General features: G+C 73.1%; 57 protein-coding genes, 1 other RNA gene, 1 pseudogene and 1 riboswitch (2 of these 60 running past the window's edge). Of the genes and pseudogenes, 35 read left to right on the top strand and 24 right to left on the bottom strand.

Translation table 11 applies throughout. The features are described 5' to 3' along the window. Positions 1–708 carry the 5' portion of a polysaccharide deacetylase family protein gene (locus KUM03_RS27715; protein WP_217252469.1) on the bottom strand. Its footprint begins 297 nt before the window's first position, so 708 of the gene's 1,005 nt are visible here — the first part of the coding sequence; the start codon lies at positions 706–708; its stop codon lies off the left edge, out of view. A 34-nt stretch (positions 709–742) separates the two neighbouring features. Next, positions 743–1,741 carry a glycoside hydrolase family 11 protein gene (locus KUM03_RS27710; protein ID WP_217252466.1) on the bottom strand — a complete coding sequence of 333 codons (999 nt, stop codon included), beginning with the start codon at positions 1,739–1,741 and terminating at the stop codon, positions 743–745. A 253-nt stretch (positions 1,742–1,994) separates the two neighbouring features. Between KUM03_RS27710 and KUM03_RS27705 the strand changes: the two genes are divergently transcribed. Further along, the gene (locus tag KUM03_RS27705) at positions 1,995–3,020 is read left to right on the top strand and encodes an LLM class flavin-dependent oxidoreductase (protein WP_308406427.1); all 1,026 of its coding nucleotides are present in this window, start codon (positions 1,995–1,997) and stop codon (positions 3,018–3,020) included. Positions 3,021–3,205: 185 nt separating this feature from the next. On the opposite strand, the gene KUM03_RS27700 is transcribed toward KUM03_RS27705, so the two are convergent. The 6 genes and pseudogenes from KUM03_RS27700 to KUM03_RS27675 all read right to left on the bottom strand — a co-directional run bounded on the left by KUM03_RS27700 (position 3,206) and on the right by KUM03_RS27675 (position 6,959). Beyond that, the gene (locus KUM03_RS27700; protein ID WP_217252463.1) at positions 3,206–3,691 is read right to left on the bottom strand and encodes a hypothetical protein; all 486 of its coding nucleotides are present in this window, start codon (positions 3,689–3,691) and stop codon (positions 3,206–3,208) included. Continuing rightward, entirely contained in the window at positions 3,688–4,017 is a 330-nt protein-coding gene (locus KUM03_RS27695) for a hypothetical protein (protein WP_217252461.1), read from the bottom strand. Before KUM03_RS27695 ends, KUM03_RS27700 begins: the two co-directional genes overlap by 4 nt. 180 nt (positions 4,018–4,197) lie before the next feature. Next, positions 4,198–4,611, bottom strand: an RNA gene (rnpB, locus tag KUM03_RS27690) — RNase P RNA component class A. Between the two features lie 70 nt (positions 4,612–4,681). Further along, positions 4,682–5,509: pseudogene (locus KUM03_RS39340) on the bottom strand (DMT family transporter); the annotation flags it as partial. A gap of 19 nt (positions 5,510–5,528) precedes the next feature. Continuing rightward, the gene (locus KUM03_RS27680; RefSeq protein WP_217252459.1) at positions 5,529–6,365 is read right to left on the bottom strand and encodes an AraC family transcriptional regulator; all 837 of its coding nucleotides are present in this window, start codon (positions 6,363–6,365) and stop codon (positions 5,529–5,531) included. Positions 6,366–6,392: 27 nt separating this feature from the next. Next, positions 6,393–6,959, bottom strand: coding sequence for a Uma2 family endonuclease (locus tag KUM03_RS27675; RefSeq protein ID WP_217253035.1), 567 nt, complete (start codon positions 6,957–6,959; stop codon positions 6,393–6,395). Between the two features lie 177 nt (positions 6,960–7,136). On the opposite strand from KUM03_RS27675, the gene KUM03_RS27670 reads away from it, so the two are divergent. From KUM03_RS27670 to eda, 4 genes are all read left to right on the top strand, one after another. After that, on the top strand, positions 7,137–7,898 hold the full coding sequence (locus KUM03_RS27670) for a MerR family transcriptional regulator (RefSeq protein WP_217252456.1): 762 nt from the start codon (positions 7,137–7,139) through the stop codon (positions 7,896–7,898). Next, a complete protein-coding gene (locus KUM03_RS27665) occupies positions 7,895–8,509 on the top strand; it encodes a hypothetical protein (RefSeq protein WP_217252454.1) in 615 nt (204 codons plus the stop codon). Before KUM03_RS27670 ends, KUM03_RS27665 begins: the two co-directional genes overlap by 4 nt. Positions 8,510–8,545: 36 nt before the next feature. After that, entirely contained in the window at positions 8,546–9,328 is a 783-nt protein-coding gene (gene yaaA / locus KUM03_RS27660; protein ID WP_217252451.1) for a peroxide stress protein YaaA, read from the top strand. A 75-nt stretch (positions 9,329–9,403) separates the two neighbouring features. Beyond that, positions 9,404–10,069 carry a bifunctional 4-hydroxy-2-oxoglutarate aldolase/2-dehydro-3-deoxy-phosphogluconate aldolase gene (gene eda / locus KUM03_RS27655; RefSeq protein WP_217252449.1) on the top strand — a complete coding sequence of 222 codons (666 nt, stop codon included), beginning with the start codon at positions 9,404–9,406 and terminating at the stop codon, positions 10,067–10,069. Here the strand turns inward: eda and KUM03_RS27650 are convergent. Genes KUM03_RS27650 through KUM03_RS27640 form a run of 3 tightly spaced genes read right to left on the bottom strand, consistent with a single transcriptional unit; the run spans position 10,044 to position 13,029 of the window. Next, a complete protein-coding gene (locus tag KUM03_RS27650) occupies positions 10,044–11,384 on the bottom strand; it encodes a bifunctional RNase H/acid phosphatase (protein WP_217253033.1) in 1,341 nt (446 codons plus the stop codon). The genes eda and KUM03_RS27650 overlap by 26 nt on opposite strands. 47 nt (positions 11,385–11,431) lie before the next feature. After that, complete coding sequence (locus KUM03_RS27645; RefSeq protein WP_217253031.1) at positions 11,432–12,175, bottom strand: zinc ribbon domain-containing protein; 744 nt, start codon at positions 12,173–12,175, stop codon at positions 11,432–11,434. Then, complete coding sequence (locus KUM03_RS27640; RefSeq protein WP_217252447.1) at positions 12,172–13,029, bottom strand: Nif3-like dinuclear metal center hexameric protein; 858 nt, start codon at positions 13,027–13,029, stop codon at positions 12,172–12,174. The genes KUM03_RS27645 and KUM03_RS27640 overlap by 4 nt, the downstream gene beginning before the upstream one ends. A gap of 198 nt (positions 13,030–13,227) precedes the next feature. On the opposite strand from KUM03_RS27640, the gene KUM03_RS27635 reads away from it, so the two are divergent. Next, positions 13,228–14,481 (top strand): hypothetical protein, encoded by a 1,254-nt coding sequence (locus KUM03_RS27635; RefSeq protein ID WP_217252445.1) that lies wholly within the window; start codon positions 13,228–13,230, stop codon positions 14,479–14,481. 97 nt (positions 14,482–14,578) lie between these two features. Further along, entirely contained in the window at positions 14,579–14,746 is a 168-nt protein-coding gene (locus tag KUM03_RS27630; protein WP_079187178.1) for a hypothetical protein, read from the top strand. A gap of 72 nt (positions 14,747–14,818) precedes the next feature. Here the strand turns inward: KUM03_RS27630 and KUM03_RS27625 are convergent, their stop codons facing one another. Next, a complete protein-coding gene (locus KUM03_RS27625; protein WP_217252442.1) occupies positions 14,819–15,697 on the bottom strand; it encodes a MaoC/PaaZ C-terminal domain-containing protein in 879 nt (292 codons plus the stop codon). A 161-nt stretch (positions 15,698–15,858) separates the two neighbouring features. Between KUM03_RS27625 and KUM03_RS27620 the strand changes: the two genes are divergently transcribed. From KUM03_RS27620 to KUM03_RS27605, 4 genes are all read left to right on the top strand, one after another. Continuing rightward, positions 15,859–16,803: an ABC transporter ATP-binding protein gene (locus KUM03_RS27620; protein WP_217252440.1), complete on the top strand. Its 945-nt coding sequence runs from the start codon at positions 15,859–15,861 to the stop codon at positions 16,801–16,803. Then, on the top strand, positions 16,800–17,519 hold the full coding sequence (locus KUM03_RS27615; RefSeq protein ID WP_217252437.1) for an ABC transporter permease: 720 nt from the start codon (positions 16,800–16,802) through the stop codon (positions 17,517–17,519). The genes KUM03_RS27620 and KUM03_RS27615 overlap by 4 nt, the downstream gene beginning before the upstream one ends. 28 nt (positions 17,520–17,547) lie before the next feature. Continuing rightward, positions 17,548–18,738 (top strand): histidine kinase, encoded by a 1,191-nt coding sequence (locus tag KUM03_RS27610; protein WP_217252435.1) that lies wholly within the window; start codon positions 17,548–17,550, stop codon positions 18,736–18,738. Positions 18,739–18,958: 220 nt separating this feature from the next. Further along, a complete protein-coding gene (locus KUM03_RS27605) occupies positions 18,959–19,594 on the top strand; it encodes a response regulator transcription factor (RefSeq protein WP_217252432.1) in 636 nt (211 codons plus the stop codon). A gap of 2 nt (positions 19,595–19,596) precedes the next feature. Here the strand turns inward: KUM03_RS27605 and KUM03_RS27600 are convergent, their stop codons facing one another. Further along, positions 19,597–21,042 carry an MFS transporter gene (locus KUM03_RS27600; RefSeq protein WP_217252430.1) on the bottom strand — a complete coding sequence of 482 codons (1,446 nt, stop codon included), beginning with the start codon at positions 21,040–21,042 and terminating at the stop codon, positions 19,597–19,599. Positions 21,043–21,262: 220 nt separating this feature from the next. On the opposite strand from KUM03_RS27600, the gene KUM03_RS27595 reads away from it, so the two are divergent. From KUM03_RS27595 to KUM03_RS27575, 5 genes are all read left to right on the top strand, one after another. Further along, positions 21,263–23,029: an MFS transporter gene (locus KUM03_RS27595; protein WP_217252428.1), complete on the top strand. Its 1,767-nt coding sequence runs from the start codon at positions 21,263–21,265 to the stop codon at positions 23,027–23,029. Between the two features lie 109 nt (positions 23,030–23,138). Continuing rightward, the gene (locus tag KUM03_RS27590) at positions 23,139–23,816 is read left to right on the top strand and encodes a class I SAM-dependent methyltransferase (protein ID WP_217252425.1); all 678 of its coding nucleotides are present in this window, start codon (positions 23,139–23,141) and stop codon (positions 23,814–23,816) included. A 10-nt stretch (positions 23,817–23,826) separates the two neighbouring features. Continuing rightward, a complete protein-coding gene (locus tag KUM03_RS27585; RefSeq protein ID WP_217252423.1) occupies positions 23,827–24,822 on the top strand; it encodes an N-acetylmuramoyl-L-alanine amidase in 996 nt (331 codons plus the stop codon). A 158-nt stretch (positions 24,823–24,980) separates the two neighbouring features. Beyond that, positions 24,981–25,847, top strand: coding sequence for a DUF5336 domain-containing protein (locus KUM03_RS27580; protein WP_217252421.1), 867 nt, complete (start codon positions 24,981–24,983; stop codon positions 25,845–25,847). Positions 25,848–25,972: 125 nt separating this feature from the next. Then, positions 25,973–26,266 carry a hypothetical protein gene (locus KUM03_RS27575; RefSeq protein WP_217252419.1) on the top strand — a complete coding sequence of 98 codons (294 nt, stop codon included), beginning with the start codon at positions 25,973–25,975 and terminating at the stop codon, positions 26,264–26,266. A gap of 22 nt (positions 26,267–26,288) precedes the next feature. On the opposite strand, the gene KUM03_RS27570 is transcribed toward KUM03_RS27575, so the two are convergent. Genes KUM03_RS27570 through KUM03_RS27560 form a run of 3 tightly spaced genes read right to left on the bottom strand, consistent with a single transcriptional unit; the run spans position 26,289 to position 29,502 of the window. Next, positions 26,289–27,377: a prenyltransferase/squalene oxidase repeat-containing protein gene (locus KUM03_RS27570; protein WP_217252416.1), complete on the bottom strand. Its 1,089-nt coding sequence runs from the start codon at positions 27,375–27,377 to the stop codon at positions 26,289–26,291. After that, positions 27,374–28,108, bottom strand: a complete 735-nt coding sequence (locus KUM03_RS27565) for a class I SAM-dependent methyltransferase (protein ID WP_217252414.1) — start codon at positions 28,106–28,108, stop codon at positions 27,374–27,376. The genes KUM03_RS27570 and KUM03_RS27565 overlap by 4 nt, the downstream gene beginning before the upstream one ends. Then, complete coding sequence (locus KUM03_RS27560; protein ID WP_217252412.1) at positions 28,102–29,502, bottom strand: glycosyltransferase family 4 protein; 1,401 nt, start codon at positions 29,500–29,502, stop codon at positions 28,102–28,104. Before KUM03_RS27560 ends, KUM03_RS27565 begins: the two co-directional genes overlap by 7 nt. A 160-nt stretch (positions 29,503–29,662) precedes the next feature. On the opposite strand from KUM03_RS27560, the gene KUM03_RS27555 reads away from it, so the two are divergent. The 9 genes from KUM03_RS27555 (at position 29,663) to KUM03_RS27515 (ending at position 38,150) form a co-directional block, all read left to right on the top strand. Continuing rightward, positions 29,663–30,340 carry a TetR family transcriptional regulator gene (locus tag KUM03_RS27555; protein WP_217252411.1) on the top strand — a complete coding sequence of 226 codons (678 nt, stop codon included), beginning with the start codon at positions 29,663–29,665 and terminating at the stop codon, positions 30,338–30,340. Between the two features lie 30 nt (positions 30,341–30,370). Beyond that, a riboswitch (cobalamin riboswitch) is annotated at positions 30,371–30,444 on the top strand. Between the two features lie 130 nt (positions 30,445–30,574). Then, positions 30,575–31,819: a prenyltransferase/squalene oxidase repeat-containing protein gene (locus tag KUM03_RS27550; RefSeq protein WP_217252410.1), complete on the top strand. Its 1,245-nt coding sequence runs from the start codon at positions 30,575–30,577 to the stop codon at positions 31,817–31,819. Next, complete coding sequence (locus KUM03_RS27545; protein ID WP_217252408.1) at positions 31,816–32,478, top strand: SCO2322 family protein; 663 nt, start codon at positions 31,816–31,818, stop codon at positions 32,476–32,478. The genes KUM03_RS27550 and KUM03_RS27545 overlap by 4 nt, the downstream gene beginning before the upstream one ends. After that, positions 32,465–33,607, top strand: coding sequence for an energy-coupling factor transporter transmembrane component T (locus KUM03_RS27540; RefSeq protein ID WP_254399893.1), 1,143 nt, complete (start codon positions 32,465–32,467; stop codon positions 33,605–33,607). The genes KUM03_RS27545 and KUM03_RS27540 overlap by 14 nt, the downstream gene beginning before the upstream one ends. After that, positions 33,604–35,295 (top strand): ABC transporter ATP-binding protein, encoded by a 1,692-nt coding sequence (locus KUM03_RS27535; protein WP_217252405.1) that lies wholly within the window; start codon positions 33,604–33,606, stop codon positions 35,293–35,295. The genes KUM03_RS27540 and KUM03_RS27535 overlap by 4 nt, the downstream gene beginning before the upstream one ends. Continuing rightward, entirely contained in the window at positions 35,292–36,143 is an 852-nt protein-coding gene (locus tag KUM03_RS27530) for an ECF transporter S component (RefSeq protein ID WP_217252403.1), read from the top strand. Before KUM03_RS27535 ends, KUM03_RS27530 begins: the two co-directional genes overlap by 4 nt. 194 nt (positions 36,144–36,337) lie before the next feature. Next, positions 36,338–36,751 carry a transglycosylase SLT domain-containing protein gene (locus tag KUM03_RS27525; RefSeq protein WP_217252401.1) on the top strand — a complete coding sequence of 138 codons (414 nt, stop codon included), beginning with the start codon at positions 36,338–36,340 and terminating at the stop codon, positions 36,749–36,751. Positions 36,752–36,868: 117 nt separating this feature from the next. Beyond that, positions 36,869–37,525 (top strand): M15 family metallopeptidase, encoded by a 657-nt coding sequence (locus KUM03_RS27520; protein ID WP_217252399.1) that lies wholly within the window; start codon positions 36,869–36,871, stop codon positions 37,523–37,525. 202 nt (positions 37,526–37,727) lie between these two features. Continuing rightward, positions 37,728–38,150, top strand: coding sequence for a hypothetical protein (locus KUM03_RS27515; RefSeq protein WP_217252397.1), 423 nt, complete (start codon positions 37,728–37,730; stop codon positions 38,148–38,150). Here the strand turns inward: KUM03_RS27515 and KUM03_RS27510 are convergent. Continuing rightward, positions 38,122–39,141, bottom strand: a complete 1,020-nt coding sequence (locus KUM03_RS27510) for a GlxA family transcriptional regulator (RefSeq protein ID WP_217252395.1) — start codon at positions 39,139–39,141, stop codon at positions 38,122–38,124. The genes KUM03_RS27515 and KUM03_RS27510 overlap by 29 nt on opposite strands. Before the next feature lie 146 nt (positions 39,142–39,287). Between KUM03_RS27510 and KUM03_RS27505 the strand changes: the two genes are divergently transcribed. Further along, positions 39,288–39,878, top strand: a complete 591-nt coding sequence (locus KUM03_RS27505; RefSeq protein WP_217252393.1) for a cysteine hydrolase family protein — start codon at positions 39,288–39,290, stop codon at positions 39,876–39,878. Continuing rightward, positions 39,878–40,567: a cysteine hydrolase family protein gene (locus KUM03_RS27500; protein WP_217252390.1), complete on the top strand. Its 690-nt coding sequence runs from the start codon at positions 39,878–39,880 to the stop codon at positions 40,565–40,567. Before KUM03_RS27505 ends, KUM03_RS27500 begins: the two co-directional genes overlap by 1 nt. Here the strand turns inward: KUM03_RS27500 and KUM03_RS27495 are convergent. Further along, positions 40,528–40,989 carry an ATP-binding protein gene (locus tag KUM03_RS27495; RefSeq protein WP_308406426.1) on the bottom strand — a complete coding sequence of 154 codons (462 nt, stop codon included), beginning with the start codon at positions 40,987–40,989 and terminating at the stop codon, positions 40,528–40,530. The two genes, KUM03_RS27500 and KUM03_RS27495, sit on opposite strands and share 40 nt — an antisense overlap. A 93-nt stretch (positions 40,990–41,082) precedes the next feature. On the opposite strand from KUM03_RS27495, the gene KUM03_RS27490 reads away from it, so the two are divergent. The 3 genes from KUM03_RS27490 (at position 41,083) to KUM03_RS27480 (ending at position 43,905) form a co-directional block, all read left to right on the top strand. Further along, a complete protein-coding gene (locus KUM03_RS27490) occupies positions 41,083–41,931 on the top strand; it encodes a helix-turn-helix transcriptional regulator (RefSeq protein ID WP_217252388.1) in 849 nt (282 codons plus the stop codon). After that, positions 41,891–42,172 (top strand): DUF397 domain-containing protein, encoded by a 282-nt coding sequence (locus KUM03_RS27485; RefSeq protein ID WP_217252386.1) that lies wholly within the window; start codon positions 41,891–41,893, stop codon positions 42,170–42,172. Before KUM03_RS27490 ends, KUM03_RS27485 begins: the two co-directional genes overlap by 41 nt. 95 nt (positions 42,173–42,267) lie before the next feature. Then, positions 42,268–43,905, top strand: a complete 1,638-nt coding sequence (locus KUM03_RS27480) for a hypothetical protein (RefSeq protein ID WP_217252384.1) — start codon at positions 42,268–42,270, stop codon at positions 43,903–43,905. Here the strand turns inward: KUM03_RS27480 and KUM03_RS27475 are convergent. Next, a complete protein-coding gene (locus tag KUM03_RS27475; RefSeq protein WP_217252382.1) occupies positions 43,859–46,018 on the bottom strand; it encodes a bifunctional glycosyltransferase 87/phosphatase PAP2 family protein in 2,160 nt (719 codons plus the stop codon). The genes KUM03_RS27480 and KUM03_RS27475 overlap by 47 nt on opposite strands. Positions 46,019–46,438: 420 nt before the next feature. On the opposite strand from KUM03_RS27475, the gene proP reads away from it, so the two are divergent. Further along, on the top strand, positions 46,439–47,866 hold the full coding sequence (gene proP, locus KUM03_RS27470) for a glycine betaine/L-proline transporter ProP (protein WP_217252380.1): 1,428 nt from the start codon (positions 46,439–46,441) through the stop codon (positions 47,864–47,866). A 109-nt stretch (positions 47,867–47,975) separates the two neighbouring features. Continuing rightward, on the top strand, positions 47,976–48,647 hold the full coding sequence (locus KUM03_RS27465; protein WP_217252378.1) for an O-methyltransferase: 672 nt from the start codon (positions 47,976–47,978) through the stop codon (positions 48,645–48,647). A gap of 21 nt (positions 48,648–48,668) precedes the next feature. On the opposite strand, the gene KUM03_RS27460 is transcribed toward KUM03_RS27465, so the two are convergent. Beyond that, on the bottom strand, positions 48,669–49,061 hold the full coding sequence (locus KUM03_RS27460) for an FHA domain-containing protein (RefSeq protein ID WP_217252375.1): 393 nt from the start codon (positions 49,059–49,061) through the stop codon (positions 48,669–48,671). 87 nt (positions 49,062–49,148) lie between these two features. Between KUM03_RS27460 and KUM03_RS27455 the strand changes: the two genes are divergently transcribed. Further along, positions 49,149–49,556 (top strand): DUF1992 domain-containing protein, encoded by a 408-nt coding sequence (locus KUM03_RS27455; RefSeq protein ID WP_217252373.1) that lies wholly within the window; start codon positions 49,149–49,151, stop codon positions 49,554–49,556. A 10-nt stretch (positions 49,557–49,566) separates the two neighbouring features. Here KUM03_RS27455 and KUM03_RS27450 read toward each other — a convergent pair whose 3' ends face one another. After that, positions 49,567–49,974, bottom strand: a complete 408-nt coding sequence (locus tag KUM03_RS27450) for a hypothetical protein (RefSeq protein ID WP_374225397.1) — start codon at positions 49,972–49,974, stop codon at positions 49,567–49,569. A gap of 5 nt (positions 49,975–49,979) precedes the next feature. Next, positions 49,980–50,651: a hypothetical protein gene (locus tag KUM03_RS27445; protein ID WP_217252371.1), complete on the bottom strand. Its 672-nt coding sequence runs from the start codon at positions 50,649–50,651 to the stop codon at positions 49,980–49,982. Positions 50,652–50,814: 163 nt separating this feature from the next. Between KUM03_RS27445 and KUM03_RS27440 the strand changes: the two genes are divergently transcribed. Further along, positions 50,815–51,312, top strand: coding sequence for a GNAT family N-acetyltransferase (locus KUM03_RS27440; protein WP_217252369.1), 498 nt, complete (start codon positions 50,815–50,817; stop codon positions 51,310–51,312). A gap of 125 nt (positions 51,313–51,437) precedes the next feature. Beyond that, positions 51,438–52,622, top strand: a complete 1,185-nt coding sequence (locus KUM03_RS27435) for a peptidoglycan-binding protein (RefSeq protein WP_217252367.1) — start codon at positions 51,438–51,440, stop codon at positions 52,620–52,622. A 521-nt stretch (positions 52,623–53,143) separates the two neighbouring features. Here the strand turns inward: KUM03_RS27435 and KUM03_RS27430 are convergent. Together KUM03_RS27430 and KUM03_RS27425 are read right to left on the bottom strand one after the other, a co-directional pair. Beyond that, positions 53,144–53,809, bottom strand: a complete 666-nt coding sequence (locus tag KUM03_RS27430) for an HAD-IA family hydrolase (RefSeq protein WP_217252364.1) — start codon at positions 53,807–53,809, stop codon at positions 53,144–53,146. A gap of 142 nt (positions 53,810–53,951) precedes the next feature. Further along, a protein-coding gene (locus KUM03_RS27425) for a TMEM165/GDT1 family protein (protein WP_217252362.1) crosses the window boundary here: on the bottom strand, positions 53,952–54,458 show its 3' portion. Its footprint extends 75 nt past the window's final position; only the last 507 of its 582 coding nucleotides appear in the window; its start codon lies beyond the right edge, outside the window; the stop codon is at positions 53,952–53,954.

Raw genomic sequence — 54,458 nt, 5'->3', positions numbered from 1 at the left:
GCCCCCGTCGTTGCCGCCCCCGTCGGGGGCGACGGCACGTCCGGTCTGCGGCGAGATCATGCCGGCGCACAGCCCCTTGGCCGCCAGGGTCCGCGCGATGCGCGGGATCGCCGCGAGGGTGTTGGCGGGCCAGTCGTGCATGAGGACGACCTGGCCGTCGCCCGCCCGGGAGACGGCCTGCACGATCGCGTCGGTACTGGCGTTGTTCCAGTCCTGCGAGTCGACGTCCCAGATCACCTCGGTCAGCCCGTACCGGGCCTCGACCGACCGCAGCGTGGCGTTGGTCTCGCCGTACGGCGGACGGAAGAGCTTCGGCGTGCCACCGCCCGCGGCGGCGATGGCCTGCTGGGTCCGGGAGATCTCCGACTCCATCTGCGCCTGACTCAGCTGCGTCATGTGCGGATGGGTGTAGCTGTGATTGGCGACCCACATGCCGGCGTCGACCTGGGCCCGGACCAGGGAAGGGTTCTGGGCCGCGTACTGGCCCTGGTTGAACATGGTGGCCCGCAGCCCGTTCTGCCTGAGCGCGTTCAGCAGGGCCCGGGTGTTGCCGGACGGGCCGTCGTCGAAGGTGAGCCCGACGTAGCCGTCGCAGGCGGCGGCCCGCGCGGGCGCGGCGTCGGCGGCGACGGTCCCGGCGGCGGCCAGCGCGGCGGCAAAGACGGCGGTGACCAGCGAACGCCAAGCCGGACGAGATCGCGTGCGCATCGGAGTGAGTCCTCCTTTCTCTTCCCCGGCCGTGTCAGCCGGCACTGCAGGAGACCGACGGCCAGGTCCAGTTGCCGTTGGCCTGGATGGTGGCGCCCCAGTTGTTCCCGTTGCCGTTGGGGCGGGCGGTCAGCACCTGGGAACTGGGGTATGCGGCGTCGATGTTCCAGGTGGACATGACCTTCGCCGGGGACGGCACGTTCATCGTCACCGTCCAGTCACTGGCCCCGCTGACGGACACGTTGAGGTTGTACCGGTCCCCCCACTTCTCCCCGGCGGACACCGTCGCGGTGCACCCACCGCCGCCACCGCCCCCGCCACCACCGCCGGAGCCGGTGCTTCCGACCGTGATGTTGGAACTGCCGCTGCTCTGGTAGCCCTCGGTGGCCATGATCATGTAGTAGCTGAAGTCGCCCAGCGGCATTCCGGCCCGCGCCCAGGCGTCGAAGTGGTTGCCGGTGGTGATGGTGCCCCCGGTCCGCTTGGACTGCCGCACGCTCCAGTACTGGTCGAAGGTCCGGGTGCCTTCGACGGAGGGCGCGTTGTAGCGGGTCGTCTTGTAGATGTCGTAGGTGCCGCCGTCGGTGGTCACGGTGCCCTTGTGCTCGCCCGTGGGCCGGTAGGTGCCCCAGTTGTCGACGATGTAGTACTCGACGAGCGGGTTCGACGTCCACCCGTACAGGGCCAGGTACGCGTTGCCGGACGGGTTGAAGGTGCCCGAGTACTGCACGGTCCGGCGTCCGCCGTTGCTCCAGCCCTTGCCGGCGACGAAGTTGCCGGTGTTGCGCCACGAGGTGCTGTACTGGCCCCCGGACCCCATGTCCATGGAGACGGTGCCCTGGCTGTCGGTCCAGAACGAGTAGTAGTAGCCGTTGTTGGTGCCCTCCTGGTTGGTCGTGACGACCGTGCCGGCGTGGGCGGTGCCCGGCAGCATCATGGCGGCGAGAGCGGCCAGCGCGACGGCCCAGGCGCTCCTGACGAACAGCGTGAGGGGGCCGCTTCTGCGACGCCTCGGTTGCACGAGCAGGTTCATGGGGGGTGTTCCTCTCCTGTGGGTTCGGACGACGGCGCCAGTGTTGACCTGCACCCATCAAGCGTCAACAGTTTCGGTAAGACTTTCGAAACCTTCGCCGAACCCGAAGTCGCCGCCGAGAGGAGAAAGTTGCAGCTCAGTCCACCTTCACCCCAGGGTGGCGAGCTACAACAAGAAAGACCTCACCAGTGCCGCCGGAAAGCAGATGGAGGAAGCCCGAAACTTTCGGCGCCTCGTGCCCTGGACACCCGCAGTGTGGACTCACATCCTTCGGTCCCTGGAGTCCATCCGGCTCGCCGACGAACTCGGTTTCCACGCCTGCTACGCCGCCGACGAGACCTGGCACAAGGACCTGTGGCTCCTCTTCGCCGCGGCGGCGGGCCGCACCAGCCGCATCCGCCTCGGGCCGAGCGTCTCCCCGGTGACCCTGCGCGAGCCGACCCTGATCGCCCAGGCCCTCGCCACCCTCGACGAACTCTCCGGCGGACGCGCCGAAGGCGTCCTGTCCAGCGGCAACTTCGGCCTGCTCGCCCAGTACCGCATCGACTGGGCCCGCACCAAGCCCCTCTCCCGCGTCAAGGAAGCCCTGCATGTGATGCGCACGTTCCTCGACGAGGGCGCCATCACGCACGACGGCGAGTTCTACTCCTACGACGGCCTGTTCACGTTCGCCCGCCCCGTGCAGGACCGGCTGCCGCTGAAGCTCGGCGCGATGCGGGGGCCGAAGTCCTTCGAGGCGGCCGGTGAGTTGTCGGACGGCTGCCACCACGCCCTGAGCTACACCCGCGAGGCCTACGACTACGCGGTGCGGCACATCCGGGCGGGCGCGGAGCGCGCCGGGAAGGACTGGCGCACGCTGGACATCGGCGCCTGGGTGGTCTTCGCCACCGGCCCCGACTCGGCGGTGGCCAAGGAGGCGGCCCGCAGCATGGTCGGCATCTACGCGTCCTCGATGCCGGAGGAACAACTCCTCCGCAACGGCGTCGACCCCGCTGAACTGAAACCGGTCATCGACGCGATCGCCGCCGGCGACCTGGCCCGCGGCATCGAACTCACCACCCCGGCCATCGCCGACCGCCTCTCCGTCGCGGGCACGCCGGAGGAGTGCCGGGAGAAGATTGAACGGGACATCGCTCCGAGTGGCGTGAACCACATGATCTGCGCCATCACCGACCGCGCTCTGGTGAAGGCGTTCACGGGGCGGGACCTGCCGGAGGCGGCGGACGTGGACACGCAGCTGCGGCTGATCGCGGAGCGGGTGATGCCGGGGGTCGGGTGACGGGGTGACCGGTCGACGGACCGCTCAGGCGGAACACCGCGCTGGAACTCCAGTCCCTTGAAACGGTGCATGATGCCGATGCGGACCGCCGCGGCCCGGATGCGGGGCGTGCTCAGGGGCCACTAGGGGCGAGTCCGTGCCGTCTCCTGGCCGCCCGACGGACAGGCAGCTCCGTGGCCGCCTCGTCAGACCCCGACCACATGCACATCCGCAGGCGCCAGCACCGCAAGGTACGCCTGGATGTCCCCCGGGTCGGTGGTGAAGATCACCGCGCTGCCGTGCCGGGCCGCCGCCAGGGCCACCCAGGCGTCCACCGCGTCCGGTCGCTTCTTCGCCGGCAGGTTCGCGCTGCCCAGCACGGTGCCGATGCGACGCCAGTCCGCGAGGTCCGGGCCCGTGGCGCAGGCCAGGCATTCCGGACGGCCCGCTTTCGTTTCGCGCAGCGGCGGCTCGGACGTCCGGGCCTGAGGGACGGTGCAGTCCTTCATCACTCCGGACAGGGCGTGTACCAGCCCCGGTTGCGGGCGCCATACCTGGGCGAGGACCGGACCGAGCACCAGCGCGCGGTGCGGGAGCGTGCGCAGGCCCTCGTGCAGGGCCACCGCTTTCGCCTTGCGGTCGGCGAGGGCGATGAGCATGCCGGTGTCGTAGACCGGGACCCGTGGGCTCACGCGGCGTTTCCCGGGCGGTGGCGGTGCCTGTCCTGGCCGTGGGCGAGGCCGAGGGCCTCCTCGACCTCGCGGCGCTCCTGCTCCGTCAGTTCCGCGGCCGGTTCCTGAGCGGGATCTGCCGGCAGGCCGTCGGCTGCCTGCTCGGCGCGGGCGATGAGGGCGTCCACCTCGGCGAACTGTTCCTCTATGGCGTCGCTCTCGGCCATCTGCCGAGTCGCGGCGTGCACCAGGTACGCCGAGACGTCCATGCCCGCCCGTTCCGCGTGCTGCCTGATGCGTTCGGCCTGGGTCTGGTCCAGGCTGATACTGATCCGCGTCTTTGCCACGCGGCCATCGTAATACGCGTATGACGAGCGTGCGAGGCCATAGAAGGCCGTCGTCGCGTGGGTGGGGCACCACAGCCCCGACCCCAGCGGCTTTCCATCGGTCGCGCGCGGCACGGCCTTCCACGCGTCCGTCCGCGCAAGCCTTCCGCAGCGCTTGGCTCAACGGCGGAGTGAAGGCGGCAGACGAGTCGGGCTGTACGCCGGGTTCTGTTCCGGCGGGGCCTCGCGGTCCCGCCGGCGACGGCCATCCATCTAGGGCCGGCGTTGCCACCGGCCTCCAGCGGTCTACCCGCGGACTCGGGCGGGCCGCCCTCGATCGTCCGCGCAGAGACGCCCCTTCTTGCGAGGAGGCGTCTCCTCTTGACCTTGCTCCGGGTGGGGTTTACCTAGCTGCCCAGGTCGCCCTGGGCACTGGTGGTCTCTTACACCACCGTTTCACCCTTACCGGGGGCCGAAGCCTCCGGCGGTCTGCTTTCTGTGGCACTGTCCCGCGGGTCACCCCGGGTGGCCGTTAGCCATCACCCTGCCCTGTGGAGCCCGGACGTTCCTCGGGAAGTCCCGCAAGGGACTCCACGCGGCCGCCCGCCCGGCTCGTCTGCCGTGTCGACCATGGTACCCGGCGGACCTCCCGCCTCGGACCGGCAGCGGCCGTCGCGAGGACCGAGCCGGCCAGGATCAGGGCGAAGGCGACGCCGATGCCGAGGGTCAGGTCCTCGTCCAGGAGGAGAGCGCCCGCGGCGACGGCGACCGCCGGGTTGACGTAGGTGATGACGCCGGCGCGGACCGGGCCGACCTCCTTGATCAACTCAAGGAAGGCCACGAAGGCGATCGCGGTGCAGACGACGCCGAGTCCGGCCAGGGCTGCCAGGACCTCGCCGGAGGGGAGGGTGGCGGGCCGGGTCAGGAAGGCGGCGGGAGCGTAGACGACGGCGGCCAGGGTGAGGCAGGGGGTGATGAGCTGGAGGGTGGGGACGTCCTTGAGGTGGCGGGCGGCTATCAGGGGGGCGGTGGCGTAGCCGACGACCGTCACCAGCACCTCGGCCAGCGAGCGGGCGTCGCCGCCGGTGAGGTGCGGCACGGTGAGGACGGCGACGCCCCCGAGGCCGAGGCCGAGGCCGGTGATCCGGCGGGCGCCGATCCGCTCCGCGGCACCGAAGAAGCGGGCCAGGACCACGCCGACGATCGGCACGCCCGCGATCAGCAGGCCCGCGGTCGAGCTGGACAGGTGGCGTTCGGCGTCCGTCAGGGTCCACCAGGGGCCGATGATCTCGATCACGGCGAAGGCCAGCATGGGTTTCCAGTGGCGTCGTACGGTGCCGAAGAGGTCTCCCTTGCGCAGGGCGAAGGGGAGCAGGACGGCCGCGCCCAGGGCACAGCGCGTGAACACCACTCCGGACGGGGACACCTCGTCCACCGCCACCTTGATCATCAGGTAGGGGACGCCCCACACCACTCCCATCAGGGAGAACAGGAACCAGCCGCGTGCAGTCATGCGGTGAGTGTCGGCCGGCTCAGGCGGCGCGGTCTTGAACGCTGTTGCGGTACGCCGCCGGGGTCACGCCGAGGACCCGGCGGAACCAGCGGGTCAGGTGCGCCTGGTCGGCGAAGCCCACCAGCGCCGCCGCCTCGGCCGGGCGCAGGCCCGCGTCCAGGAACCCGCGCGCCCTGGCCACCCGGTGCTGGGCGAGCCAGGCGTACGGCGGTATCCCCATCGTCGTACGGAAGGCGCGCAGGAGCTGGTAGCGGGACAGGCCGAGGTCGGTGGCGAGGACCGCCAGGGACGGCGGGGCGAGGAGTTCGTCGGCGAGGCGGTCGCGTACGACGCGGGCGACGCGGTCGGCGCCGGGGACCGTGTCGTCGGCCGCGCGGGCGGTGGAGTGGCGGCGGGCCAGGGCCGTGAGGAGCCAGGGGAGGCGGGACTCGGCCTCCAGCGGGTCGGGACAGCGGGCCAGGTCCGTGTGCGTGGCGCGCAGGGCGGCGGCCAGTTCGGGGTCGTCGAGGACGGGTTCGCGGAAGTGCGGGAGGGCGGCGGGGGTGCGTGTTCCGTCGGTGAGGAGGGACGGGGCCGCGTACAGGGCACGGTACGAGTAGCCCTCGGGGGCGGCGGGGCCGCCGGTGTGCACCTCGCCCGGTTCGAGGACGACGATGGACCCCGGTCCGGAGCGGATGTGCCCGCCCCGGTAGGCGATGACCTCCAGGCCGCCGACGGTGACGCCGACCGTGTACTCGTCGTGGGCGTGCGGGGCGTAGACGTGGCGGTCGAAGCGGGCGGTGAGCAGGTCGAGGGGCGGGCCGGCCGTCCCCAGCCGGGCCCTGGTCCAGCGTGCCTGTTCGCCGCGTGCGTCCATCGCCCCCCACCCCCAGCCCCCACGGGATCAAAGGAAGTCGCTCGTGTCCAGGTCGAAGGAGAAGGGGGCGGGCAGAGTCAGCGGCTTCCCGAAGGCGACGGTGCAGTGCTGTCGGTAGTCGTCGTGGCCCGGGTCGCTGAACAACGTGATCGACGACTCCTGACGGTCGACGAGCAGGTAGTACGGGACGCCGCCGCGCGCGTACGCATGGCGTTTGGTCTCGCGGTCGGCCTTGGGCTTGGTGGAGGTCACCTCCAGCACCAGCGTCACACCGTCGCAGGGCATCCAGGGTTCGGCTCCGCGATAGAGCCTGGACTTCCTGGGCGCGAAGGTGCCGTCGGGGATCACATGGTCCGCCAGGAGGCCCTCGGCGTTCTTCAGCTTGAGGCCCTTGTTGCCCGAGAACTGCATGTCGGTGACGGATCGCCGGTGCACCTGGCTCACGATCAGCCCGATGTAGTCCTCGTGGTCCCCGTCCGGCGGCGGTGTCACGACGATCTCCCCTTCGATCAGCTCCGCCCGGAACCCCTCCGGGGTGTCCAGGTCGAGAAACCACTCCAGCAAGAGGTCCCGCGTGATCGGTTCGTGTGCCATGGCAGTCATGTCACGCCCCTCCTTCGGTCGCTCGCCAGACTGGGGCATCGGCTGATCACCTGTTCGTGAGATCGGAAACCGTTCCCTCGATCGTGGCACAGGAGCGGCGGCGCTGTCCGGAGGCCGGACCCGCGTCCCGCTTGACCCTGCCGCAACGTCAACGTCTCTACTGAAGCCATGCGGATCGGAGAACTCGCCGACGCCGTCGGCGTCACCACGCGGACCGTGCGGCACTACCACCACCAGGGCCTGCTGCCCGAACCGGAGCGGCTGGCCAACGGCTATCGGACGTACACCCTGCGGCACGTCGTCGTGCTGGCCCGGATCCGGCGGCTGACCGAGCTGGGGCTCGGGCTGGCGGAGGTGCGGGACGTGCTCGCGGACGAGGCAGGGAAGGATCTCACCGAAGTGCTGGGGGAACTGGACGCGGATCTGGCGCGGCAGGAGGCGGCGATCCGGGAGCGCCGGGCGCGGCTGCGGGCGCTGCTGGAGACGGAGGGCGGGCTGCCGGCCGAGGGACCGGTCTCGCCGGAGCTGGCCGAGTTGTTCGCGGGGATGGGGGACGTCTCCGGCTCCCCCATGGCCGTACGGGACCGCGAGATGCTGGCGCTGCTGGAGAGCACGGTGGCGCCGGAGGACCGGGAGGGGCTGCTCGCCACGCTGCGTGGTGCGCTGGGATCGCCGGAGGCGGTGGCGCGGGCGCACGAGGCGTACGCGCTGCTGGACGAGCTGGCGGACGCCGGCGTCGATGATCCGCGGGTGGCGGAGGCGGCCCGGGTACTCGCCGAGTGCATGCCCGAGGGGCTAGTGCCCGAGGAGGGCGTCGAGCTCGATTCCGGTCACGGTTTCCTGCGCGCCATGTACGCCGACTTCGCGCCGGGGCAGGCGGAGGCGGTCCGGCTGGCGCTGGAGATCGCCTCGCGGGGGCGGCGGTCATGAGGGGCCCGGCCTTCGTCACGGTCCCGTTCCTCATGGTCCGGCACGAGGTGCGGCTGCTGGTGAGTCTGTGGTTGTGGGTGGTCCGGCGGACCCACGGGACGGCGGGCGGCGGTTCGGCCTTCGGGTACTCGCGGGGGCAGGGCGCGATGATGTTCGGGTTCGGGTTCGTGTGCGTGATCGAGTCCGTGATGATGTCCGTGCTGCTGCGGGACTGGCCGGCCGTGCACCACGTGGTGCTGGTCCTGGACGTGTACACCATCGTGATCGTGGTCGGGCTGCACGCCGCGTCCGTGGTCCGGCCGCACGTCCTGGACCCGGCCGCCGGGTCGCTGCGGGTCCGCCGGGCCGTCCACGTCGACGTGCGGATACCGCTGGAGCGGATCGCCTCCGTGCGCCGGGAGCTGCGGACGACGCACGAGCGGGCGGAGGGTGAGCTGGACCTCGCCGTCGGCTCCCAGACGTCCGTGACCATCGAGCTCGGCGAGCCCGTCACCCACGTCGCCTTCTTCGGGCGGCGGCGCGAGGTCCGCGTCGTGCGCTGTCACGCCGACGACCCGGGGGCGCTCGTACGGGCCGTCGACTGGGCACGCGAGGGGTACGCCGTACCCTGACCGGGGGCCTTTTGAGCTCGATGTGAAGGAGTACGTGTGCTTGTCCTGCTGCCGCCGTCCGAGGGGAAGGCCGCGTCCGGCCGGGGCGCTCCGCTGAAGCCGGAGTCGCTGTCGCTGCCGGGGCTGACCCCCGCCCGGGAGACCGTCCTCGGGGAGCTGGTCGAGCTGTGCGCCGGGGACGAGGAGAAGGCGCGCGAGGTGCTCGGGCTGAGCGAGGGGCTGCGCGGCGAGGTCGCCAAGAACGCGGAACTGCGGACGGCGGGGACGCGCCCGGCCGGGGAGATCTACACCGGAGTGCTGTACGACGCCCTGGACCTGGCCTCGCTGGACACGGCGGCCAGGAAGCGGGCCGCGCGGTGGCTGCTGGTGTTCTCCGGGCTGTGGGGTGCGGTGCGGGTGAACGACCGGATTCCTTCCTACCGGTGCTCGATGGGCGTGAAGCTGCCGGGGCTCGGGGCGCTGGGCGCGTACTGGCGGGCGCCGATGGCCGAGGTACTGCCGGAGGCGGCCGGGGACGGGCTGGTGCTCGACCTGCGTTCGGCGGCGTACGCGGCGGCGTGGAAGCCGAAGGGGGAGGTCGCCGGTCGGACGGCGACCGTGCGGGTGCTGCACGCGCCGACCCGGAAGGTCGTCAGCCACTTCAACAAGGCGACCAAGGGCCGGATCGTGCGCAGCCTGCTGACGTCCGGGAGTGCGCCGGAGGGGCCCGCCGAGCTGGTGGAGGCGCTGCGTGACCTCGGGTACGAGGTGGAGGCGGAGGCGCCCGGGAAGGCGGGGAAGCCGTGGTCGCTGGACGTGCTGGTGGCCGAGGTCCACTGAGGCGAGTGGGCGGCGCGCGTTGCGCATATCGCAACGCGCGTTGCGTGTGATGCTCTGCGGCGGCACGATGAGGACATGAGTTCACCGCTGCCCTCCTCTCCCGCCGCCTCCGCCTCGGTACTGGACCTCGCCCCCGTCGTACCCGTGGTGGTCGTCGACGATCTCGCGGACGCCGTGCCGCTCGCCCGTGCGCTCGTCGCCGGCGGGCTGCCCGCGATCGAGGTGACGTTGCGGACGCCGGTCGCGCTGGACGCGATCCGGGCGATCGCCGCCGAAGTGCCGGACGCGGTGGTCGGCGCGGGCACGGTCATCACGGCGGAGCAGGTCGAGGAGGTCGTGGCGGCCGGGGCGCGGTTCCTGGTCAGTCCGGGGTGGACGGACACGCTGCTGGCGGCGATGCGGGCGTCCGGGGTGCCGTTCCTGCCGGGGGTGTCGACCACGTCCGAGGTGGTGGCGCTGCTGGAGCGCGGGGTGCGGGAGATGAAGTTCTTCCCGGCCGAGGCCGCGGGCGGCACCGCCTACCTCAAGGCGCTCGCCGCGCCGCTGCCGCAGGCCCGCTTCTGCCCGACGGGCGGCATCACCCCGGCCTTGGCGCCGGAGTACCTGACGCTGCCCAACGTCGGCTGTGTCGGGGGCAGCTGGATGCTTCCGAAGGACGCCGTGGCCGGCCGTGACTGGGAGCGCGTCGAGGCGCTGGCCCGCGAGGCGGCCGGGCTCAGCGCAGGTGGGACGTGTCGTTGAACAGGCGGACGCTCGCGCCGCCGTCCGCGTAGTACGCCACCGCCGACAGCGACGCCGCCGACAGTTCCATGCGGAACAGCGACTCGGGCGGGGCGCCCAGGGCGAGGCGGACGAACGTCTTGATCGGCGTCACGTGGGAGACCAGCAGGACCGTGCGGCCCGCGTACGCCGCGACCAGCCTGTCGCGGGTGGCGGCGACCCGGGCGCCGGTCGCCGCGAAACTCTCGCCGCCGCCGGTCGGCTCCGCGTCCGGGGAGGACAGCCAGGCGTTCAGGTCGTCGGGGTAGCGCTCGCGCACCTCGCCGAAGGTCAGCCCCTCCCACGCCCCGAAGTCGGTCTCCCGCAGGCCTTCCTCGACCCGCACCTCCAGACCGAGGCGGACGGCGACGATGCCGGCGGTCTCGCGGGTGCGGGCCAGGGGGGACGTGACGATCGCCTGGACCGTGCCGCGCCGGGCGAGACTGTCGGCGACCTTCTCGGCCTGTTCGCGGCCGGCGGCCGACAGGGACGGGTCGCTGCCGCCGCTCCCGGAGAACCGCTTCTGCGGGGTCAGGGGCGTCTCGCCGTGCCGCAGAAGGACGAAGGTGGCGGGGGCGCCCATGTCGGGGGGTCCCCAGCCGGGGGAGGCGACGGTCTTCGCGGCGCGGACGTCGGCGGAGGCGGCGACTTCTGAAGCGGAGACTTCCGGCGCGGCGCCTTCCGCCGAGCCCGTGTCGGCTTCCGACGCTGCCGAGCCGGCGGCTTCGGTGCCCTCCTCGGCGGCCACCGCGCCGACGGCGTCCGCGGCACCGCTCTCCGAGCCGAAGCCGGTGCGTGCCGGTGCGCCGCTGCCCGTCACGCCGCGTCCACCCGCGGAGCGCCCCGTGTCCAGCTCCGCCGTCGACGCCGACGGCGACCACTGCTCGCCGCGCGCCCCCGCGTCCATCGCCTCGTTGGCCAGGCGGTCGGCGTGCTTGTTGTCGGCGCGCGGAATCCACTCGTACGTCACCCGCCCGGGCGGGAAGATCCGCGCGGCCTGGGCGGCCAGCGGCTTCATGTCGGGGTGCTTGATCTTCCAGCGGCCCGACATCTGCTCGACGACGAGCTTGGAGTCCATGCGGACGTGGACGGTCGCGTCCGGGTCCAGTTCCCGCGCCGCGCGGAGACCGGCCAGCAGGCCCCGGTACTCGGCCACGTTGTTCGTGACGACGCCCAGGTACTCGGCCGTCTCGGCCAGGGTCTGCCCCGTCACCGCGTCCAGCACCACCGCGCCGTAGCCCGCGGGCCCCGGGTTGCCCCGCGACCCGCCGTCGGCCTCGACCACGAACTCCCGCACGGGGCCGGTGCCCGCCTCCGTCACCGGATCTGCCACCGAACCGGCCCCTACAGGCCGGAGTCCGCCGTGCGCACCAGGATGCGGCGGCAGTTCTCGCAGCGTACGACCGTGTCGGGCGCCGCCGAGCGGATCTCGCTCAGCTCGGTGATCGCCAGCTCCTGACGGCAGCCCTGGCAGCTGCGCTGGTACAGCTTGGCCGCGCCGACGCCGCCCTGCTGCTCGCGCAGCTTGTCGTAGAGCCCCAGCAGGTCTGCGGGGACGGAGGCGGCGACGACCTCGCGCTCCTTGGTCACCGAGGCCGCCTCGGCGTCCAGCTCGCCGACGGCCGTGTCCCGGCGTGCGGCGGCGTCGTCGAGCTTGCCCTGCACGGAGCCGACCCGCTCGGTCAGCTCGGCGACCCGCTCCTGCGCGGACTCGCGGCGCTCCATCACCTCCAGGACGACGTCCTCGAGGTCGCCCTGCCGCTTGGCGAGGGAGACGATCTCGCGCTGGAGGTTCTCCAGGTCCTTCGGGGAGGTGACGGCGCCGGAGTCCAGGCGCTGCTGGTCGCGGCCGGCGCGCTGCCGCACCTGGTCCACGTCCTGCTCGGCCTTGGTCTGCTCGCGGGCGCAGTCGCTCTCCTCGGTCTGCGCGGCCACGAGCAGGTCGCGCAGCTGGGTGTGGTCCTTGGTCAGCGACTCGATCTCGGCGTGCTCGGGCAGGGACCTGCGCTTGTGCGCGAGCTGCTGGAGCCGGACGTCGAGGGCCTGGACGTCCAGGAGTCGGATCTGGTCGGCGGGCTCGGCTTTCAGTTGGGGGCTCCCATTGCGTCGGAGGTCGGGGCGGACGCCGCGTGGGCGGTCCAGGGGTCGGTGACCGTCTTGGAGACGTGGACCCTGAGGTCCCATCCCTCCCGGTCGGAGATCTCGTCGAGCTGGGCGGCGGCCAGCTCGCACCAGGGCCACTCGGTGGCCCAGTGCGCCGCGTCGAGCAGCGCGAGGGGACTGTGGGCGCGGGCCTCCGACACCGGGTGGTGGCGCAGGTCCGCGGTGAGGAAGGCGTCGACGCCGGCCGCCCGGACGTGGTCGAAGAGGCCGTCGCCGGAACCGCCGCTGACGGCGACCGTGCGGACGGTGGCATCCGGGTCGCCGGCGACGCGGATGCCCTGCGCGGTGGCGGGCAGCCGTTCGGCGGCGCGGGCGGCGAGATCGCGCACGGTCAGCGGGTGCTCCAGCTCGCACACCCTGCCGAGACCCCGACGCCCGTGCGGGTCGGCCGGGTCCGGCACCAGGGGCCGTACGACGCGCAGGTCGAGGGCGCCGGCCAGCGCGTCGGAGACGCCCGGGTCGGCGGTGTCGGCGTTGGTGTGGGCGACGTGCAGGGCGACGTCGTTCTTGATGAGCGTGTGCACCACGCGGCCCTTGAAGGTGGAGGCCGCGACCGTGGTCGTCCCGCGCAGGTACAGCGGGTGGTGGGTGACGAGGAGGTCGGCGCCCAGCTTCACCGCCTCGTCGGCGATCTCCTGGACCGGGTCGACGGCGAACAGGACCCGGGAGACCTCCTGGTCGGGGTCGCCCACGACGGTGCCGACCGCGTCCCAGGACTCGGCCCGCTCGGCGGGCCACAGGTTCTCCAGCGCGGCGATGACTTCTGACAGACGGGGCACGGGTGCAAGGCTACCTGCCTGTACTGCGCCGTCGTACCCGCGGCGACCCCCCGGCTCCGCTTCGGCCGGGCCCAGCACACACCCCGCCCGCTCCTCAGGCGAATCGTTCCTGTGCCACACGTACGTGTGATGCGGACGGTGGCCGGTCCCCCGCCCGTTCGTGCGAAAACTACCTTCGTCGCCGGAGGTGACCGAACGATGACAGCCTGTGCTATCGAACCTTCGGCGGCGCCCGGGAACGACGGCCCGCCACCGGCGGGCTGCGCCATCACCGCCGAGGGTGCCTACGCCGCGCGCCTGACCCGTCGCGGGGACTCCTGGTACCCGGAGCGCTGGACCCTGGACGGTCCCGAACCGTACGCGGTGCCGCTGCCCGGCAACCAGCCCGAGGAGCCCGGCACCGAGGTGCAGCCGATGGGCGACGGGCGGGTCCTGGTCCACCGGGTGGCGGCCGGACGGCACTTCTTCTCCCTGCTGTACCCGACCGGCCCCGGCACCGGCGAGCAGCCGCTCGGCGCGGTCGAGTGCCCCGCGGGCACCACCGGGCTGCGGCTGCTGCCCCCGGCCCCGGGCGGGGAGCGGGCGTACGCCCTCGCCTCCGGTCCCCGTTCGACGGTGCTGTGGCGGGTGGCGGGCGGCGCGTTCGGGCCCGAGCGGCTGGCCGAGATCCCCGGGCGCTGCTCGGGCGGGGTCTGGCTGGACCGCACGGGCCGGATACTGGCCGTGGACCGGGAGACGGGCGGGCGCACCAAGGCGGTCGTACTGGACCTGGAGCGGGACGGCGAGGTGTCCCCGCTGCTGCAGATCGCCGCGGACAGCGACGACCGGATACTGCTGGCCGACCCGGACAGCGGGCTGGTGCTGATCCGTTCGGACGCGCCCTCGCCCGGGCGGGACCGGCTGGGCTGGGGGGTGCTGGGCAGCACGCTGCCGGTGCGCTTCCCGGAGTGCCTGCGGCTGCCGGACTGCGTGGTGACGCCGTTCGCGATCCAGCCGGGCCAGGCGCTGACGCCGGAACGGTGCGCGGTGGCGCTGCGGGTGGACGGCGCGCTCGGCACCTGGGTCGCGGTGTGGCGGCCCGCCGAACGCCGGGTGCGTCATCTTCCGGCGCCCGCGGGCTGGTTGACCGGTGCCGGGCTGTGGACCGCGGACGGGGAGCTGCGGCTGCCGTGCGCCACGCCGCAGTCGCCGTGCGGGGTGGCGCGGCTGCCCGCACCACCGGACGCGGACGGCGGGCGGGAGACGACGGAGGCGGAGGCTCCGGCTCCCCACGAGCCGCCGACTCAATCTCCCGACGGGCCGCACACCCCGGCCCTCGACGAGCCGCCCGCGCCCGCCCCGGAGGGCACCCGGGACGCGACGGAACCGGACGCCCCGGCTCCCTCCCCATCGCGCCCACCACGCCCCGTACCGCTGCAACAGGCCCCGCTGGCACGACGTGTAACGAAGTAGTGCCGGTTGGCGCGGCCGCCTGGATTCGCCCCGCGGGGTGCCGGTTAGACTCGCCCGGCTGTAGGAAAGATCATGTTGACGGGGTGAATTCCTTCCGATGAACGACGCCAGCACGACCCAGCCCACGCAGGCCGACGGCGCCGACGTATCCGAGATCGAGAGCGGCCACGGCAGGCACCGGGGACCGGTGTCCAGCCAGGACGGTGCCCAGGCGCCGCGGGGCCGCCACCGCAAGCCGGCCGAGGAGTCCGAAACGGCCGCCTGACGGCTCGGCGAGCACACACGGCAAGCGGCTCCGGCCCCCGTCCAGCGCATCATGGGACGGGGGCCGGAGCCGTCACACGTACCGCACCACCGCGTCGGCGAGCACGACCGCGTCGTCCCGCTCCCGCACACTCACTTCCACCCGCACGCTCCCGCACCCCTCCGGCCCGGCGTCCGCCCGCCACATCCGCACCCGCAGCGTCTCCCCGGGGTACACGACCCCGGCGAACCGCGCCCCGTACTCCCGCACCCGGCGCGCGTCACCGTCGAGCACCGTGTCCGCGACCGCCTTGAGGGCGGCGCCGTAGGTGCACAGCCCGTGCAGGACGGGCCGCTCGTAGCCGGCGCGCGCGGCGAACTCCGGGTCGGCGTGCAGGGGGTTCCAGTCCCCGGAGAGCCGGTAGAGCAGCGCCTGGTCCTCGCGCACCGCCCGCTCGGCCACCTGGTCCGGTGCTCCCGCCGGCGCCGGTCCCGGACGGCCCGACGGCCCCCGCTCACCGCCCCAGCCGCCCTCCCCGCGCACGAAGACCTCGGCCTCGTCCGTCCACAGCGGCCCGTCCGCGTCCGCGACCTCGGTGCGCAGGACGAGGACGGCGGCCGTGCCCTTGTCGTACACGGCGACGATCCGCGCGGCCGCACGCGCCCGGCCGCGCACGGGAACCGGCCGGTGCACCCGCAGCCGCTGCCCTCCGTGCAGGACGCGGGCGAGGTCGACGTCGACGCCGGGCGCGGACAGCGCGCCGATCACGCCCGGAGGCCCGCCGCCCGCGACCGTCGCGAAGCTCGGCAGCACACGCAGCCGGGACTCCAGGGTGTAGCGCAGTTCGCGGGGGTCGGTGGCGGGCAGGCCGGCGCCGATGCCGAGGTGGTAGAGCAGGACGTCCTTGTGGTCCCAGGCGATCTCATGGACGCGGGGTGCGGCGCCGAGCGCCTGGGCTGCGTCGATGGGCACGGCTCTGCTGCCCCCGTTCGAGAAGACGATCACGGACTGACACGACCGTACGGGACCGGGACGGCCCGGGACAGCGGCCGGCCACCGGTGACATTTGTCCCGCCGAAGACCGGACAACCGCATCTGCCGCCCGCCCCGTCCCCTTCCGTAGCGTCACCGGTATGGCATCCGGACCGACGACAACACACCCCACCATCACCCCCGCCGTCTCCTTCTCCACGGCGGCCAAGGCGTACGGCGCCGTCCGCGCCGTCGACGGCGTCGACCTGGAGATCGCGCGGGGCGAGACGGTCGCGCTGCTCGGACGCAACGGCGCGGGGAAGTCGACGGCGATCGCGCTGCTGCTCGGCCTGTGCGAGCCGGACACCGGCACGGTGGAGCTCTTCGGCGGGCCGCCCGACAAGGCCGTACGGGCCGGCCGGGTGGGCGCCATGCTCCAGGAGGCACGGGCGGTCCCCCGGGTCACGGTGGGCGAGCTGATCACCTTCGTGGCGGGCCGCTACCCAGCCCCGATGCCCGTCCCCCGGGCCCTCGACCTCGCCGGGATCGCCCACCTGACCGGGCGCCGCGTGGACCGGCTGTCCGGCGGGCAGACCCAGCGCGTCCGGTTCGCGGTCGCGCTGGCCGGCAACCCCGACCTGCTCGTCCTGGACGAACCCACGGCGGCCCTCGACGTGGAGGCCCGGCACACCTTCTGGGAGTCGATGCGGGCGTACGCCCGGCGCGGCAGCACGGTCCTCTTCTCCACCCACTACCTGGAGGAGGCCGAGGCGCACGCCGACCGCATCCTGGTCGTCGACCGGGGCCGGATCGTCGCGGACGGCACCGGCGAGGAGCTGCGCCGGGCGGCCGGCGGCAGCCGCGTCTCCTTCGATCTGAACGGCCGCTCCACCGCGGACCTCACGCTGCTGCCGGGCGTACGCTCCCTGGAGATCCGGGGAGACCGGGCCCACCTGCGCACCGACGACTCCGACGCCACCGTCGTCGCCCTCGCACAACTCGGCGCGATCCGCGGCCTGGAGGTCGCCCCGGCGTCATTGGACGACGCGTTCCTGGCCCTGACGACCACCGCGCACACCCGCACGGAAACGGAGGCCGCACGATGAGGGACTACCTGCGCCTGGAGGTCCGCCGCACTCTGCGCGACCCCGGCTTCGTCGTGGGCGGCGTCGCCATGCCCGTCCTGATGTACCTGCTCTTCACCAACCTCGGGGACGACGGCACGGGCGGCTGGAAGACCGCCGCGATGGTCGGCATGGCCGCCTACGGCGCGGTCGGTTCGGCCCTCAACACCGGCGGCGGGGTCGCCGAGGACCGGGCGATCGGCTGGCTGCGGCAACTGCGGGTGACCCCGATGCGACCGCACCAGGTCGTGGTGGGCCGGACCCTGACCGCCTCGGTCACCGTGCTGCCCGCCATCGCCGCCGTACTCGCCGCCGGCGGTCTGCTCAACGGCGTACGGCTGGCCGCCTGGCAGTGGGCGGCGCTGGCCCTGCTCCTCTGGCTGGGTTCGCTCCCCTTCACCCTCCTCGGCCTCGGCAACGGCTACCGTCTGACCGGCCAGACCACGGGCGTGGTCAACATGGTGGCCAACCTGGGCCTGGCGGTCGTCGGTGGCCTGTGGTTCCCGCTCGCCCTGTTCCCGGAGTGGCTGCGCACGGTCTCGGCGTACACCCCGGCCAACCGCTTCGCCGAGCTGGGCACGTCGGTCGCCACGGGGCACGCGCCGCCCCCGGGTGCGATTCTCGTACTGGCGGCGTGGCTGCTGGCGTTCGGGACGTACGCCGTCCTGTCCTACCGCCGCGCCACGGCAGACGACTGAGCGATTCGCTGGAAGGGAAACGACTGCCATGAGCGGGAAGCAAGGCCGGCTGCGCCGGATCTCGTGCCGCCTGGACGCGTGGCAGCTGGCGAGGCAGTCCCAGGCCGACGAGGGACCCGACCGGATCGGCCCGCCCCCCACCGGCTTCACCCTCCTGCCCTGGCTCCTGCTGGGCCTGGGCAGCCTCGCCAACATCCTCCAGGGCCACACCTCCAACCCCTGGCTCGGCGTCCTGGGCCTGTTCGCCTTCAACACCCTCTACATCTACGTGGCCTTCCGCTCCTTCGACCAGAGACTGCGCACATCGACGCCCACCCGCCTGGCCCTCGCCGCCATGACCCTGCTGACCAGCGCGCTCTCCCTGGCCTACGGCGGCACCTGGCTGCTCTTCTTCCTCCTGCTCGGCCTGGCCGCCGGCGCGGCGCTGCGCGGCCGGTGGCTGGGCCGCTGGGGCTTTGCGCTGGCGGCACTGGCGGGCACGGTCGGCGGCCTCAAGGACGGCTGGACCGGCCTGAACATCGCCTACGGGACCTTCCTGTCCACGATGGTGACGGCCGCGATCCTGAGCCTGTCCGACGCGGTACGGCAACTGCGCGCCGCCCGCGAGGAACTGGCCACCCGCGCGGTGGCGGAGGAGCGGCTGCGCTTCTCCCGCGACCTGCACGACCTGCTCGGACACACTCTGTCGGTGATCGTGGTCAAGTCGGAGGCGGCCCGGCGCCTCGCACCCCGCGACCTGGACGCGGCCCTGACCCAGATCACCGACATCGAGGCGGTCGGCCGCCAGGCGCTGACCGAGGTCCGCGAGGCGGTCACCGGCTACCGCGAGGGCAGCCTCGGCACGGAGCTGGACCGGGCCCGCTCCGCACTGAGCGCGGCCGACGTGGAGCCGGTGGTCCACCGCTCCGGCCCACCACTGCCGCCGCAGGCCGAGGCGCTGCTGGGCTGGGTGGTACGGGAGGCGGTCACCAACGTCGTACGGCACAGCGGGGCGAGCCGGTGCGAGATCGCGGTGTCGGGGAGTACGGGACGCGTCCGGCTGACGGTGACGGACGACGGTGGCGGCGTCGGCAGCGCGTCCTCCGGGTCCGGGACGGGACTGACCGGGCTGACGGAACGGCTCGCCACGGCGGGCGGCTCACTGACCGCCGGCGCGGGGGCGGGGGGCGGCTTCTCGGTGACGGCGGTGCTGCCGGTCGTCTCCGACGGGGAGGAGTAGCGGGGGGAGGTGTGGCGGGGTTCGGCGGCACCCGGCGTGGGGGTGGGCGTCGGGGGGTGTCCGCCCGCAGCGGTTGGCGCGTCCGCGCCGTTCAGCCCCGTAGCCGACCGATTCCGCGCCGTTCCGAGGACGGACACCCCCCCGGCGCGGCCCCGACCCACAGACCACACACCGCGCTACCCGCAGCGGCGCCGCAGGCACCCCCCTCTACCCTGACCCCGTGACCGACGAACCCACCGACGCACCCCACCCCATCCGCGTCCTCCTCGCCGAGGACCAGGGCATGATGCGCGGCGCGCTCGCGCTGCTGCTCGGCATGGAGGAGGACATCGAGGTGGTCGCCCAGGTGTCGGCCGGCGACGAGATCGTCGGCGCCGCGCTCACGCACCGCCCGGACGTCGCCCTCCTCGACATCGAACTGCCGGGCTGCAGCGGCCTCGACGCCGCCGCCGAGCTGCGGGAGCAGGTGCCCGACTGCCGGGTGCTGATCCTGACCACCTTCGGCCGCCCCGGCTACCTGCGCCGCGCCATGGAGGCCGGCGCCGCCGGTTTCCTGGTGAAGGACGGCCCCGTGGAGGAGCTGGCCGGCGCGGTCCGCCGCATCCTGGCCGGCGAGACGGTCGTCGACCCCACACTCGCCGCCGCCGCGCTCAGCGCCGGCCCCAGCCCGCTCACCGCCCGCGAGTGCGACGTGCTCCGGGCGTCCGCCGACGGCGCGACCGTGGCCGACATCGCCGGCGCCCTGCACCTGTCCGAGTCCACGGTCCGCAACTACCTCTCCTCGGCCATCGGCAAGACCGCCACCCGCAACCGCGCGGAGGCGCTGCGCGAGGCCAGACGCCAGGGCTGGGTCTGACGTCAGACCGGCGCCTTCGCGCGCCGCTCCCCCGCCGGCAGCCACGCCCACATCAGCGCCGCCCCCGCGACCAGCACCACCGCCCCCGTACGGAACACCAGCGCGTATCCGTCCGTCAGCGCCACCCGCCCCGCGTCCTCTCCCCCGGCCCGGGCCGCCGCGATCGTCGACATCACCGCGAGCCCCAGCGAACCCCCCATCGTCCGGGAGGTGTTGATCAACCCGGAGACCAGCCCCGCGTCCCCGGCCCCCGCACCGGAGATGGCGAGCGACGCCAGCGGAGTCGCCGCCAGCCCCGCCCCCAGCATCATCAGCACCCCCGGGATCATGATCGCGGTCACGTACGCCCCGTCCGCGCTCATCGTCGACTGCCAGCCGAAGCCGGCCGCCGCCACCAGCGTGCCCAGCACGGCCACGTTCCGCGCCCCGATCACCGGCATGAACCGCGGCGCCAGCTTGGACCCGAGGATTACCGCCAGGGAGCTCGGCACCAGGGCGACACCGGCCTCCAGCGGCGAGTACCCGAGCACGTTCTGCGCGTACAAGGTCATGAAGAACCACATGGAGAACATCGACGAGCCGGACACCAGCATCGCCACGTTCGCCGACGCCACCGACCGCAGCCGCAGCAGCCCCGGCGGCATCAGCGGCGCCGCAGTCCGCGCCTCGACGAGGAGGAACAGTCCCAGCAGCAGGAGCCCGGCGAGCAGCGGCACGAGCGCGGCCGTCGCCGCCCAGCCCTCGGACTCGGTCTGCGAGATGCCGTAGGCCAGCGTGGCCAGACCGGCGGTCACCAGCATCGCGCCCGGCAGGTCGAGGCGCGGCCGCACGCCGGCCCGGCTCTCGGTCAGCCACAGCAGGGCACCGGCGAGTACCACCGCGCCCACCGGGACGTTGATCAGCAGCACCCAGCGCCACGACAGCCCGTCCACCAGGACGCCGCCCACCAGACCGCCCGCCGCGCCACCGCCCGCGCCCACGGCGGTCCAGGTCGCGATCGCCCGGGCCCGCGCCGCCCCCTCGGGCACCGCCGCGGTCAGGATCGTCAGCGTCGACGGCGCCAGCACGGCCGCGCCCAGCCCCTGCACGGCCCGGGCGAGCAGCAGCTGCCAGCCCTCCTGCGCGAGCCCGCCGCCCAGTGAGGCGAGGGTGAACAGCCCGAGCCCGACGAGGAACATCCGCTTGCGTCCGTAGAGGTCACCGGCCCGGCCGCCGAGCAGCATGAAGCCGGCGAAGGCGATGGCGTAGGCGTTGACCACCCACTGCAGGCCCTGCGCGCTCAGGCCGAGGTCGGCCCGCATCGACGGCAGGGCGACGTTGACGACGGACACGTCGAGCACGACCAGGAACTGTCCGGCGCAGGCGAGTGCGAGGACCAGCCAGGTCGGAGGGGGGTTGCGGCGGGCGGATATTCGGGCGGTGGCGGAGGCACCGGTGGCTTCGAGCATGGGTGTCATGGTCTCAACCCGGAAGCGCCCCTTCCATCGGCATTTCGACCCCGGACCGGCCTAGGTCCGGCGACCTAGAAGACGCCGTCGTCCCAAGAGACGGTCAAGAATTCGTTAGGCACTCGAAGCAACGGAATAGTTGCCCCGGCGCACGAGGTTCAAGCTGCACACAACACGATCACGCCCGCGTCCGCCGACTCCGGCCTGGAGGCCCCACCACATGTCCCCCACGACGACCGACGAACCCGCCCGGCGAGCGACCGGGGCCACCGTCCCGGTGCTCGCCTTCGCGGGCATCGTCGTCGCGGTGATGCAGACCCTGCTCGTCCCGGTCATCAAGGACCTGCCCCGGCTCCTCGACACGTCACCCAGCAACGCCACCTGGGTCCTGACCTCCACGCTCCTGTCCGGAGCCGTGGCCACGCCGATCATGGGCCGGCTCGGCGACCTGTTCGGCAAGCGCCGCATGCTGATCGCCAGCCTGTCGGTGATGGTGGTGGGCGCGCTGGTCAGCGCCTTCACCGACGCGCTGCTCCCGATGATCGTCGGCCGTACCCTCCAGGGCTTCGCGATGGGGGCGATACCCCTCGGTATCGGCCTGATGCGCGACATGCTGCCCCGCGAGCGGCTCGGCTCGGCGATGGCGCTGATGAGCTCCTCGATCGGCGTCGGCGGCGGCCTGGCGCTGCCCGCCGCGGCCCTGGTCGCGCAGCACACCGACTGGCACGCCCTGTTCTACGGCGCCGCCGGCCTCGGTGTCCTCGCCATCGCCCTGACCCTCCTCGTCGTACCGGAGTCCCCGCTGCGCGCGAAGGGCTCCTTCGACCTGCCGGGCGCGCTGGGCCTCTCCGCCGGTCTGGTCCTCTTCCTCCTGCCCATCACCAAGGGCAGCGACTGGGGCTGGTCCTCGCCCACCACGCTGGGCCTGTTCGCGGCCGCCGCCGTGGTCCTGCTCCTGTGGGGCCTGATGGAGCTGCGCGTCGCCGCCCCGCTGGTCGACCTGCGCACCACGGCCCGCCGCGAGGTCCTGCTCACCAACCTCGCCTCGATCATGGTCGGCGTCGCCTTCTACGTCATCTCGCTCGTCCTGCCGCAGCTCCTCCAGCTGCCCTCGGAGACCGGCTACGGCCTCGGCCAGTCGATGGTCGTCGCGGGCCTGTGCGTGGCCCCGCTGGGTCTGACGATGATGTTCACCGCGCCGGTCTACGCCCGCCTCTCCGCCCGCTACGGCCCCCGCACCACCCTGATCGCCGGCCTGCTGATCATCGCGGTCGGCTACGGCGGCGGCCTTGGCCTGATGAACGCCGCCTGGCAGACCGTCGTCACCTCGGTCCTGATCGGCGCCGGCATCGGCCTCGCCTACTCCTCCCTCCCCGCACTGATCATCGGCGCGGTCCCGGCCTCGGAGACGGGCGCGGCCAACGGCCTCAACACCCTGATGCGGTCCTTCGGTACGTCGGTGTCGAGCGCCGTCATCGGCATGGTGCTGGCCAACACGGCGAACGACGTGGGCGGCGTCGCGGTCCCCACCATGCACGGCTTTCGCGTCTCGTTCCTGATCGCCACCGCCGCGGTCGCCGTGGGCCTGGCCCTGGCGTTCTTCCTCCCCCGCCGCACCCCGGCGGCGACCACGCAGCTGCGCGCGAGCAGCGAGGAGGACGCGAACCTGGCCCGCGCCGAGCGGGCGCTGGCCGGCGAGTTCCCGACCGACGCGGAGCTGTCCGGCTTCCGCGGCCGGGTGCTGACCGCCGACGGCGCCCCCGTCGCCCGTGCCAAGGTCACCCTGATCGACCGGCACGGCCGCCAGGCGGGCGCGACGCTCTCCGCCGGCGACGGCGGCTACGCCCTCGCCGTCCCCGCCTCGGGTCCGTACGTCCTGGCCGCCCGCGCCACGGGCCACGGCCCGCTCGCCCAGGCGGCGACCCACACCGGCGAGCATCCGGTCGACCTGGACCTGTCCCTGCCGGGCGAGACGGTCTCCGCCTGACCACGCCCTCCGGGCTCGCGCACCCCCCGTCGCACCACGCGGCGGGGGGTGCGGCAGCATGGAGCGCCGTACGCCCACACCCCGCACCCGCACCCCTGAAAGGCCACCCATGCCCGCAGCCTCCGCGGCCCCCGCACCCACCCCCGCCGTCCTGGCCGCCTTCGAGGCCGCGAAGGGGTTCATGCCCGCGCACGAGGGCCTCGCGCTGTACGCGGCGGCCGTGGAGGCCGGCGGGCTGGGGCTGCCGCTGCTGGAGGTCGGCACGTACTGCGGGCGCTCCACCGTCCTGCTCGCCGACGCCGCCCGCCGGGCCGGGGTGACCGCGCTCACCGTCGACCACCACCGGGGCAGCGAGGAGCAGCAGCCGGGCTGGGAGTACCACGACCCGGAGACGGTCGACCCCGAGCTGGGCGTGATGGACACCCTCCCCACCTTCCGCCGCACCCTCAACCGGGCCGGTCTCGAGGAGCACGTGGTGGCCCTGGTCGGCCGCTCGCCCCAGGTTGCGGCGGTGTGGAACTCCCCCCTCGGCCTGGTCTTCGTCGACGGCGGCCACACCGACGAGCACGCGAACGCCGACTACGAGGGCTGGGCCCCGCACGTCGCCGACGGCGGCCTGCTGGTCATCCACGACGTCTTCCCGGACCCGGCCGACGAGTTCACCGGCCAGGCCCCGTACCGCGTGTACCTCAGGGCCCTGGCGTCCGGGGCGTTCACCGAGGTCTCCGTGACCGACTCGCTGCGCGTCCTGCGGCGAACGGGCGCGGGGACCCGAGGGCGCGGTTAGAGTCGCTGACGTGTCGTACACAGGCCCGGACTTCGAACCACCCCAGCCCCGCCGCTCCCCGCTGCGCCGCCCGCTGACCGTGGCGATCGCGGCGCTCGTGCCCGGGGCGCTGCTCGGATGGGGGGTGTACGCGGCGGTCGCCGGCCCGGACGACGGGAGCGGCGGCGGTGCGGACCGTGCGGAGGGCGCGCGGACGTCGGCGCCGCCGTCCTCGGGCGGTCCGGCCTCCGCGAGCGCCGACGCCAAGGCGCCCACGGGCACCTCTCCTTCGCCCACCTCGACGAAGCCGTCGCCCTCCGCCTCGAAGTCCGCGCCCGCCGCCCCGGCGGCCGGCCCCCTGAAGGGGAAGGTCGTCGTCATCGACCCGGGCCACAACCCGAGCAACTTCCAGCACGCGTCCGAGATCAACCGCAAGGTGAACGTCGGTACGCACTGGAAGGCGTGCGACACGACGGGCACGGCCACCAACGCGGGCTGGCCCGAGGCGAAGTTCACCCTGGACGTGGCCCACCGGCTGCGCACTCTCCTGGAGGAGCAGGGCGCGACCGTGAAGCTGACGCAGGACGACGACCGTCCGTACGGGCCCTGCGTGGACGAGCGGGCCCGGATCGGCAACGAGGCGAAGGCCGACGCCGCGATCTCGATCCACGCCGACGGGTCGGGGGCCGGCAACCGCGGCTTCCACGTGATCCTGCCGGGCTCCGTGCACGACGGCGAGGCCGACACCCGCGCCATCGTCGCGCCCTCCGCCGAACTCGGCGAGCGCGTCGCGGGCAGCTTCGTCCGCGTCACGGGCAGCGCGCCCTCCAACTACGTCGGCGGCGGCACCGGACTGGTGACGCGCACGGACCTGGGCGGTCTCAATCTGTCAACGGTTCCCAAGGTGTTCATCGAGTGCGGCAACATGCGCGACGGCAAGGACGCGGCACTGCTGACCAGCGGCGAGTGGCGGCAGAAGGCGGCGCAAGGGATGTCTGAGGGAATCGTGAGTTTCCTGCGCGGGTAGCGGTCGGCGCGCCGATCCCCGGGGACAGGCCCGACGTGCGGACGATAGTGTCCTCCGTACGATGAGGGGCCACCCCCGCGCTTCACACCGGAACCTTTCGGCGACATCGTGACAGCGACGCCTCTACCGACGACGAGACGACCTACGAAGGACCTGAAGTGAATATCCGCTCCCTCACTCGAGGCGACGGCGTGGTGATCGGAGCAGCGGTGTTGCTGTTCATCGCGTCGTTCCTCGGCCTCTACTCCGTCGAAGACGCTCCCGACAGTCTCGAACTGCCCAACCTGTGGGGCAGCGGACCGGTCGTACTCGGTGTCGTCCTGGCGGGCATCATCGGCGCCGCGCTCATCGTGGTGGCCCGGGGGTTGCCGCAGCCCAAGAAGGTCGCCGGCCTCGACCTCGGCCAGTTCGGCATCGCGTTCACGATCTTCGCCGCGTGGAGCGCACTGGGCAACGTCTTCGACCCGGCGAGCGGTGTCGACAACGTCGGCGGTGGCACCTCCGACGGCCCGGATCTCGGCATGGGCCTGATCCTCGCCCTCGTCGCCACCCTGATCATGGCCGCCGCAGCCGTCGCCACCCCGCTGGTGCCGGCGCTCAAGGGCTCCCTGATCCCGGCCGCCCGTCCGGCGGCGCCGCAGCCCTACGGCGGCCAGCCGCAGGGTGGTTACGGCTACCCGGGCGCGCAGCAGCAGCCGTACGGTGCCCAGCCGGGCCAGCCCGGTCAGCCGGGCCAGTCCTTCGGTGGCGGCCAGCCCCAGCCGGGCCAGCCGCAGCCGCAGGCCCCGCAGCAGGCACAGGCTCCGCAGCAGGCGCAGCCGTCCGGGGACTTCTCGCCGTTCTGGTTCGCCGTGCCGGTGCCGCGTCCGCTGTTCGCGGAGGACGGCAACCCGACGCCGATCGCCGAACTGGCGCCGGGCACCTGGTACCTCGCGGTCGAGCAGCGCGGCGCCAACCTGGTCGCGCAGACGCAGGACGGCCGCCGCGGCGTTCTTCAGGACACCTCGGGCATCCAGCGCGGCTGACCGCGCCCGCCCGGCCGTACGAACAACGTCGGCGGCCCCTCGCCCACCGGTCTTCCGGGGCGGGGGGCCGTCGGCGTACCTGCCGCCGCGGGTTTCAAACAGACATCCGGGGCCAGACGGAAAGCATGTCCCCTCGAAGTCGCAGTGGCTCCAACTCCGCCGGAACGGCCGTCGCGGTGGTCGCGGACATCATGGCCGTCATCCTCGGACTGTGGATCCTGATGTACCTGTTGGACGCGAACCGGGCCAACGACCTGGTGCGGTTCGTCCACGACGCCGCGAACTGGCTGGCCGGCTGGTCGCGCGACCTGTTCACGTTCGACGAGGCCTGGGCGCGGGTGGTCGCGGGCTACGGACTCGCCGCCGTCGTCTATCTCTTCGTCGGCCACGCCATCGCCAACCGCCTCCACCGGCACTGAGCCGCACCCGGCGACGCGGCGTTCAGACGCAGCAGTCGGGGTCCAGTCCCCTCGGCAGGCGGTCGCCGGAGAAGACCTGGCAGGTCGCCTCGTGGCCGCCGAGCGCGGCGACCGCGAGGAGCAGCGAGCCGGCCGTCCAGGTGGTGAGTTCGCGCGGCCATATGGCGTCGTCGTCGAAGACGTAGCCCGTCCAGTACAGGCCGCTGTCCGCGTCGCGCAGGTGCTGGATCGACTGGAGGATCTCCAGCGCGTGGTCGGACTCGCCGACCGCCCACAGGGCGAGGGCCAGTTCGGCCGACTCGCCGCCGGTCACCCACGGGTTGGGCACGACGCAGCGCACGCCGAGGCCCGGGACCACGAAGCGGTCCCAGCTCTCGGTGATGCGGGACCTGGCCTCCGTGCCGGTCAGCGCGCCGCCCAGCACCGGGTAGTACCAGTCCATCGAGTAGCGGCCCTTGTCCAGGAACCGCTCCGGGTGGCGGCGGATCGCGTGCCGCAGCGCGCCGGCCGCCAACTCCCAGTCGGGCTGCGGCTCCTCACGCTGCTCGGCGATGGCGAGGGCGCAGCGCAGCGCGTGGTGGATGGAGGAACTGCCGGTCAGCAGCGCGTCCGTGGTGTCCGTGCCGTCGTCGTCGCGACGCCAGCCGATCTGTCCGCCGGGCTGCTGGAGGCGCAGCACGAACTCGACGGCCGCGTGGACGACGGGCCACATCCGGTCGAGGAAGGTGTCGTCGCCGGTCGAGAGGTGGTGGTGCCAGACTCCGACGGCGACGTAGGCGACGAAGTTGGTCTCGCGGCCGCGGTCGGTGACGTCGTCGTGGGCGCCGTCGGCGTAGGCGGCGTACCAGGAGCCGTCCTGGTTCTGGTGCCTGGCCAGCCACTCGTAGGCGCGCTCGGCGGCCTCGTGCTCACCGGCCGCGTCCAGGGCCATCGCCGCCTCGACGAGGTCCCAGGGGTCGAGGTGGTGCCCGCGGAACCACGGGATCGCGCCGTCCTGGCGCTGCACGCCGAGGATGCCGCGGACGGTGGCCGCGGCCTGCTCGGCGGTGAGGACGCCGGGCAGGACGAGGTGTTCGGTACGGGGGGTGCGGGGAGCCCGGGGCGAGGTCACGCGGCGTCCACCGGCGGCAGGTGCGGCTTGGTGGCGTACGCCACGAAGCTCTTGCCGATCAGCGGGTTCAGCGCCTGCTCGGCGACCCGGGTCGCCAGCGGCTTCTTCATGATGTCCCAGACCAGCAGCTTGTGGTACGCCCGCACCGGCAGCGCCTTGTCGTTGTCGACGCCGAAGGCGCACTTCAGCCACCAGTACGGCGAGTGCAGGGCGTGCGCGTGGTGGGTGCCGTAGGGCTTGAGGCCGGCCTCGCGGATGCGGGCGAGGAGCTGGTCGGCCTTGTAGATGCGGATGTGGCCGCCCTCGACCTCGTGGTAGGCGTCGGAGAGGGTCCAGCAGACCTTCTCGGGGCCGTAGCGGGGCACGGTGATCGCGATGCGTCCGCCGGGCCTGAGGACGCGGACCATCTCGGCGAGGACGCCCTTGTCGTCGTGGATGTGCTCCATCACCTCGGAGATGATGACGACGTCGAAGGACTCGTCCGGGAAGGGCAGGGCCAGCGCGTCGCCCTCCATGGCGGTGGCGGTGGCGCCGGCCGGGGCCTCGCCGGCCTCCTTCATCGCCGCGAACCACTTGGCGACCTCGCGGATTTCCTCGGCGTTCTGGTCCAGCGCGACGACCTGGGCGCCGCGCCGGTAGCACTCGAAGGCATGCCGGCCGGCGCCGCAGCCGAGGTCCAGGACGCGGTCGCCGGGGGCGAGCGGGAACCGGGAGAAGTCGACGGTCAGCACGTGGCCCTGCTTTCGGGGTAGACGCCGGTGTCACTGGTCGCGCGGGGCGGGCTCGTGGGAACGGCCCTGGGGGTGGTCGCGGAGGGCCCGATGGCCTCGCGGTAGCGGACGGCCGTGCCCTCGGCGGCGCGGGCCCAGGTGAAGTGCCGCAGGACGCGTTCGCGTCCGGCCGCGCCGAGCCGGGCCCGCAGTTCACGGTCGCCGAACAGCCGGTTCAGTCCGGCGGCCAGGGCGCCCGCGTCGCCCGGCGGCACCGCGAGGCAGGTCTCCCCATCGGGTCCGGCGACCTCCGGGACGGCTCCGCCGGTGGTGGCCAGCAGCGCCGTGCCGGTCGCCATGGCCTCGGCGGCGGGCAGCGAGAACCCCTCGTACAGGGAGGGCACGCAGGCGACCTCGGCCGAGCGGACCAGGTCGACCAGTTCGGCGTCGGAGATGCCCTTGACGAAGTCGACGGCGCCTTCGAGGCCGTACCGCTCGATCGCCTGGGCGACCGGGCCCTCGGCGGGCCGCTTGCCGACGACGACGAGGTGGGCGGCGGGCTGCTCGGTCCGCACCTTCGCGAGTGCCTCGACGAGGAAGACCAGGCCCTTGAGCGGCACGTCCGCGCTGGACGTCGTCACGATCCGGCCCGGCACCTTCGGCACCGAAGGGTCGGGCGAGAACAGGTCGGTGTCGGCGCCGATGTGGACGACGTGGACGCGGTCGCCGCGTACGCCGAGGTGGTCGACGATCTCCTGGCGGGAGGTGCCGGAGACGGTGAGCACGGAGGGCAGGCGGCGCGCGACGCGCTTCTGCATGCGGGTGAAGGCGTACCAGCGGCGCACGGAGTACCGCCGCTTCCAGCCGTCGGCGGCGTCGAGTTCGAGCTGCCGGTCGACGGTGATGGGGTGGTGGATCGTGGTGACGAGGGGCGCGCCCACGTCGCCGAGAAGCCCGTACCCCAGTGTCTGGTTGTCGTGGACGACGTCGAAGTCGCCGCGGCGGGCGCGCAGGTGGCGGCGGGCGCGCAGCGAGAAGGTGAGCGGCTCGGGGAAGCCGCCGGTCCACATGGTGCCGACCTCCAGCGCGTCGACCCAGTCGCGGTACTCGTCGCGCTTCGGGGTGCGGAAGGGGTCGGGCTGGCGGTAGAGGTCGAGGCTGGGCAGCTCGGTGAGGGAGAGCCGGTCCTCCGTGCCGTGGTCCGGTCCGTCGTCGAGCACGGGGTAGGGCTGGGAGCCGATGACCTCGACCCGGTGGCCGAGGCGGGCCAGTTCGCGTGAGAGGTGACGGACGTAGACGCCCTGTCCGCCGCAGAACGGGTTCCCCTTGTAGGTGAGGAGCGCGATGCGGAGCGGTCGCAAGCCGTCGGCGGCGGGCTCCGGACGGGGACCCGTCCGACTGGCCTCAGCGGTCACCCCGGGCCCCCTTCTCACTGCACTGTCCCGCGACCCTATGCCGGGACGTTAATCTAGAACAAGTTTCAGACTTGATCGTTCGGAGGCTCCGAATCTACCGGCAGGTAGGGATGCTGTGACGAGTGGATCAGGTGATTCACGCCACGGCGACGGGGAGAAGGTGACCGAGGTGGACGACAGCCGCTCCCCCGCCCCGCCCCTCACCGAGCGGCAGCGGGCGCGCCGCCGCCGCATCCTGCACGTGACCGCCCGGCTCGCCTGCCGGGGCGGCTTCGAGGCGGTGCAGATGCGCGAGGTCGCGGAGTCCTCGCAGGTCGCGCTCGGCACGCTGTACCGCTATTTCCCGTCCAAGGTCCATCTGCTGGTCGCCACCATGCAGGACCAGTTGGAGCAGTTGCACGGGACGCTGCGCAGGAGCCCGCCGACCGGCGAGAGGGCCGCGGACCGGGTGGCGCGGACCCTGATGCGGGCCTTCGAGGCCCTGCAGCGCGAACCACGGCTGGCCGAGGCGATGGCCCGCGCCCTGACCTTCGCCGACCGCAGCGTCTCCGCCGAGGTCGACCAGGTCTCCCGCCGGACCACGGCGATCATCCTGGACGCCGTGGGAGGCCTGGAGAACCCCACCCCCGGGCAGCTCTCCGCGGTCCGCGTCATCGAGCACACCTGGCACTCGACCCTGATCGCCTGGCTCTCCGGGCGCGCGTCCATCGCGCAGGTGGGCGTGGACATCGAGACGGTGTGCCGGCTGATCGAGGTGACGGGGGCCGGGGAGTCCGACGCGGCGGGAGCGGGGAAGCGTGAGCGGGCACACGGGTCCGGGCCGGTTGCCTCCGGGTAAGGTGGCCGCGTCGTCATCACACCCGTACGGGGGGAAGCCGGTGCAATTCCGGCGCTGACCCGCAACCGTGAGCCGCCCGTCCCGGGTGGTGAGCCGGACTGCCCCGCACGGACGTGACCGGCTCACGTGCCCGGCACCCGCCGGAGCACGGGCACCGTCGAGGCATACGGAGCCGAGCCGCCCGGGGGTGCCCCGTGCTGTCCGGCCCCGCACAGGGAAAGGCACCCGCCGCTCATGAACGTCCGCCGTCGCAGCAGCGCCGCGGCTCTGGCCGCCATAGCCGTGATCGGCGCCGCCGCCGCGCCCGCGGTCGCCGCCGACCCGTCGCCGTCCAAGCCGACCGGCACCTCGGGCAAGTCCGGGCTGTACGGGTCCGCCGACCCCCAGTTCGACGGCGTCTGGCGCCAGTCCCTCGCACTGCTCGCCCAGGACACGGCGGGCGTGATCCCGTCCTCGCAGGCCGTGAAGTGGCTCACGGACCAGCAGTGCGACAACGGCGCCTTCGCCCCCTTCCGCGCCGACCCGGCGGGGGCCTGCGACGCCAAGACCATGGTCGACACCAACAGCACGGCCGCCGCCGTCCAGGCACTGTGGGCCGTCGGCGGGCACGGCGACGCCATCAAGGACGCCCTCGACTGGCTGAAGTCGGTCCAGAACAAGGACGGCGGCTGGGGCTACACCCCCGGCAGCCCCAGCGAGGCCAACTCCACCTCCGTCGTCATCGGCGCCCTCGCCGCCACGGAGACCGACCCGGAGACGGTCAAGAAGGGCGGCAAGTCCCCGTACGACGCCCTGCTGGCGTCCGCCCTGCCCTGCGCGAAGGACGGCGGTGCCTTCGGCTACCCGGACCAGGACGGCAAGCTGGTCGCCAACGCGGACGCGACCGCCGCCGGTGTCCTCGGCGCGCTCGGCACGGGCCTGGTCACCGAGGCGGGGAAGAAGACCGCCGACGCCGGCTGCACGACCGCGGACGAGCCCACCCGCGAACAGGCCGCCGCGAACGGCGCCGCCTACCTCGCCGACGCCCTCGCCGAGGACGGCCACCTCAAGTCCGCCCTCGGCGGCTCCACCGAGCAGCCCGACTACGGCAACACCGCCGACGCGGTCGTCGCGCTCGCCGCGCAGGGCGGCGCGGACAAGGCGGCGAAGCCGCTGGCCTGGCTGGAGAAGAACGCCGCGAAGTGGGCGAAGGAGAGCGGCCCGGCCGCCTACGCCCAGCTGATCCTCGCCGCCCACGCCACGGGCACCGACCCGCGCGCCTTCGGCGGCACGGACCTGGTGGCGGAGCTGAACGCGACGGGGCCGGCTCCGCAGGGCATGGCGGCCAAGGACACCGCGACCGCGAGCGACGACGACACGAAGGACGAGAAGAAGGACGATTCCGGCTTCGGCGTCTGGTGGTTCGTCGGCGTCTGCCTGGTCTTCGGCATCGGCATCGGCTTCCTCCTGAGCGGCCGCAACAAGAAGCAGCAGCCGTGACCCGCCGCGTCGTACTCCTCTTCCTGGCCGCGTTCCTCCTCCTGGGGAGCGCGGGCCAGGCGCAGGCCGCCGGTTACCGCTACTGGTCCTTCTGGGACCGCGACGGCGACAAGTGGGTCTACGCCACCCAGGGCCCGTCCCTCGCCCGCCCCTCCGACGGCGACGTCCAGGGCTTCCGCTTCGCGGTGAGCGCGAACTCGGGCGACGCGGCCCAGCCTCGCGGCACGGCGGACTTCGCGTCGATCTGCGCGAAGACACCGGCCGAGGACGGCACCAAGCGGGTCGCCCTGGTCCTCGACTTCGGCGCGGCGTCCGACGCCCCGCCCGGGGAGACCCCGCCGGCCCCGCGCACGGCCTGCGCCCGGGTCTCCCCCGACGCGACGACGGCCGACGCACTGGCCGCCGTGGCGGACCCGCTCCGCTACGACAACAGCGCCCTGCTGTGCGCGATCGCGGGCTACCCGAAGTCCGGGTGTGGGGAGCAGGTGGCGGAGCAGGACCCGACGACCACTCCGAAGCAGCAGCCCGCCGCGGACGCCGCCGACGACGCCGCCGACGACGGCCCGTCGGTCGGCCTCTACGCGGGGATCGCCGTCGTGGCGGCCCTGGCCGGAGCGGCGACCTGGCAGGCGAGGCGGCGCAGAAATGCGACCGACTGACCCTGCGAACAGTCGCGCCGCCGGGGCGACGGGGAGGGCGGGCGCGGGCGGGACCCTGCACCCCGGCGCCTGGTGGCTCTGGGCACTCGCCCTCGGCACCGCCGCCACCCGCACCACCAACCCCCTCCTCCTCGCCCTCCTCATCGCCGTCTCCGCCTACGTGGTCGTCACCCGCCGCCCGCACGCCCCCTGGTCCCGCTCCTACGGCGCCTTCGTCAAGCTCGCCCTCGCCGTCCTCCTCATCCGCCTCCTCTTCACCACGATCCTGGGCTCCCCCATCCCCGGCACCCACACCCTCCTCACCCTCCCCGAAGTCCCCCTCCCCGACTGGGCGCAGGGCGTCCGCCTCGGCGGACGGGTCACCGCCGAGGGCCTCACCTTCGCCCTGTACGACGCGATGAAGCTGGCCACCCTCCTCATCTGCGTCGGCGCCGCGAACGCCCTCGCCAACCCCTCCCGCCTCCTCAAGTCCCTCCCCGGCGCCCTGTACGAGATGGGTGTCGCGGTCGTCGTCGCCCTCACCTTCGCCCCGAACCTCATCGCCGACGTCCAGCGCCTGCGCGCCGCCCGCCGCCTGAGGGGGCGCCCGGACCAGGGTCTGCGCGGCCTGCTCCAGGTCGGGCTCCCGGTCCTGGAGGGTGCCCTGGAGCGCTCCGTCGCCCTCGCCGCCGCGATGGACGCCCGCGGCTACGGCCGTACCGCCCAGGTCCCGGCAGCCGTACGCCGTACCACCGCCGCGCTCACCCTCGCGGGGCTGCTCGGCGTCTGCGCGGGGACGTACGGGCTGCTGACCGCGGCGGGCGGCACGTACGGCGTCCCGGTGCTCCTGCTGGGCGTCGCCGCCGCCCTCGCCGGGCTGTGGCTCGGCGGCCGCAGGACGGTCCGCACCCGCTACCGCCCGGACCGCTGGGACGCCCGCGCCTGGCTGGTCACCGCGTCCGGCGCGGCCGTCGCGGCGCTGATGTTCCTCGCCGCCGCCCGCGACCCGGCGGCACTGCACCCGGGCGTGGTCCCGCTGGTCGCGCCGTCCCTGCCCCTGTGGCCGGCGGCAGCCGTACTGATCGGCCTGCTCCCGGCGTTCGTCACCCCCGCCCCCAGCCACCCCGTACCCGCCAAGGAGCCGTCGTGATCCGCTTCGAGGACGTATCGGTCACGTACGACGGAGCGGCCGAACCCACCGTCCGGGGCATCGACTTCGAGGTCCCCGAGGGCGAACTCGTCCTGCTCGCCGGCCCGTCCGGGGTCGGCAAGTCCACCGTCCTCGGCGCGGTCAGCGGCCTGGTCCCGCACTTCACCGGCGGCACGCTGAGCGGCCGGGTCACGGTCGCCGGCCGCGACACCCGCACCCACAAGCCGCGCGAACTGGCCGACGTCGTCGGCACGGTCGGCCAGGACCCGCTCTCCCACTTCGTGACGGACACCGTCGAGGACGAACTCGCCTACGGCATGGAGTCCCTGGGCCTGGCCCCGGACGTGATGCGCCGCCGCGTCGAGGAGACCCTCGACCTGCTGGGCCTGTCCGACCTCCGCTCCCGCCCCATCGCCACGCTCTCCGGCGGCCAGCAGCAGCGGGTCGCCATCGGCTCGGTCCTCACCCCGCACCCGGACGTGCTGGTCCTGGACGAGCCGACCTCCGCCCTCGACCCGGCCGCCGCGGAGGAGGTCCTGGCCGTCCTCCAGCGCCTGGTCCACGACCTCGGGACGACGGTCCTGATGGCCGAGCACCGCCTGGAGCGGGTCATCCAGTACGCCGACCAGGTCGTCCTGCTCCCGGCACCCGGCGCTCCCCCGCTCCTCGGCCCCCCTGCGGAGGTGATGGCCGTGTCCCCGGTCTACCCGCCGGTGGTGGACCTGGGCCGGCTGGCGGGCTGGTCCCCGCTGCCGCTGACGATCCGGGACGCCCGCCGCCGCGCCGCCCCGCTGCGGGACCGGCTGGCCGACCGGGAGATACCGGACCACACCCCACCGGCCGCCGCGCTCCCGGCGCCCCCCGCCCTCCGGCCCCCCGCCTCCCGCTGGTGGCGGCGCGGAAAGCGGGCGGAAACGGCCGCCACCTCCACCACCCCCTACGCCGCCGAGGTCCGCTCGCTCGCCGTCCGCCGCGACCGCATCCGCGCCCTGCGCGGCGTCGACCTCACCGTCTCCCCCGGCGAGACGATCGCCCTCATGGGCCGCAACGGCGCCGGGAAGTCCACCCTCCTCTCCGCGCTCGTCGGCCTGATCGAACCGTCCGCCGGTTCCGTCCGCGCCGGTGACGCGGTGCCGCACCGCACGGCCCCCCGCGACCTCGTGCGCCGCGTCGGCCTGGTCCCGCAGGAGCCGCGCGACCTGCTGTACGCCGACACGGTCGCCGCCGAGTGCGCGGCCGCCGACCGGGACGCGGAGGCGGCCACCGGCACCTGCCGCGCGCTGCTCACCGAACTCCTCCCGGGCGTCACCGACGACACCCACCCCCGCGACCTCTCCGAGGGCCAGCGCCTCACCCTCGCCCTCTCCGTCGTCCTGACCGCCCGCCCTCCCCTCCTCCTCCTGGACGAGCCGACCCGCGGCCTGGACTACGCGGCGAAGGCCCGGCTGGCGGGCATCCTGCGCTCCCTCGCCTCCGAGGGGCACGCGATCGTGCTGGCCACGCACGACGTGGAACTGGCGGCCGAGCTGGCCCACCGGGTGGTGCTGCTCGCGGAGGGCGAGGTGATCGCCGACGGCCCGGCGGCGGACGTGGTGGTGGCCTCCCCGTCCTTCGCCCCGCAGGTCGCCAAGGTGCTGGCGCCGCGCAAGTGGCTCACGGTCGCGCAGGTACGGGAGGCGCTGGCATGACCGGCGGCCCCCCTCCCCAGCGCCAGGCCCGCGCCGTCCGCCTCGGCCCCCGCTCGGTCGCCGCCCTCGTCCTGGTCAGCGCGGTCGGGGTGGCGGGCTTCGGCTGGCCCTTCCTGGCCCCGCCGGACGCCTCCGTGAACGCGCACGCGCAGGACGCGCCGTGGCTGTTCGCGGGCCTGCTGGTGCTGCTGGTGGCCGTGGTGGCGGCGACGATCTCGGAGTCGGGTCTCGGCCCCAAGGCGGTGGCGATGCTCGGCGTCCTGGCGGCGGCGGGCGCGGCGCTGCGCCCGATCGGGGCGGGGACGGCCGGTCTGGAACCGATGTTCTTCCTCATGGTCCTCAGCGGCCGGGTCCTGGGCCCCGGCTTCGGCTTCGTCCTCGGCTCGGTCACGATGTTCGCGTCCGCGCTGCTCACGGGCGGGGTGGGTCCGTGGATGCCGTTCCAGATGCTGTCGATGGGCTGGTTCACGATGGGCGCGGGCCTGCTGCCCGGCCCCGACCGGCTGCGCGGCCGGACGGAACTGCTCATGCTGGCCGCGTACGGCTTCCTGGCCGCGTTCGCGTACGGCACGGTCATGAACCTCGCGGGCTGGACCTTCATGAACACGCTTGCCTCGAACATCGCCTTCGACCCGGACGCGTCGATCCCCGACAACCTGGCCCGCTTCGTCGCCTACTGCCTGGCCACGTCCCTCGGCTGGGACGGGGGCCGCGCCGCCATGACGGTCGTCCTGACGCTCACGCTCGGCACCCCGCTCCTCAAGGCGCTCCGCCGGGCCACCCGCCGGGCAGCCTTCGAGGCGCCGGTCACGTTCGAGAAGGCCGACGAGGTGAGCCGCCCCACGTGACGTGGTTCACCTACGAAGCGGCTTCGTAGGTGACGGCCGTTTCGCGAGCGGGCCACGCGGCGGGGAAGCGCGGGGCCCCACCCGCACCTACGACCACGCTTAGCAAAAGGGACGATTGCGGACGACTGGTCCGCCTGTTTCTCTGAACCAGTCGCCAGGCAGCGACGCCCCCATCCCCGACGAAAGGTCCTCCGTTGACCGCCGCTTCCCTCCTCCGCACCGTCGCCACCCCGAAGAAGGCCCTCGCGGGCGCCGCCCTGGCCGCGGCCACCTGCGGCTCGCTGATCGCCGCCGCGCCCGCGCAGGCCGCGACGCCGGCCTCCTCGGCGCAGGCGACCGCGAAGAAGATGATCGGCGACTCGGCCGAGTACCAGTGCTTCTCGAAGATCGTCGACCACGAGAGCGACTGGAACGTCAACGCCACCAACTCCTCCAGCGGCGCCTACGGCCTGGTCCAGGCCCTGCCGGGCTCGAAGATGGCCTCGGCCGGTTCCGACTGGAAGACCAACGCGGCGACCCAGATCGAGTGGGGCCTGGACTACATGAAGGACCGCTACGGCAGCGCCTGCGACGCGTGGAGCTTCTGGCAGTCCAACGGCTGGTACTGACCCGGCCGCCCTCCCCCGCTCCCGCATGCCGAAGGCGGCGGTCCCCTGATCCCCGGGGCCGCCGCCTTCGTGTGTGGATCGCAGCGCCCGGATCATCGCATCGCTCATGATCGAGTCATGACCGAGATCGTTCTGATGTCCGACCCGAAGGTCGCCGCCGTGCCCGTCCAGGAGTGCGGCGAGCGACTCGTCGACGTTCGGCAGGACAGCCCGCTGCTGGTCGACCGGCGCAAGTGGCAGGACTCCGCCGGCGCCTTCGCCTACCTGCGGGAAAGCGTGCTCGCCCGACTCCTCAAAGCCCAGGCGCAGCTGCCACCGGGACTGCGGCTGCTCTTCGTCGAGGGGTACCGCCCACCCGCTCTCCAACGCCACTACTTCGACAAGTACGCGACCCGGCTGCGCACCGAACATCCCGAGTGGTCCCCCGACCAGATCCGCTCGGCGGCCAGCCGCTACGTCTCCCCGCCCGAAATAGCCCCCCACAGCGCGGGCGCGGCCGTCGACCTGACGCTCGCGGACCTCGACGGCCACGAACTCGACCTGGGCACCCGCATGAACGCGACCCCGGAGGAGAGCGCGGGCGCCTGCTACACGCACGCCGGCAACATCAGCGACGAGGCCCGTTCCCACCGCTCCGTGCTGGGCGCCGCGCTCACCGCCGCGGGCCTGGTCAACTATCCGACGGAGTGGTGGCACTGGTCGTACGGAGACCGCTACTGGGCCTTGGCGACAGGGGCCACGGCCGCGCACTACGGCCCCACTGAGAAAACGTGAACACCAAGCAGGCAAGTGTCATCAACGCGCTCGGATGAGCGTGCTGATGACAGTGGGGGGCGGAGTGTTCACGACTGGGCACGGGTGGGGGCCGGTGGGTGGGAGGCGGCCGAGCGCTTTCCTACTGCATCAGCCGCCACCGCGCTCGGTCAACTGGACGACCGGATCGTTCCAGGTAGGACTGCTGCCCGGGGCGTGGGTCGTGGCGGACCCTCTGATCGGCCTGGTGGGGGCTCCGGCCGAGCGCGCCCACTTGTGGGACGCCCTGCTGGGCGCACTGGTCGCGAGGCCTGCCGCGCGACGGGTCGGGCATGTCGCGGTCATCTGGCTCGCGCCGCTGGCCACCTGCCCGTTGACCGTCCTCATGCCGCTGGCCGGACCGGGCTGGAGCGTGTATGTGGCCGTGATCGGCCTCTCGGCACCGGACCGGCTGCTGGGACGGATGAGCGCGACGGTCCGGTTCGTCGCTTCAGGCGGTGTCCCTCTCGGTGGCCTCCTGGGCGGGGCCTGCGGCTCGGCGTTCGGAGCGTCCGCCACCCTGTGGATCGGTGCGGCCGGTATGACGCTGAGCGTCCTGCCCACCCTGCGGTGGTGGCTCACCCGCGCGCATCCCCGTCGGGTGTGAGCGCCGGTACGGTCCGGAAGCGGCGGCGGTACTCGGTCGGGGTCGTGTCGAGTCGGCGGCGGAAGGCCCTGACCAACGTGTCGACGGTGCCGAAACCGCACGCGGAGGCGACGCGCTCCAGGGTCGCGTCGGTGGATTCGAGCTGGTGGCGGGCCACTTCCACGCGGGCCGACTCGATGTAGGCGTGCGGGGTGGTGCCGAGTTCGTTCTTGAAGATCCGGGTGAGTTGCCGGTCACTGACGTGGGCGTGGGCGGCGAGGTCGGCGACGGTGAGCGGCTCGGCGATGTTGCGCATGATGTGGTGGCGCAGATCCTCGATGCGGCGCGTCACGGAGACCTGCTCCAGGGGAACACTGAACTGGCTCTGTCCGCTCGGCCGCTTCAGGTACATCACGAGCTGCCGGGCGACGCGCAGCGCCACGGCCTCCCCGAGGTCGTCGGCGATGAGGGCGAGGGACAGGTCGAGGCAGGCGCTGATACCGGCGCCGGTCCAGACGTCGCCCTCGCGGATGAAGATCGGGTCGGCGTCGACCTCGACCGCCGGATGATCGGCGGCCAGCCGCTGCGCCGTCGACCAGTGGGTGGTGGCGCGCTTGCCGTCGAGGAGTCCGGCCGCGGCGAGAATGTGCGCCCCGACGCAGACGGAGGTGACCCGTCGGGTCCGCTCGGCCATCTGCCTCACCCGGTCCACCACCGCGGGGTCGATGCGCGGATGGACGCCGCGCTGACCGTCGACCTCCACCGCGCCGGGCACGATCAGGGTGTCGATGCTCCGCTCGGACAGTTCGTCGAAGGTGGTGTCGGGCAGGACGCGGACCCCCGCGCCGGTGGTGACCGGGTCCATGGTCTCCGCGGCGAGGACGACGTCGTAGCCCGCCGCCTCGTCCGTCTCCCGTCGCGCGAGGGAGAACACCTCCGGCGGTCCGGTGACGTCGAGCAGGTCGACGTCCTCGAAGAGGACGATGACGATCAGTCGGCTGACGGTGTGCAAGGGACCCTCCACGCTCGGCGCCACCGATGTCGGTTTCTGCATGTTAGACGACATTGCCGACACCGCCGGTGATCCGTAGCGTCGTGGGCGCAGGTCACCGAGCCGGTGAACTGCCCACCCCGACAAGCCACATGAGGCGGTTTCCCATGCCCAGAACAACCCTGCGCCAGCTCAACGGATTCGACGACACCCCCGCGAAGCTCGCCGGCTCGACCCTGGTCCTGATCGACTACCAGAACACCTACACGACCGGTGTGATGGAACTGGACGGCTGGCAGGACGCGCTCGACGCCGGTGCCCGACTCCTCGCGCGGGCCCGCCAGGAGGGCGCGAAGGTCGTCCACGTCGTCAACGACGGCGGCGAGGGCACCCCTTACGACATCCGCGCCGAGATCGGCTCGATCCACCCGAGCATCGCACCGCTCGACGGTGAGCCCGTGGTCGTCAAGAAGGCGCCGAACGCGTTCGTCGGCACGGACCTCGACCAGCATGTCGACGCCGCCGGCAACACCGACCTCGTCCTCGCCGGGTTCATGACGCACATGTGCGTGGCCTTCACCGCCCAGGGCGCCTTCCTGCGCGGCAACCGCCCCACCGTCGTGGCCGACGCCTGCGCCACCCGCGCGCTGCCGGTCGCGGGCACCGAACTGGACGCCCGCCAGGTGCACCACAGCGCCCTCGCCACCATCGCCGACCTGTACGGGGTCGTCGTACCGTCGCAGAAGGAGATTTCCTGATGAAGCTGCTCCGTCCGGCCGTCGCGCTGGCCTCCGCCGTCGTCCTCTCGGTCACCGCCACCGCGTGCGGCGGTGACTCCGAGGCCGCCACCGCGACGAACGTCGCGAAGGACACGACGACGCTGCGCCAGCTCAACAACCTCGGCGAGACCCCGGCCACGCTCTCCGACGCGACGCTCATCCTCGTCGACTACCAGAACACCTACACGGAGGGTGTGATGGAACTCGACGGATGGCAGCCGGCCGTGGACAACGCCGAAGCGCTGTTGAAGCGGGCCCGGAAGGCGGGCACCCCGGTCATCCACATCGTCGACAAGGGCTACGACCTGAAGTCGGAGGCGGGCCAGATCATTCCGGCGCTCAAGCCGGCCAAGGGCGAGCCCGTCGTCGAGAAGAGCGTCCCGAACGCGTTCCACGGCACGGATCTCGCCGAGCAGGTCAAGAAGGCCGGCAACAAGAACGTCATCATCGCCGGGTTCATGACGAACATGTGCACCCTGTTCACCGCTCAGGGCGCGTTCCTCAACGGCAACGCTCCGACCGTGGTCGCCGACGCCTCCGCGACCCGGCCGCTGCCCCTGAAGGGCAGCCCGAACGGCATCCCGGCACAGCAGGTCCACGAGGCGGCTCTCGCCACGGTCCAGGATCTCTACGGAGTCGTCGTGCCGTCGCAGGAGTCCCTGGCCTGACCTCCGCACTCGAACCACACGGTCTTGCCCTCCCCGGGGCCCGGCCCCACGCCCCACTTGTCCACCACCGCGCCCAGCAGCACCAGCCCCCGCCCGTCCTCGGCGTCCTCACGCACCTCACCGGCCGGGACGGGCGGCCGGGGGCAACCGTCCGCCACCTCCACCCGGACCCCGCCCCCGTCCGCCCGCCGCAGCAACAGCAGCGTGCAGCGGCGGTCCGGGACGTGACGTACGACGTTGGCCAGCAGCTCGGTCACGCCGAGTTCCACGGCGTCGGTCAGTTCGGCTAGGTCCCACTCGCGCAGGTACGAACGCACGATGCGCCGCACGTGCCGCGCCGAGTGCGCTCCGGCCGTGAAGCTCATCCGGTACTGGTCTGCCGGGCGGTGGCCCACGAGGACCGAGGGAAAGTAATCGTTCACGGCACGAGCCTGACGCCGGACGACTACCGTGGGCTACGGAACGGATACAACCGGTGCCCCAGTGGACCGAGTTGTGCGCGAAGGGGGCTGTGCGTGACCCACATCAACGTCCTGGACCCGGGCGCCTCGCCGCTCGACTACTACGGCTTCGAGCTGCGCCGCCACCGCGAGGCCGCCGGACTGACCCAACGGCAGCTCGGGGACATCGTCAACTACACCGGCTCACTGGTCGGCCAGATCGAGACGGCCAGGAAACTGCCGACGCCTGAGTTCAGCGAGCGCGTGGACGCGGCGCTGGGGACGGGCGGGTTCCTGTCGCGGCTGGTCGACCTGGTGATGCGCAGCCAGCTTCCGGCCTGGTTCCAACAGGTGGCCGAGTTGGAGGTGCGCGCGGTCGAGATCTGCACCTTCCAGACGCACATGATCCACGGCCTGCTCCAGACCGACGCGTACGTACGGGCCGTACTCGGCACGCTCGATCCCGCCGACCTCGACGACCGCACCGCCGTGCGGCTCGCCCGCCAGCGCATCTTCGAGAAGGAGGAGCCGCCGGTCTTCTGGGCGATCCTCAGCGAGGCGGCACTGCGTCAGGAGATCGGCGACCGGGAGACGATGCGCGGCCAACTGGCCCACCTGTTGTCGTTCGAGAGCAACCCCCGGATCAACGTCCAGGTGCTGCCGTACTCGGCGGGCGCGCACGCGGGGCTGCAAGGCTCATTCAACCTCTATCGCTTCGCGAGCGACCCGGCCATCGTCTACACGGAGGGGTACGGCACCGGCCATCCGACCGCCAACCCGGACACCGTCAAGGACTGTTCACTCCGTTACGATCATCTCCGGGCCGCCGCGCTCCCCCTCAAGGACTCGGCGGAGCTGATCCGCCGGTTGATGGAGGAACGCTATGGGGAACAAGGCTCTGCCGACGAGGAACCAGTGGCGTAAGTCCAGCTACAGCGGCGACCAGGGCGGCGAGTGCCTCGAGTGCGCGCCGCTCGGCAGGCTGGCGTGGCGTAAGTCCAGCTACAGCGGCGACCAGGGCGGCGACTGCCTCGAAGTCGCCGACCTCCCCCGCCACCCCACCGTCGCCGTCCGCGACTCCAAGAACCCGGCGGGGCCGATCATCCCCCTGGCCCCCGCCGCGTTCGCCGCCTTCGTCGACTGGGCCGCCACCGCCGCCCGCTGACCCGGCCGGAACCCGATCAACGTTTCTGTTCGAATTATCGTCTTCGCACGTGCCCCAGCCGTGCACCCCGACGACGCTGAACGGAAACCCCGACCGTGGTCCCTGCCATACTCCCCCTCTCCCGACCCGAACGGCGCCGGGAGAGACGCCCCGGCGATGCCCTGCGTGCCTTCGGGCGCCGACATCGCGTGGCCCTGCTCGCCACCCTGCCCACCATCCCGCTGTACGCGGTGTGGTGGGTGTTTCTCGCCACCGGCGGCGGCGACCTGGCGGCGCAGGAGGCGTGGGCCGACTTCGTCTCGCGGCACGGTGCCTCGGCGTACGGGTTCTTCTGGTACGGCGGCGTGCACACCGCCAACTACAGCGTCATCTCCCCGTACCTGATGGCCGCCCTCGGCGTCCGCACGGTCACCGCCCTGTCCGGGCTGGCCGCCTCCTGGCTGGCGGCGGTGCTGATCACGCGGACCGGCGTGCGCAAGCCGCTGTGGGTCGCCGTGCTCACCTCCCTCGCCCTGTGGTGCAACGTCGCCTCCGGCCGTACGACCTTCGCGCTCGGCCTCGCCTTCGGGCTGGCCGCGTGCGTGCACCTGGTGCGGGAGCGGCGGCTGGTGCTCGCCGCCGGGTACGCGGCGCTGGCCACGATGGCGTCGCCGGTGGCGGGGCTGTTCCTGGCCGTCGTGGGCGCCGGGTTCCTGCTCGTACGGGACCGGGGGCGGGCCCTCGTGCTGCTCGTGCCGCCCGCCGCGGTGGTCGGGCTGACCACGCTGTTCTTCCCCTTCAGCGGGGAGCAGCCGATGCCGGCGGCCCGCGTATGGCCGCCCGTCGTGCTCGGCCTCGCCGTCACCGCGCTGGCCCCGCGCGGCTGGCGGGTCGCCCGGTGGAGCGGTGTCGTGTACGCGGTCGGGACGGTGCTGACGTACCTCATACCCTCCGCCGTCGGCACGAACGTCGAGCGGTTCGCGGAGTACTTCGCACCGCCCGTGCTGCTCGCGGCCCTGCTCGGCGCGGACCGGGCGCGGCGGGTCGCGCGCGGTCTGCTGGTCGTCGCCCTCGTCTTCTCCGTGGGGTGGATGGGGAAGAAGACCGCCGACGACCTGACGGAGTACACCGCGGTGCCCACCTGGGCCACCGAGACGGACGGTGTCGTGCGGGCGCTGGACGGCCTCGGCGCCGGCCGTACGCGGGTCGAGGTGGTGCCAGCCCGCGACCACCGCGAGGCCGCCGGGCTCGCTCCGCACGTCAATCTGGCCCGGGGCTGGAACCGGCAGCTCGACGTGGAACGCGGCCGCCTCTTCTACGACGGCACCTTCTCCGCGGCCGCCTACCGGGACTGGCTGGACCGCTGGGCGGTCGGCTTCGTCGTGCTGCCGCTGGCCAAGCCGGACGGGCCCGCCAAGGCCGAGGCGGCCCTGGTACGGAATCCGGAACGGCGGCCCGACTGGCTGGAGCCCGTCTGGCAGGACGAGCACTGGAGGGTGTTCCGGGTGCGGGACGCCGTACCGCTCGTCTCCGCGCCCGGCACCGTCGTGGCCGCCACCGGCGCCGAGCTGGTACTGCGCGTGGACCGGCCCGGCCCGGTGACCGTGCGGGTCGCCTGGTCGCCGTGGCTGCGGGCCGACGGCGGGTGCCTCGCCCGGGACGGCGAGTTCACCCGCCTGACCGTCGAGGCACCCGGCGAGTACCGGATCAGCTCCCGGTACGGTCCTTCGCCGGAGGCGGAGGACCGCTGCTGAGGGCTTCGGCTTCCCGGGGCGGCGGCGGGACGGTGGTGGTCTTCCCGGTCCCGGCCGCCGGGGAAGCCGGGGCCGCCGACGACGCCCCGGGCGCTCCGGCATCGGCATGCGCCGCCGTCATTCGCGCCCTCGGCCCCTGGAACAGGTACGCCAGTCCGAAGCCCGCCGCGACGACCGCCGCGCCGCCCACCGCGTCCAGCACCCAGTGGTTGCCGGTGGCCACGATCGCGGCGACGGTGAAGAGGGGGTGGAGGAGTCCGAGGGCCTTCATCCACAGCTTCGGGGCGATGATCGCGATCGCCACCCCGCACCACAGCGACCAGCCGAAGTGCAGCGACGGCATCGCCGCGTACTGGTTGGTGAGGTGCGTCAGCGTGCCGTAGTCCGGCTTGGAGAAGTCCTGCACGCCGTGCACGGTGTCGATGATCCCGAGCCCCGGCATCAGGCGCGGCGGCGCCAGCGGGTACAGCCAGAAGCCGACCAGGGCCAGCAGCGTGGTGAAGCCGAGGGACGCGCGGGCCCAGCGGTAGTCGACCGGACGGCGCCAGTACAGGACGCCTAGGACGGCCAGCGGCACGACGAAGTGGAACGACGTGTAGTAGAAGTCGAAGAAGTCCCGCAGCCAGCCGGTCTTCACCACCGCGTGGTTGATCGCGTGCTCGATGTCGAGGTGCAGGAAGCGCTCGATGTCGAGGATCTGCCGGCCGTGCTCCTCCGCGCGGGCCCGGCCCGCCGAGTTGCTGCCGCCGGTCGCCGCGAGGCGGACCTGCGAGTAGGCGGCGTAGGTGACCCGGATGAGGAGCAGCTCCAGGAGGAGGTTGGGGCGGGTGAGGACCCTGCGCAGGAAGGGCAGAAGGGGGACGTGCTTGAAGCGGGCCGGGACGGGCGGTGCGTAGCTCGTCGGGACCGGGTTGTCGAAGTACGGCGAGGTGCGGGGCAGGAAGGGCACGGCGACGGCGGCGGCCAGGGCGGCGAGGAGTACGACGTTGTCGCGCAGGGGGTACAGGGCCGCCATGTTCGGCAGCATCATCTTCGCGGGCAGCGTCATCACCAGAACGACGGCAACCGGCCACACCAGCCGGTCGGAGGCGCGCTTGCCGACCCGGCCGACGACCGCGGGCAGCACCCACAGCAGCTGGTGCTGCCAGGTGGCCGGGGAGACGACGACGGCCGCGCAGCCGGTGATGGCGACGGCGAGCAGCAGCTGGCCGTCGCGGGCGTAGCGCACGGCGCGGCGCAGGGCGAGGACGGCGACGGCCGCACCGAGGAGGAGGAAGAGGGCGATCTCCAGGGGGCCGTTGAGGCCGAGGCGCAGCAGGGCGCCGTGCAGCGACTGGTTGGCGAGGTCGTCGGCCTCGCCGCCCAGGCCCACACCGGCCATGTGGTGGACCCAGTAGGTGTACGAGTCCTGCGCCATCGCCGCCCAGGCGACGGCGGTGCAGGCGAGGAACGTGACGCCGGTGGACACGGCGGCGCGTCTGCGGTCGGTGAACCAGAGGAGGGGCACGAAGAGGAGCACGGTCGGCTGGAAGGCGGCGGCGACGCCGATCAGTACGCCGCCGATCCGGTCGGCGTGCGCGCCGCGTACGGCGAAGCAGCCCAGCAGCACGAGGAGGACCGGGAGGATGCTGGTCTGGCCGAGCCACAGGGCGTTGCGCACCGGCAGGGACAGCATCAGCAGGCTGATCGCGACGGGCGCCGCCAGCAGCGCCGTACGGCGGCCCACCGGCTGGGGCAGGGCGCGGGCGGCGACCAGGCCGAGGGCGACGACGAGCAGCAGCGACCCGAAGGTCCAGCCCCAGCCGAGGGCCTGCTCGGCGGCGCGGGTGAAGGGTTTGAGGACCAGGCCGACGAAGGGGGTGCCGGTGAACTGCGTGGACTCGTACAGCGAGCCCTCCACGTGCAGGACGCCGTGCTCGCCGACCCAGGTCTCCAGGTCCGTGAGCCGTTCTCCGCTCGGGGTGCTGAGGACCGCGGCCAGTTGCCGGACGGCGAGGATGGCGGCGACCAGCCACAGGCCGAGACGGGCTACGCGCAGCCGTGCCCTGGTCGCATCGACGGCCGGGGCTCCGAAAGCCTCCGCCGGTCGCCCACTGTGCTCCGCATTCGCCACGCCCCGTCGGCCTCCCGCCCCGTTCGTACCGCGCCCGTGCGCGGTGTGTTCGTCCTTGCGAACCCTATGAGGCTCGCACCACCCCCGGAGGGAGACGCAGGCAACCCCCGCTCAACCTGACCGCCGCCCGCTTTTCGCCCGACGATAGTGCGGGAGCGGGCCGGTTGCCTCTCCTGGGAGCGAGAAGGGTCACAGGTCACGGGGGCGAGGAGCGCTCCGTGGCGCGCGGACGTCCCTGCGTGTACGCCCTTTTGGTGCAGTGTGCAACGAAAAGCATACCGGGCGTAAGCGGCGCATCAGCGCCTATGGTCGCTTTTCTGCCCGTGGCCGAGTGGCCGCGGGTTCTTTCCGGCCCGGCGACAGTGCCGCCGTGCGGGTCGGGGCGTCCCTGTTCCCGTCGAAAGGTAGGCGAGCGGAGTTTTGTCGGCCGCCCCCGTCGTCGCTGATCCGTCCCCCCGCACGACCCCCGCACCGTCCCCCTCGGGTGCCTCCGGCACCCCCACCGCCACCGATCCCGCGCTCGTCAGGCGCGCCGTCAAGGCGGCGGCGCTCGGCAACGCGATGGAGTGGTTCGACTTCGGCGTCTACAGCTACATCGCCGTGACGCTGGGCAAGGTCTTCTTCCCGTCGGGCAACCCGACCGCCCAGTTGCTCTCCACGTTCGGCGCCTTCGCGGCGGCGTTCCTGGTCCGGCCGCTCGGCGGCATGGTCTTCGGGCCGCTCGGCGACCGGGTGGGGCGTCAGAAGGTCCTCGCCCTGACGATGATCATGATGGCGGCGGGCACGTTCGCCATCGGCCTGATCCCCTCCTACGCGTCGATCGGCGTGTGGGCGCCGGTGCTGCTGCTTCTCGCGCGGCTGGTGCAGGGGTTCTCCACCGGGGGTGAGTACGCGGGCGCGTCCACCTTCATCGCCGAGTACGCGCCGGACAAGCGGCGCGGGTTCCTGGGAAGCTGGCTGGAGTTCGGCACGCTGGCCGGGTACATCGGCGGCGCGGGGCTGGTGACGCTGATGACGGCGCTGCTGTCGGACGGCGACCTCACGTCGTGGGGCTGGCGGATCCCGTTCCTGATCGCGGGGCCGATGGGCATCATCGGGCTGTACCTGCGGATGCGGCTGGAGGAGACGCCGGCGTTCGCCGCCGAGGTCGAGAAGGCGGAGGCGGAGCGCGTCAAGGTGCCGCTGCGGGAGATGATCACCGGGCAGTGGAAGGCGCTGCTGCTCTGCGTCGGCCTGGTGCTGGTCTTCAACGTCACGGACTACATGCTGCTGTCGTACATGCCGAGCTACCTGACGAGCGAGCTCGAGTACGACGAGACGCACGGGCTGCTCGTGGTGCTGGCCGTGATGGCGCTGATGATGGTCGTCCAGCCGTTCGCGGGCGCGCTGACCGACCGGGTCGGGCGGCGTCCGGTGATCGCGGCGGGCTGCGCGGGCTTCCTGCTGCTGTCGGTCCCGGCCCTGCTGCTGATCCGCGACGGCAGCCTGTGGGCGGTGGGCCTGGGCATGGCCGCGCTGGGTCTGCTGCTGGTCTGCTTCACCGCGTCGATGCCGTCCGCGCTGCCGGCGCTGTTCCCGACGCGGGTGCGGTACGGGTCGCTGTCGATCGGCTTCAACGTGTCCGTCTCCCTGTTCGGCGGGACGACGCCACTGGTGGTGACGGCGCTGATCGGGGCGACGGGGAACATGATGATGCCCGCGTACTACATGATGGCCGCGGCCGTCGTCGGCGGCGTGGCGGTGTGGTTCATGTCGGAGTCGGCGGGCCGGCCGCTACCGGGCTCGGCACCGGCGGTGGACGCGCGCGAGCGCGAGCACGAGCGCGAGCACGAGCACGAGCACGCGTAGCGCTTCCGGAACACGCCCCCCGGAAACGCGCCCCACACGCCGGGCCCTCCGGCTATCTTCGTTAGCGCGTCTACTTAGAGACGCTAACGACGCAAACGGGAGGCCCACCATGAGCGACTCGCAGCTCTGGGACGACGTCGACGCCTACTTCACCGCCCAGCTCTCCCCCGCCGACGACGCCTTGGCCGCCGCCCTGCGGGAGAGCGACGCCGCCGGGCTGCCGCCGGTGAACGTCACCGCCGCCCAGGGAAAGCTCCTCCAACTGCTCGCGCAGCTCCAGGGCGCCCGCACCATCCTGGAGATCGGCACCCTCGGCGGCTACAGCACCATCTGGCTGGCCCGCGCCCTGCCCGCCGACGGCCGCCTGGTCACGCTGGAGTACAGCGCCCGGCACGCCGAGGTCGCCACCCGCAACATCGCCCGCGCCGGCCTCGACGCCCTCGTCGACGTACGCGTCGGCCCGGCCCTGGAGTCGCTGCCGCAGCTCGCCGACGACAACCCGCCGCCGTTCGACCTGGTCTTCATCGACGCGGACAAGGCCAACAACCCGCACTACCTGGAGTGGGCCCTGAAGCTCACCAGCACCGGAAGTCTGATCGTCATCGACAACGTGGTCCGCGGCGGCCGCGTGGCCGACGCCGGCGACACCGGCGACGACGTGCGCGGCACCCGCGCCGCGATCGAGATGATCGGCAGCCACCCGCGGCTCAGCGGTACGGCGATCCAGACGGTCGGCAGCAAGGGATACGACGGTTTCGCGCTGGCCCGCGTTCTGGAGTGAGGTCGGCGCGGCCCTCGACCCTCAGGCCTCGTGGTAGAAGCCGACGTTGACGCTGCGCGGCTGCGCGCGGTCCTGGACCACGATCTCGCCGCTGCCGCCCCCGGGCAGCGGCACGGTCCCGCCGTAGGACAGGGACCGGGCGTGACCACCGACGGTGAGCCGGACCTCCGAGGAGGGGTCCGGCTGGGAGCCGCGCAGCCACGTCAGCTGCCACGTGCCCTCGGGCCCGCAGCGGAACTCCAGGTGGACCCGGGAGACGAACAGCCAGTCGTCCGGCGTCGACAGCCGGCACACGGACTTGTCCCTGCCCACCCGCAGCACCGCTCCCGGCTCGCTGGGCGCCTCGGCCATCTGCATGCCGGCCGTGGCACCCGCGTCCGCCGCGGTGACGGCGGCCATGGTGAGTTCGAGCACGTGCGCTCCTCCAGTGACGTCCCTCGTTGACGTACCGCCGCCGCATGATAAGTCGGCCGGTGGTGCGGTGTCCGGCACAATGGGCTCATGACCGAGCGAAAGCCACCCGGCGTCGACTTCGAGTCCTGGGTCGACAAACAGATCCGTGATGCGGACGCGCGCGGCGAGTTCGCCGAACTGCCCGGCGCGGGCAAGCCCCTGCCGAGCGAGGTGGACAGCACCTACGACGAACTGTGGTGGGTGAAGCGGAAGATGGCCCGCGAGGGCTTCTCCGTGCTGCCGCCGACCCTCGCCCTGCGCAAGGAGGCGGAGGACGCCCTGGACGCGGCGGCGAACGCTCCCTCCGAGCGGGTGGTGCGCCGCATCGTCGAGGAGATCAACGTCAAGATCCGCGAGGTGATGTTCAAGCCGCCGCCCGGGCCCCCGCTGGGTCTGAAGCCCTACGACGTCGAAGAGGTCGTACGGCAGTGGCGGGAGCGCCGGGCGGAGCGGTGACGCCCGTCGGTCACAGGCGCATCAGGCGGTCCGCCAGCTCGCGGTAGTCCCGCAGGGCCAGGCGGAGTTGTTCGGTGTCGGTGCTCGTCGCGCGGTCGTCCGGGTCGGTGTCGTGCCAGGACGTGCGCAGGGTGCGCCGACGGTGCGCCACGGCGTCCGTGAAGCGCGCGGTGAGCTCCTCCAGGACGCGGTCGGCCTCCTCCACGGAGGCGCGCGGCGCGTCGACGAAGCCGGCCACCGCGTGCTGCAGCCGCTGCCCGAGCTTGTCGCACTCGTCGTGCGGGAGGAGCTCGCCCCCGTGGGCCTCGCCGCCGGCGTCGGTCCTCGGTCCGGGAGCCGCGTCCGCACCGCGTGCGCCGGGTTCGGTTGTCTGGAGCCCGACGGGCGTGCCGTCGGGCTGCCGGGTCACGTCGGACATGTGCCTCAACTCTCCTTCGGTCGGCTCTTGCCGAGCGACCAGGAGTGGTGCGCGCGAGTGGCGGGCGCCGCTCCGTGGCCGTCCGTGCCGGCCCGGTGCCGGCCTCCGTCGTGGTGGCGGGCCGGGTGTACGAGGTCCTCGAAGAGCGCGTGGGCCGCGACCATGGACTCGCGCATCTCCTCCGTGCCCGCGCCGGCGTCGTGCGCGCCGTCCACCCTCGCGTGCGTCACGCGGTGCACACGCCGGTAGCCGTCGACGTGGTGGGCGTGGTGCACGGACAGCGCGGCCAGCTGCTCCTCGTACTGTCCGCCGTCCGGGAAGCCGCGAGCGCCGGCCAGCTCCGCGAGCAGCCGGTCCGCCTCGCCGACCGCCTCCCGCGGGGAGTCGACGAAACGCTCCTGGGCCGCCGTCCAGCGTGCCTCGAAGCGCTCGCGCTCGGCCGGTTCCAGCTCCCGTTCGCGCAGCGATCCGTGCCGTTCCACGCGGTCGGCCAACTCACGCTCGGCCGCCTTGGTGTCGCCGTCGTGCCGGGCCACGGCCCGGTCGTACTCGGGCCCGAAGCGCCGCTTCAGGCTTCCGCCGTGCTGAGGGCCCCGTGCGCGCAGGGCCAGGACGGCCGCCACGACGAGCACGGCCGCCACGATCACGATCAACGCGATGATCACGCCTGTGGACATGAGTGCCTTCCGGGTTGTCGGCCCCACCGGCTCTCCTGGCGGGCCGGTTCGCCGTTCGGGTTGCCCCTCAGTTCCCGGTCAAACGGCACACGGGGAGCGGGGACGGCGCACTCGTGGGAAAATACGCTCGCGCGGCGGGCCGGTCCGTTCCGAGAATGGCCGGATGACCTGGACCGTCGCCCCGGAGCCGTACGACTCCCCCGAGGCCGCCGCCCTGTGGCGCGCGTACTACACGGAAGTCAGCGACCGCTGGTACCTGCTGCACGAGGGGCGGTCCACCGACCCCGGCGAACTGGAACGGGAGATCGCCGCCCAGTCCGGCGCCGACCTCGCCCCGCCCCGGGGCCGCCTGCTGGTTGCTCGGTACGGCGGCGCGGCGGCGGGCACGGCGGGCGTCCGGCTGCTGGACGCCCGCACCGCGGAGCTGACCCGGGTGTTCCTGTACGCGCGGATGCGCGGCCGGGGCGGCGCCGCGCTGCTCGTACGGGCCGCCGAGGACGCGGCACGGGCGCTCGGGGCCTCGCGGATGGTGCTCGACACACGCGGTGACCTCGTCGAGGCCCGTGCCCTGTACGCGCGCCTCGGCTACGCGGAGACCGAGCCGTACAACGACGGGCCGTACGCCGAGCACTGGTTCACCAAGCCGCTGCCGCGATTGTGACCGGATTCGGGCGGTTCGGGACTGGGGGAAGCCGGGATTCCGGGGGCGAGCGCGCGGAAGTATGGAGAAGATCTGCATAATCTCTGGAGTTCGCGAGGGGAGTCGCGAGGGGAGGGACGAGCGCGTTGGAGCAGCGGGAACAGCCGGAACGGCAGGGAGAGGCGAAGCGGGAGCGAGCCTCCTCCGGGCACTCGTGCCCGGAGTGCGGCACACCCAGGGAGGCGGACAACACGCCCGCCTGCGCCTGCGGAACGCGAGCGTCCGACGCCCTGCGCGACGCGCGTACGGCACAGGCGGCAGCGGCGGAGGACTTCGACCCGTTGCGGATACGTCCGTACGTCGAGCTGGACGACACGGGCGGGTCGCCGCCGCGAGAGGCTTCTGCCGACGGGGCGCCGGAGCCCACGGTTCCGCAGGACGCGACGCCTCCGCCCGTACCCACCTCACCCGCCGCACCGACCGCGCCGGACCTCGACGCCACCATGACGCTGCGCCCCGTCGGTGCCGGGCAGCCGCCGGTCGCGGCCACGGACGCGACCTCCGTACTGCCCACGCCGCTGGTGCCCTCGACCGGTGCGCCCCGCGCGCACGACCTGCGCCTGTTCGACACGTCGGCCTCCTCGGCCACCGCGCCCGCCACGCCGGCGGAGCCCGGCGCGGACGGCACCGGCGGGCGTCGCGGGCGGCGCCGGGGCGTGCTGCTCAGTGCCGTGGGGGCGGTCGTGGTCGTGGTGGGCGCCGCCGGGTTCGCGAGCGGCCTGTTCGCCTACGAGTCGCCCTCGCGGGACGGCGCGCTGCCGGAGGAGGTCAGGGCGAGCGTGCCGGAGCCGTCGGCCAGTGCGGCGTCCACCGCTCCCGCGTCGAGTTCGCCGTCCGCCTCCGAGACCTCCGGGTCGCCGTCCCCGTCCGCGTCGACGTCCACGAGCACGAGTCCGTCGCCCTCACCGTCCGCGTCACAGTCGGCGTCCAGCGCCCCGCCGCCGCCGTCCCCGTCGGCCGAGACGTCACCGTCCGCCGCGACCACCCCTCCCGACGCGCCCACACAGGAGTCCGAGGACGGCGACCGCGACCAGGGCCACGACGGCGGCCCCACGCTGCACCGCGGCGACCGGGGCGCCGAGGTGGCCGAGCTGCAACTGCGGCTGACCCAGCTGTACCTCTACAACGGCGACATCAACGGCAACTACAGCCACCAGGTCGAGGACGCGGTCCGGACCTACCAGTGGGCCCGCGGCGTCCGCTCCGACGAGCTCGGCGTCTACGGGCAGGACACCCGGCGCATGCTGGAGTCGGAGACGCGCGAGCCGTAACCCGCGCCCGGCCGGGCGCCAGGGGAACGGTCCCGCGGCTCACTCGGGGCAGGCAGCCCGCGCTCGCCGTACGGACGCCGTGCTCGCCATACGGACACCGTGCTCGACGTACGGACGCCGTGCTCGACGTACGGACGCCGTGCTCGCCATACGGCAGCGTGCTCGTCGTACGGCAGCCGACGCTCATCCTGTGCGAGCCGTAGCCCGCGCCCGGCCGGGCGCCGCGGGAGCGGCCCCGCGGCTCACTCGGGGCAGCCCGTGCTCGCCATACGGAAGCTGTGCTCGCCGTACGGATACCGTGCTCCTCGTACGGCAGCCGGCCCTCGTCCTGTGCGAGCCGACGTCCTGCGCGAGCCGACGTCGTGCGTCGGCCGACGCTCGCATTACGCCGGCCGCCTCGTTCATCGTGCGTGTGTCAGCAGATGGCCGCCGGCCGCCGCGGGCGCGTGGCCGGCCGTCGGCCGATGCGTGCGGCCACCCGTCGATGGGCCGCCGCCCGTCAGCCGATGGACAACCGGCCGTCAGCCGATGTGCAGCCGCAGCGAGCCGTCCGCGCCGGCCTCCACCCGCACCCGCGTCAGGTCCTCCACGACCACGTCCGGCCCGTGCAGACCGGCGCGCGGGCCGACGCCCACGACCCGCATCCCGGCGGCGCGGGCGGCGGCGATACCGGCGCCGGAGTCCTCGAAGGCGATGCAGTCGGCGGGCTCGACACCCAGCTCGGCGGCGCCCTTGAGGAAGCCCTCGGGGTCCGGCTTGCTGGCACCGACCGACTCGGCGGTGACCCGGACGTCCGGCTGGGAGAGCCCGGCGGCGGCCATCCGCGCGGTGGACAGCGGCACGTCGGCCGAGGTCACCAGGGCGTGCGGCAGGCCGCGCAGCGAGGCCAGGAACTCCGGCGCGCCCGGGATGGCGACGACGCCCTCGGTGTCGGCGGTCTCCTCGGCGAGCATGCGCGCGTTGTCGGCGTGGTTCTGCTCCATGGGCCGGTCCGGCAGCAGCAGCGCCATGGAGGCGTAGCCCTGGCGCCCGTGGACGACCTTCATGACCTCGTCGCCGTCCAGCCCGTGCCGGCCGGCCCAGCGCCGCCAGACGCGCTCGACGGCGGCGTCCGAGTTGACGAGGGTGCCGTCCATGTCCAGCAGCAGGGCACGGGTGGTGAGAACGGTGGTGGCGGTGGCCGTCATCGGCAGACTCCAAAGCGCGGGGAGGAAACAAGGCGGCCCCGCCCGCCGGTCAGGGAGAACGGGCGGGAGCCACTTTGTTTCTCTACGGTACAAAACGGGTCGGGGGTCGCGCCACCGCCCCGCAGGAACGTTCACGAACCGTTCAGCCGGCGACCGCCTCCCACAGGCTCCACACGCCCAGACCCAGCATGAGCAGCGCGGCGATCTTCGTGATCAGCGCCAGCGGAACCCGCTTCATCAGGGCCTTCCCGCCGACGATGCCGAGCCCGACCACCGCCCACAGCGCGAGCACCGCGCCGAGACCGACGGAGAGCGGGTCGTCGTAGCGGGCCGCGAGGTTCGCGGTCATGATCTGCGTGAGGTCGCCGAACTCCGCGACCAGGATGAGCATGAAGCCCGCGCCGGAGACCTTCCAGAAGGACTGGTCCTCGGGCTTGCGGATCTCCTCGTCCTCGTCGTCCTTCTTCATCAGCAGCACGGCGGCGCCGCCCAGGAAGAGCACGCCGGTGATCGCGTGCACGATCTGCTGCGGCAGCAGGGTCAGCACACTGCCGGCCGCGACCGCGAGCACGACGTGCAGGAGGAAGGCGGCGGCCACGCCGGCGAAGACGTACGAGGCCCGGTAACGGGTGCCGAGGACGAGGCCTGC

This window comes from Streptomyces sp. AC602_WCS936 (assembly GCF_019049125.1).
GTDB lineage: Bacteria > Actinomycetota > Actinomycetes > Streptomycetales > Streptomycetaceae > Streptomyces.
This window is presented reverse-complemented; position numbering and strand designations above follow the sequence as displayed.

Excerpts from the sequence above, each read along its gene's own strand:
- KUM03_RS27595 (WP_217252428.1), top strand. The coding sequence starts at position 21,263 with ATGTCCCCCACGACGACCGACGAACCCGCCCGGCGAGCGACCGGGGCC.
- KUM03_RS27680 (WP_217252459.1), bottom strand. The coding sequence starts at position 6,365 with ATGGACGCACGCGGCGAACAGGCACGCTGGACCAGGGCCCGGCTGGGG.
- KUM03_RS27600 (WP_217252430.1), bottom strand. The coding sequence starts at position 21,042 with ATGCTCGAAGCCACCGGTGCCTCCGCCACCGCCCGAATATCCGCCCGC.
- KUM03_RS27665 (WP_217252454.1), top strand. The coding sequence starts at position 7,895 with ATGAGGGGCCCGGCCTTCGTCACGGTCCCGTTCCTCATGGTCCGGCAC.
- KUM03_RS27445 (WP_217252371.1), bottom strand. The coding sequence starts at position 50,651 with ATGTCCACAGGCGTGATCATCGCGTTGATCGTGATCGTGGCGGCCGTG.
- KUM03_RS27635 (WP_217252445.1), top strand. The coding sequence starts at position 13,228 with ATGACAGCCTGTGCTATCGAACCTTCGGCGGCGCCCGGGAACGACGGC.
- KUM03_RS27540 (WP_254399893.1), top strand. The coding sequence starts at position 32,465 with ATGCGACCGACTGACCCTGCGAACAGTCGCGCCGCCGGGGCGACGGGG.
- KUM03_RS27670 (WP_217252456.1), top strand. The coding sequence starts at position 7,137 with ATGCGGATCGGAGAACTCGCCGACGCCGTCGGCGTCACCACGCGGACC.
- KUM03_RS27505 (WP_217252393.1), top strand. The coding sequence starts at position 39,288 with ATGCCCAGAACAACCCTGCGCCAGCTCAACGGATTCGACGACACCCCC.
- KUM03_RS27450 (WP_374225397.1), bottom strand. The coding sequence starts at position 49,974 with ATGTCCGACGTGACCCGGCAGCCCGACGGCACGCCCGTCGGGCTCCAG.
- KUM03_RS27620 (WP_217252440.1), top strand. The coding sequence starts at position 15,859 with ATGGCATCCGGACCGACGACAACACACCCCACCATCACCCCCGCCGTC.
- eda (WP_217252449.1), top strand. The coding sequence starts at position 9,404 with ATGAGTTCACCGCTGCCCTCCTCTCCCGCCGCCTCCGCCTCGGTACTG.
- KUM03_RS27440 (WP_217252369.1), top strand. The coding sequence starts at position 50,815 with ATGACCTGGACCGTCGCCCCGGAGCCGTACGACTCCCCCGAGGCCGCC.
- KUM03_RS27465 (WP_217252378.1), top strand. The coding sequence starts at position 47,976 with ATGAGCGACTCGCAGCTCTGGGACGACGTCGACGCCTACTTCACCGCC.
- KUM03_RS27615 (WP_217252437.1), top strand. The coding sequence starts at position 16,800 with ATGAGGGACTACCTGCGCCTGGAGGTCCGCCGCACTCTGCGCGACCCC.
- KUM03_RS27630 (WP_079187178.1), top strand. The coding sequence starts at position 14,579 with ATGAACGACGCCAGCACGACCCAGCCCACGCAGGCCGACGGCGCCGAC.
- KUM03_RS27710 (WP_217252466.1), bottom strand. The coding sequence starts at position 1,741 with ATGAACCTGCTCGTGCAACCGAGGCGTCGCAGAAGCGGCCCCCTCACG.
- KUM03_RS27485 (WP_217252386.1), top strand. The coding sequence starts at position 41,891 with ATGGGGAACAAGGCTCTGCCGACGAGGAACCAGTGGCGTAAGTCCAGC.
- KUM03_RS27675 (WP_217253035.1), bottom strand. The coding sequence starts at position 6,959 with ATGGCACACGAACCGATCACGCGGGACCTCTTGCTGGAGTGGTTTCTC.
- KUM03_RS27575 (WP_217252419.1), top strand. The coding sequence starts at position 25,973 with ATGTCCCCTCGAAGTCGCAGTGGCTCCAACTCCGCCGGAACGGCCGTC.
- KUM03_RS27520 (WP_217252399.1), top strand. The coding sequence starts at position 36,869 with ATGACCGAGATCGTTCTGATGTCCGACCCGAAGGTCGCCGCCGTGCCC.
- KUM03_RS27550 (WP_217252410.1), top strand. The coding sequence starts at position 30,575 with ATGAACGTCCGCCGTCGCAGCAGCGCCGCGGCTCTGGCCGCCATAGCC.
- KUM03_RS27610 (WP_217252435.1), top strand. The coding sequence starts at position 17,548 with ATGAGCGGGAAGCAAGGCCGGCTGCGCCGGATCTCGTGCCGCCTGGAC.
- KUM03_RS27530 (WP_217252403.1), top strand. The coding sequence starts at position 35,292 with ATGACCGGCGGCCCCCCTCCCCAGCGCCAGGCCCGCGCCGTCCGCCTC.
- KUM03_RS27500 (WP_217252390.1), top strand. The coding sequence starts at position 39,878 with ATGAAGCTGCTCCGTCCGGCCGTCGCGCTGGCCTCCGCCGTCGTCCTC.
- KUM03_RS27590 (WP_217252425.1), top strand. The coding sequence starts at position 23,139 with ATGCCCGCAGCCTCCGCGGCCCCCGCACCCACCCCCGCCGTCCTGGCC.
- KUM03_RS27430 (WP_217252364.1), bottom strand. The coding sequence starts at position 53,809 with ATGACGGCCACCGCCACCACCGTTCTCACCACCCGTGCCCTGCTGCTG.
- KUM03_RS27455 (WP_217252373.1), top strand. The coding sequence starts at position 49,149 with ATGACCGAGCGAAAGCCACCCGGCGTCGACTTCGAGTCCTGGGTCGAC.